At 36.5% G+C, this 57671-nt stretch carries 47 protein-coding genes and 1 tRNA gene (1 of these 48 running past the window's edge); 18 read left to right on the top strand and 30 right to left on the bottom strand.

Features of this window, described 5'->3' with window-relative positions; genetic code table 11:
- The 3 genes in view from nspC to speA are tightly spaced (at most 34 nt apart) and all read left to right on the top strand, a layout consistent with a single transcriptional unit that may run on beyond the window.
- Positions 1–719: the 3' portion of a carboxynorspermidine decarboxylase gene (nspC, locus tag A8L32_RS10765; protein WP_075590527.1), read on the top strand. Its footprint begins 451 nt before the window's first position; the window shows 719 of its 1170 coding nt (coding positions 452–1170); its start codon lies beyond the left edge, outside the window; it ends in the stop codon at positions 717–719.
- 1 nt (position 720) lies between these two features.
- Positions 721–1590, top strand: coding sequence for an agmatinase (gene speB, locus A8L32_RS10760; protein WP_198931762.1), 870 nt, complete (start codon positions 721–723; stop codon positions 1588–1590).
- Positions 1591–1624: 34 nt separating this feature from the next.
- Positions 1625–3520, top strand: coding sequence for a biosynthetic arginine decarboxylase (gene speA / locus A8L32_RS10755; RefSeq protein ID WP_075590525.1), 1896 nt, complete (start codon positions 1625–1627; stop codon positions 3518–3520).
- A 242-nt stretch (positions 3521–3762) separates the two neighbouring features.
- Here the strand turns inward: speA and A8L32_RS10750 are convergent, their stop codons facing one another.
- The 21 genes from A8L32_RS10750 to A8L32_RS10650 all read right to left on the bottom strand — a co-directional run bounded on the left by A8L32_RS10750 (position 3763) and on the right by A8L32_RS10650 (position 29851).
- On the bottom strand, positions 3763–5784 hold the full coding sequence (locus tag A8L32_RS10750; RefSeq protein WP_075590524.1) for a glycoside hydrolase family 127 protein: 2022 nt from the start codon (positions 5782–5784) through the stop codon (positions 3763–3765).
- A gap of 580 nt (positions 5785–6364) precedes the next feature.
- On the bottom strand, positions 6365–8437 hold the full coding sequence (locus tag A8L32_RS10745) for a glycoside hydrolase family 127 protein (protein ID WP_083631270.1): 2073 nt from the start codon (positions 8435–8437) through the stop codon (positions 6365–6367).
- A gap of 191 nt (positions 8438–8628) precedes the next feature.
- Positions 8629–10008 carry a sulfatase gene (locus A8L32_RS10740; RefSeq protein ID WP_075590523.1) on the bottom strand — a complete coding sequence of 460 codons (1380 nt, stop codon included), beginning with the start codon at positions 10006–10008 and terminating at the stop codon, positions 8629–8631.
- A 387-nt stretch (positions 10009–10395) separates the two neighbouring features.
- A complete protein-coding gene (locus A8L32_RS10735; protein WP_075590522.1) occupies positions 10396–11250 on the bottom strand; it encodes an AraC family transcriptional regulator in 855 nt (284 codons plus the stop codon).
- Positions 11251–11474: 224 nt separating this feature from the next.
- On the bottom strand, positions 11475–11795 hold the full coding sequence (locus tag A8L32_RS10730) for a VOC family protein (protein WP_075590521.1): 321 nt from the start codon (positions 11793–11795) through the stop codon (positions 11475–11477).
- A gap of 105 nt (positions 11796–11900) precedes the next feature.
- Entirely contained in the window at positions 11901–15137 is a 3237-nt protein-coding gene (locus A8L32_RS10725) for a glycoside hydrolase family 2 (RefSeq protein ID WP_075590520.1), read from the bottom strand.
- A gap of 273 nt (positions 15138–15410) precedes the next feature.
- Positions 15411–16505, bottom strand: a complete 1095-nt coding sequence (locus A8L32_RS10720) for a sugar kinase (RefSeq protein ID WP_075590573.1) — start codon at positions 16503–16505, stop codon at positions 15411–15413.
- Positions 16506–16646: 141 nt separating this feature from the next.
- Entirely contained in the window at positions 16647–17324 is a 678-nt protein-coding gene (locus tag A8L32_RS10715) for a bifunctional 4-hydroxy-2-oxoglutarate aldolase/2-dehydro-3-deoxy-phosphogluconate aldolase (protein WP_198931761.1), read from the bottom strand.
- A gap of 88 nt (positions 17325–17412) precedes the next feature.
- Entirely contained in the window at positions 17413–18849 is a 1437-nt protein-coding gene (locus tag A8L32_RS10710) for an aldehyde dehydrogenase family protein (RefSeq protein WP_075590519.1), read from the bottom strand.
- Positions 18850–18901: 52 nt separating this feature from the next.
- Complete coding sequence (locus tag A8L32_RS10705) at positions 18902–20032, bottom strand: mandelate racemase/muconate lactonizing enzyme family protein (protein ID WP_075590518.1); 1131 nt, start codon at positions 20030–20032, stop codon at positions 18902–18904.
- A 52-nt stretch (positions 20033–20084) separates the two neighbouring features.
- Positions 20085–21104 carry an L-rhamnose/proton symporter RhaT gene (locus tag A8L32_RS10700; protein ID WP_075590517.1) on the bottom strand — a complete coding sequence of 340 codons (1020 nt, stop codon included), beginning with the start codon at positions 21102–21104 and terminating at the stop codon, positions 20085–20087.
- A gap of 224 nt (positions 21105–21328) precedes the next feature.
- On the bottom strand, positions 21329–21652 hold the full coding sequence (locus A8L32_RS10695; RefSeq protein WP_075590516.1) for a Dabb family protein: 324 nt from the start codon (positions 21650–21652) through the stop codon (positions 21329–21331).
- Positions 21653–21732: 80 nt separating this feature from the next.
- The gene (locus A8L32_RS10690) at positions 21733–22320 is read right to left on the bottom strand and encodes a hypothetical protein (protein WP_075590515.1); all 588 of its coding nucleotides are present in this window, start codon (positions 22318–22320) and stop codon (positions 21733–21735) included.
- 141 nt (positions 22321–22461) lie between these two features.
- Positions 22462–23496 carry a potassium channel family protein gene (locus A8L32_RS10685; protein WP_075590514.1) on the bottom strand — a complete coding sequence of 345 codons (1035 nt, stop codon included), beginning with the start codon at positions 23494–23496 and terminating at the stop codon, positions 22462–22464.
- 2 nt (positions 23497–23498) lie between these two features.
- On the bottom strand, positions 23499–24770 hold the full coding sequence (locus tag A8L32_RS10680) for a DUF2851 family protein (protein ID WP_075590513.1): 1272 nt from the start codon (positions 24768–24770) through the stop codon (positions 23499–23501).
- A gap of 137 nt (positions 24771–24907) precedes the next feature.
- Entirely contained in the window at positions 24908–25735 is an 828-nt protein-coding gene (gene pyrF, locus A8L32_RS10675) for an orotidine-5'-phosphate decarboxylase (protein WP_075590512.1), read from the bottom strand.
- A 49-nt stretch (positions 25736–25784) separates the two neighbouring features.
- The gene (locus tag A8L32_RS10670; RefSeq protein WP_075590511.1) at positions 25785–26129 is read right to left on the bottom strand and encodes a four helix bundle protein; all 345 of its coding nucleotides are present in this window, start codon (positions 26127–26129) and stop codon (positions 25785–25787) included.
- A gap of 43 nt (positions 26130–26172) precedes the next feature.
- Complete coding sequence (prfA, locus tag A8L32_RS10665; protein ID WP_075590510.1) at positions 26173–27258, bottom strand: peptide chain release factor 1; 1086 nt, start codon at positions 27256–27258, stop codon at positions 26173–26175.
- A 154-nt stretch (positions 27259–27412) separates the two neighbouring features.
- Positions 27413–28582, bottom strand: a complete 1170-nt coding sequence (locus A8L32_RS10660) for an AIR synthase related protein (protein WP_075590509.1) — start codon at positions 28580–28582, stop codon at positions 27413–27415.
- Positions 28583–28853: 271 nt separating this feature from the next.
- Positions 28854–29273: a hypothetical protein gene (locus A8L32_RS10655; RefSeq protein WP_075590508.1), complete on the bottom strand. Its 420-nt coding sequence runs from the start codon at positions 29271–29273 to the stop codon at positions 28854–28856.
- Between the two features lie 2 nt (positions 29274–29275).
- Positions 29276–29851 (bottom strand): RNA polymerase sigma factor, encoded by a 576-nt coding sequence (locus A8L32_RS10650; protein WP_075590507.1) that lies wholly within the window; start codon positions 29849–29851, stop codon positions 29276–29278.
- Between the two features lie 266 nt (positions 29852–30117).
- On the opposite strand from A8L32_RS10650, the gene A8L32_RS10645 reads away from it, so the two are divergent.
- The 11 genes from A8L32_RS10645 (at position 30118) to A8L32_RS10605 (ending at position 44930) form a co-directional block, all read left to right on the top strand.
- Positions 30118–30191: transfer RNA gene (locus A8L32_RS10645), tRNA-Met, on the top strand.
- A gap of 184 nt (positions 30192–30375) precedes the next feature.
- On the top strand, positions 30376–32118 hold the full coding sequence (locus A8L32_RS10640; RefSeq protein WP_075590506.1) for a sensor histidine kinase: 1743 nt from the start codon (positions 30376–30378) through the stop codon (positions 32116–32118).
- 1 nt (position 32119) lies between these two features.
- Complete coding sequence (locus tag A8L32_RS10635) at positions 32120–32773, top strand: response regulator transcription factor (protein WP_075590505.1); 654 nt, start codon at positions 32120–32122, stop codon at positions 32771–32773.
- 118 nt (positions 32774–32891) lie between these two features.
- Positions 32892–33059 carry a hypothetical protein gene (locus A8L32_RS23535; protein ID WP_158027226.1) on the top strand — a complete coding sequence of 56 codons (168 nt, stop codon included), beginning with the start codon at positions 32892–32894 and terminating at the stop codon, positions 33057–33059.
- 211 nt (positions 33060–33270) lie between these two features.
- Positions 33271–33438, top strand: a complete 168-nt coding sequence (locus A8L32_RS23530; RefSeq protein ID WP_158027225.1) for a hypothetical protein — start codon at positions 33271–33273, stop codon at positions 33436–33438.
- A 283-nt stretch (positions 33439–33721) separates the two neighbouring features.
- Positions 33722–35308: an arylsulfatase gene (locus A8L32_RS10630; RefSeq protein WP_075590504.1), complete on the top strand. Its 1587-nt coding sequence runs from the start codon at positions 33722–33724 to the stop codon at positions 35306–35308.
- Between the two features lie 247 nt (positions 35309–35555).
- Positions 35556–37025, top strand: coding sequence for a DUF1254 domain-containing protein (locus tag A8L32_RS10625; RefSeq protein ID WP_075590503.1), 1470 nt, complete (start codon positions 35556–35558; stop codon positions 37023–37025).
- A 345-nt stretch (positions 37026–37370) separates the two neighbouring features.
- Complete coding sequence (locus A8L32_RS10620; RefSeq protein ID WP_083631269.1) at positions 37371–38798, top strand: DUF1254 domain-containing protein; 1428 nt, start codon at positions 37371–37373, stop codon at positions 38796–38798.
- 18 nt (positions 38799–38816) lie between these two features.
- A complete protein-coding gene (locus tag A8L32_RS10615; RefSeq protein ID WP_083631268.1) occupies positions 38817–41180 on the top strand; it encodes an arylsulfatase in 2364 nt (787 codons plus the stop codon).
- A gap of 79 nt (positions 41181–41259) precedes the next feature.
- Positions 41260–42510, top strand: a complete 1251-nt coding sequence (locus A8L32_RS10610; RefSeq protein WP_075590501.1) for a BamA/TamA family outer membrane protein — start codon at positions 41260–41262, stop codon at positions 42508–42510.
- Positions 42511–42593: 83 nt separating this feature from the next.
- The gene (locus tag A8L32_RS10605; RefSeq protein ID WP_075590500.1) at positions 42594–44930 is read left to right on the top strand and encodes an arylsulfatase; all 2337 of its coding nucleotides are present in this window, start codon (positions 42594–42596) and stop codon (positions 44928–44930) included.
- Positions 44931–45333: 403 nt separating this feature from the next.
- On the opposite strand, the gene A8L32_RS10600 is transcribed toward A8L32_RS10605, so the two are convergent.
- The 8 genes from A8L32_RS10600 to miaA all read right to left on the bottom strand — a co-directional run bounded on the left by A8L32_RS10600 (position 45334) and on the right by miaA (position 53400).
- The gene (locus A8L32_RS10600) at positions 45334–45597 is read right to left on the bottom strand and encodes a hypothetical protein (RefSeq protein ID WP_075590499.1); all 264 of its coding nucleotides are present in this window, start codon (positions 45595–45597) and stop codon (positions 45334–45336) included.
- An 80-nt stretch (positions 45598–45677) separates the two neighbouring features.
- On the bottom strand, positions 45678–46700 hold the full coding sequence (locus A8L32_RS10595; protein ID WP_075590498.1) for a sugar-binding domain-containing protein: 1023 nt from the start codon (positions 46698–46700) through the stop codon (positions 45678–45680).
- 3 nt (positions 46701–46703) lie between these two features.
- Positions 46704–47708 carry a beta galactosidase jelly roll domain-containing protein gene (locus A8L32_RS10590; protein WP_075590570.1) on the bottom strand — a complete coding sequence of 335 codons (1005 nt, stop codon included), beginning with the start codon at positions 47706–47708 and terminating at the stop codon, positions 46704–46706.
- Positions 47709–47796: 88 nt separating this feature from the next.
- Positions 47797–48168: a hypothetical protein gene (locus A8L32_RS10585; RefSeq protein ID WP_075590497.1), complete on the bottom strand. Its 372-nt coding sequence runs from the start codon at positions 48166–48168 to the stop codon at positions 47797–47799.
- A 161-nt stretch (positions 48169–48329) separates the two neighbouring features.
- Positions 48330–49013 (bottom strand): response regulator transcription factor, encoded by a 684-nt coding sequence (locus A8L32_RS10580; RefSeq protein WP_075590496.1) that lies wholly within the window; start codon positions 49011–49013, stop codon positions 48330–48332.
- A gap of 54 nt (positions 49014–49067) precedes the next feature.
- Entirely contained in the window at positions 49068–50600 is a 1533-nt protein-coding gene (locus A8L32_RS10575) for a sensor histidine kinase (protein ID WP_075590495.1), read from the bottom strand.
- Between the two features lie 147 nt (positions 50601–50747).
- Positions 50748–52154 (bottom strand): adenylate/guanylate cyclase domain-containing protein, encoded by a 1407-nt coding sequence (locus A8L32_RS10570; protein WP_075590494.1) that lies wholly within the window; start codon positions 52152–52154, stop codon positions 50748–50750.
- 319 nt (positions 52155–52473) lie between these two features.
- The gene (miaA, locus tag A8L32_RS10565) at positions 52474–53400 is read right to left on the bottom strand and encodes a tRNA (adenosine(37)-N6)-dimethylallyltransferase MiaA (protein ID WP_075590493.1); all 927 of its coding nucleotides are present in this window, start codon (positions 53398–53400) and stop codon (positions 52474–52476) included.
- Between the two features lie 94 nt (positions 53401–53494).
- Between miaA and A8L32_RS10560 the strand changes: the two genes are divergently transcribed.
- From A8L32_RS10560 to A8L32_RS10545, 4 genes are all read left to right on the top strand, one after another.
- Positions 53495–54112 (top strand): Yip1 family protein, encoded by a 618-nt coding sequence (locus A8L32_RS10560; RefSeq protein ID WP_075590492.1) that lies wholly within the window; start codon positions 53495–53497, stop codon positions 54110–54112.
- A gap of 38 nt (positions 54113–54150) precedes the next feature.
- Complete coding sequence (gene smpB / locus A8L32_RS10555; protein ID WP_075590491.1) at positions 54151–54609, top strand: SsrA-binding protein SmpB; 459 nt, start codon at positions 54151–54153, stop codon at positions 54607–54609.
- Positions 54610–54721: 112 nt separating this feature from the next.
- Positions 54722–55291, top strand: coding sequence for an RNA polymerase sigma factor (locus A8L32_RS10550; protein ID WP_143525071.1), 570 nt, complete (start codon positions 54722–54724; stop codon positions 55289–55291).
- Between the two features lie 10 nt (positions 55292–55301).
- Positions 55302–56708 (top strand): outer membrane beta-barrel protein, encoded by a 1407-nt coding sequence (locus A8L32_RS10545; RefSeq protein ID WP_075590490.1) that lies wholly within the window; start codon positions 55302–55304, stop codon positions 56706–56708.
- Positions 56709–57257: 549 nt separating this feature from the next.
- On the opposite strand, the gene A8L32_RS10540 is transcribed toward A8L32_RS10545, so the two are convergent.
- The coding region (locus A8L32_RS10540; protein ID WP_143525070.1) for a T9SS type A sorting domain-containing protein at positions 57258–57671 on the bottom strand (414 nt) is incomplete at its 5' end.

The following is a 57671-nucleotide window of genomic DNA, read 5'->3' as shown; positions in this document are numbered from 1 at the left end:
ATCCTAGTGGTCCCAACAGTCGTTTAGGCACTACGCTTGATAACTTTAAGGCTGGCTTAGATGATCTTGAGGGCATCACAGGTTTGCATTTTCATAACCTATGCGAACTGAATGCTGATGCACTTGAGCGTACCCTTGCGGTAGTTGAAGAGAAGTTCGGTTTTTATTTTGATAAGCTAGAGTGGATTAACTTTGGTGGTGGGCATCATATTACCCGCCCCGATTACGGTGTTGAAAGACTCATCCGAATTATAAACGATTTTAAGCATAAGTATAAGCTGAAGGTTTATTTAGAACCCGGCGAAGCTATTGCTTTAAATTCCGGCGTATTGGTAAGTTCGGTTTTAGATGTGTTCAATAATGGAATGAATTTAGCGATTCTGGACACATCGGCCACAGCCCATATGCCAGATGTTTTAGAGATGCCTTACCGTCCGTATATCGAAAATGGCGGTGAGCCCACTGTAAAAGCACATACCTACCGTTTGGGCGGTGTAACTTGTTTGGCGGGCGATGTAATTGGCGATTATAGTTTTGATGCGCCATTAGGCATTGGAGATAAACTTTTGTTTGGCGATATGGCCCATTATACCATGGTTAAAAACACCACGTTTAATGGCGTTCGCTTGCCTAATATTTACAAGTTTAATTCGGATATGGGGCAACTTACACTCGTTAAAGAGTTTGGTTATCACGATTACAAATCACGCTTAAGTTAAGATGATGAACATAGATTTTTCGAAACACTTTTGTGGCGAAGATGGCTATTGCCTGGATTACAACAAGGCTGGAATTGTTATTCTTCCTGTTCCCTACGATGGTACAAGTACCTGGATAAAGGGATCAGACAAAGGCCCTGAAGCCATTATTGAGGCCTCAGGAACCTTGGAGATGTATGATATCGAAACAGAATTGGACGTGAGCAAAAAAGGTATTTATACCCTAGCCGCTGTGGATGAAAAAGCCAGTCCAGAAGCCATGGTTTTGGCCGTTGAAAAGGCCGTTAACGAGCAGTTTAAAAACAACAAGTTTACGGTATTAATTGGTGGCGAGCACTCGGTAAGCATTGGCGCTTTTAAGGCTTATGCACAAAGGTATAAAGACCTTAGTATACTGCAGTTAGATGCGCATGCTGATTTACGACCAAAGTACGAGGGTTCGGAGAACAACCATGCCTGTGCTATGTATCAGGCACGCGAAGTGGCACCCATTGTACAGGTGGGCATCCGCAGCATGTGCGAGGAAGAAAAGGCTTTTGTTAATGCGGACACCATGTTTTTCAGACATCAGATTAGGAAGCAGAAAACATGGAAAAAGGAGGTACTGAAGAAGCTCAATAAAAACGTTTATCTCACCATTGATTTAGATGTGTTTGATACCTCTATTATGCCCTCAACAGGTACTCCTGAACCGGATGGATTATTGTTTAATGATGTGATTGATCTTATAGAAACAGTGGCATCCAAGGTAAACATTGTAGGATTTGATGTGGTAGAATTATGCCCTAACAAAGCCAATAAAGCACCCGACTATTTGGCTGCAAAGTTGATTTATCGCATCCTAAGTATTATTTATAAAAGCAAGCAATAACAGCTACTACGGTAGGTTTTAGTATAAGAATAAAATGAGAAAGTGGACCATTGACGATTCAGTTGAACTTTACAACATTAAAGGCTGGGGAATTAATTATTTCTCAATTAACGATAAAGGGAACGTAACCGTTGCACCTAAAAAAGATGGTAACAGCATCGATTTAAAGGAAGTGATTGATGAACTTCAGGTGCGTGATATAAACACGCCTGTATTACTGCGTTTTCCGGATATATTGGATAATCGAATCCTAAAAATGAACGACTGCTTCAGGAAAGCAAGTGTTGAATATGATTTTAAGGGCGAAAGCTTTGTGGTGTATCCCATTAAGGTAAATCAGACACAGCCTGTGGTTGATGAAATTGTGGGCCATGGTAAAAAGTTCAACATTGGTTTAGAGGCAGGCTCAAAGCCTGAACTACATGCTGTTATTGCATCAAGCACCAATAACGATTCGTTGATTATTTGCAATGGCTACAAGGATGAAGATTACATTGAGTTGGCCTTGTTGGCTCAAAAAATGGGACGTCGTATATTTTTGGTAGTTGAAAAGCTCAACGAACTTAGAATGATTACGACCATTGCTGAGCGCTTAAGTATGACCCCAAACCTTGGTATTCGTGTTAAACTGGCCAGCTCAGGTAGCGGCAAGTGGGAAAGTTCGGGTGGTGATGTGAGTAAGTTTGGTTTAACATCGAGCGACTTAATTGAGGCCATGGATTATCTTGAATCTATTGATATGAAGGACAGCTTAAAGCTCATCCATTTTCATATTGGTAGTCAGGTAACCAATATTCGCCGTATTAAAATTGCCCTTCGCGAGGCATCGCAGTTTTACGCTCAATTTCATAAATCGGGCTTTAAAGTTGAGTTTGTTGATATAGGCGGTGGCTTGGGCATTGATTACGATGGCACCAAATCGGCCAATAGCGAAAGCAGTGTAAACTATAGTATTCAGGAGTATGTGAACGATGCTATTTCGTGCATGGTAGATGTGTCGGATAAAAACGAACTACCACACCCTAATATCATTACAGAATCGGGCCGCTCATTAACGGCGCACCATTCGGTATTGGTATTTGAAGTGTTAGAATCGTCGTGTGCCCCGCTTTGGAAAAACGAAGTGGAGCTAAACGAAAACGACCACGATTTAGTTAAAGAGCTGTACAACTCGCGGGAATGCCTGAATCAATCTAAAATGTTAGAGGTTTGGCACGATGCGCAACTCATCCGCGAAGAAGCCCTAGATCGTTTTAGCTTGGGTTTGTTAGATATTAAAACACGTGCACAAATTGAGCGTTTGTTTTGGAGCATTGCGCGCGATATTTACAAAATGGCATCAAACCTAAAGCATGTGCCGGATGAATTGAATGCTTTATCGAAACTATTATCGGAAAAATACTTTTGCAATTTCTCCTTGTTTCAGTCTTTACCCGACTCATGGGCCATTGATCAGATATTCCCGATAATTCCGATTCATCGCCATAACGAAAGGCCTGATGTGGAAGCTACCATACAGGATATTACATGCGATTCGGATGGTAAGATTGAGAATTTTATTGCTACTAAAAATATTAGCTACAATTTGCCGGTTCATCGGCTTAAAGCCAACGACTCGTACTACATTGGCGTATTTTTAGTGGGTGCGTATCAAGAGATACTTGGCGATTTGCACAACCTATTTGGCGATACTAATGCAGTGCATTTATCAGCCACCAAAGAGGGCTACTCCATTGACAAAATAATAGATGGAGAAACCGTTGCTGATGTGTTGGAATACGTACAGTACAACCCTAAAAAATTGGTGCGCACGGTTGAGGCATGGGTAACTGCATCGGTTAAGCAAGGTAAAATTTCGCCCAAGGAGGGAAAAGAGTTTTTATCGAACTATCGATCGGGCTTATACGGCTATACTTATTTAGAGAAATAGATATTTAAGATATACAGGATCCGCAAAAATACTGAGGACATATTGAAAAGAAGGCCTGTACCAAACGCAAAAGGCCCCAGTCGTAATGACTGAGGCCTATATCAATTATTTTTCTCTTTTCAATTCGTTGTTTTCGTACAGCTCTCTTTCGTGTGGAATTTGCAAATTATTATTTGCTGTTGTCGCACAACTGTACTACATCGTGTGGAATCTGTAAATCATTATTCGCTGTTGTCGCACGACTATTCCCACATGATAGGAATCCAGACACTCATTTCTGTTTCACCACGATTTGCCCAAGCAAAGTAAGGTACAAACTGTGCTTTAAATGTTTGCCACTCAGGTTTAGAAAGCTCATTGTACATACCCTCTTTTTTGTCCTTACGAAGTTTAACTTCTGCCGAAACAGTAGAAACACCGCCTAAGAAATCAGGTTTATACTCAGCCTCTAACTTTGACTTTACCGGCAAATAAATATCTAAAATCTTAGTGTCCTTAGGAAAATCAGCCGACTCAGCACAGTAAACAACCGGACCACGCTTAATAGCCACCTGGTTACGTACTTCCTCGATTAACGGATTTCCTTCAACAAGCTTAGCATCCATTGGCATATCTAAAGTAATTACATCACCTTTTCTCCATTTACGCTCTACCTTTGCAAACTCTCCAGCTTTAATTGTAACTCCAGCATCTTTACCATTAACCAATATCTTAGAACCATTGGCCCAATCCGGAATACGTAATAATACTTCAAAAGCATATTTCTTACATTTATTCATGGTAATAGATACATTACCTTCCCAAGGATATTGCGTTACCTGCGATAATTCTAGTTTGGAACCATCCACAAGTTTAGTCGTTAATTTGTTACCTCCATAAAGGTTAACCGCTACTCCATTATCTGTTAGGCTATACGCCCAACCAGAAACTTTTGCAATGGTGCGCACCAAGTTAGGAGGACAACAAAAACACTTGATATATGGACGACGAACATCAAATTCTGTTTCGTGACTTGCGTGATCATTTACGTTGTGATTAACTCGTAGTGGATTGGCATAGAAGTAATCTTTCCCCTCTAAACTAATTCCGGATAAGGCACTATTAAACAATACAAGCTCCATGATATCTGCATACTTCGATTTACCTTGCAAACCTAACATACGGTAGTTAAACATAGAGTTACAGATATTTGCACAAGTTTCGTTATAGGCCGTTTGGTTAGGCATCATATAATCATTGATAAAACCTTCGTGAATCATATCTACATGAGAAGATGCTCCATGGTGTGTTTGTCCACAAGCCCCTGTTACATACATCTTTTTATCCACTACACTATGCCATAACCTATCCAAAGCATCAATCAACGCTTTTTCACCTGTTTCAGCAGCTACATCAGCAGCTCCTGCATAAAAATATAATGCAAGTACAGCATGTCCTACAGCTTCTTTCTCTTTACGGATAGGCGTACGCTCCTGAACCATATCTCCAATAAATTTAAAGCTTGCTACCGCTGATGGCTCCGATGGAGATTGACCTCTTAGGTTAATAAACTTTTCGGCTAATTTTAAATACTTTTCATCACCAACTGTACGATATAGCTCCACCAATCCCATGATTTGTGTTTGGTTAAAACCAAAACGTTTCAGGTCAGCAGAAAGATCATCTACCATAAATGTACCATACAAATTATCGGCATGCTTAATAGCAATATCTAAAAAATTAGTTTTACCAGTTACACGGTGATGTATACATGCACTTGTGTATAAGTGACCACTGTTATACATTTCGTGATACTGACGATTACCATAACGCTCCCAACCATTTACGGTTACTTGTGTTTGTAAATAACCATCTGGCTGTTGTGCCTTCCCTATTATTTCAATATAATTATCCAAGGCTTCAATAATCTTCTCATCCTTGTTCTGCGCATAAACATAAACAGATGCTTCCATCCATTTATAGAAATCGCCATCATGCCACTTCATACCTTGATGTTTGCCTTCCTTAAGGCCTGCGGCTATTTTAAAATTATTTAATGCATGACCTATATCGCCACATAAAACATCGCCCATATAAGGTACCATCGATTCTTCACACACTTTAAACTTATCAGCCCAAAAACCTTCGGTCCAAGTACAATCTCCAATATTCACACTTTTTAATTTAACGTGAGGACTATTGGCATTATTTATTATACCCGCAGTCTGTGCAAACAAGCCTGCACCTGCAAGCATCAAACTCACACTTAGTAGTATTTTTTTCATGATTTATTTTTTAATTACATAGTCGTTTCCTGTCGTAAAACTATGATTTATAGCCGCTTTAAATGTGCTCTACGGTTTATGAATTGTACTTAATCGTACGGTGCGGTGTTTCATAATATTAACATTTAAGATAGCTTAAATTTGAAGCAAAAAGAAATAGTCCTATTTATTTATAAATCAAGGATATTTTATCCATACAGGAAGATATAAGTATATTTTTTGTTACAAAGACTATCCATTCAATAGATGATTTTTATAACTATGCTTAGGATATATCCCCTGTAACGTATAGAGCATAATGCGAATCGGTTTTAACTATAACTTATATTTGGGTTAAAACCCATCTGCCTTATAACGCAATTCTCTGGGTTAAAACCCAGAGCTAATTATTTTCCAAAAATGCGCTATATAATTATCAATGCTTGTTTTAACTAGTACCTATGCAATAGTGAGGGTTTCGCTATAAGCATAATAATACACTGAGCGAAGCCCTCACTAACGATCAGGTACAAAAAAAGCCTAACAAACACAAAGGCTTGTTAGGCTAACTTTCTAAAACTATAGTTGCTTTAATCTGATACTACCAAATAACTGGTACAAATACAGACATTTCTCCTTTACCACGGTTACTCCATGAGAAATAAGGAACAAACTGAGTTTTGATAGTTTCAAACTCTGGTTTCTTCACTGCTTTGTACATTTTTTCTGTGTTATTGTCTTTACGTATTTTCACTTCTGCTTCAATAGCTGTAACACCTGCTAATAAATCCTTTTTAAATACAGCCTTCATTTCAGCATCACCGTTAAGGTATACATCCATAATTTTAGCTCCTTCAGGTAAATCAGCTGATTCCATACAGTACACGATAGGACCACGCTTAACGGCTACCTGGTTGCGTACTTCCTCAATATGAGTATGACCTTCAACAAAAGTTACATCCATCGGCATGTCAACAGTAATCTTATCCCCTTTTTTCCATTTACGGTTTACAGTAACAAACTCACCTGCCTTAGCTGTAACACCAGCATCTTGTCCGTTTACTTTTACGGTAGTTCCTTCCGCCCATCCAGGAATACGCAATACCATATCAAAGGCACTTTTCTTACACTTGTTGATAGTGATATCTACCTGACCTTCCCAAGGATAATTAGTTACTTGAGTTAACTCAAGGGCAGAACCATCTAATAAAGTTGTATTTAGTTCGTTTCCTCCGTAAAGGTTAACCGAAATACCATTGGCTGATTTACTATAAGCCCAACCAGAAAGTTTACATACGTTACGTACTAAGTTTGGAGGACAACAGAAACACTGTAGATAAGGCTGACGCTCTTCAAAGTCATTTGTTAATTTCGCATAATCACGCGCTCCATCAATTTTACGTAGGTTGTTGGCATAGTAATAATGCTTTCCTTCAAGGCTAATACCTGATAGACCGCTGTTGTGCATTACCAATTCCATCACGTCTGCATATTTTGCATCTGCATGGATATCTAACATACGCTTACTAAACATGGCGTTACAAAGATTAGCACATGTTTCGTTGTACGATGTTAAGTTAGGCATCATGTATTTATCTAAGAAACCCTCTTCAATTTTATCGCGGTTAGTTGAACAACCATAATGTGTTTGACCGCAAGCTCCTGTTACATACATTTTCTGCTCAGCAACATTAAACCATAAACGGTCTAAAGCTTCAATCAAATCATCCTCTCCAGTTTCGGCATATACATCAGCCGCACCAGCATAGTAATACAAGGCCAATACAGCATGCCCTACAGCCTCATCAGCATCTCTCAAAGCAGTACGCTCCTGAACCATATCTCCAATTGGATATCCAATAGTTGTTACATGGTCTTCTACTTTATATTTTCCACGGTTATTGATGAATTTTTCTGCTAACTTTAGGTAACGCTCATCCCCTACTGTACGATACATTTCAACCAATCCCATAATTTGCGTTTGGTTAAATCCAAATCGTCCGTAATGGTCGTTATCAGGTAAAAAATAAGAACACAACAGGTCTGCTTGCTTTATAGCGATATCTAAAAAGTTACGTTTTCCTGTTACTCTGTGATGAATACAAGCACTTGTAAATAAGTGACCTTGATTATACATTTCGTGATACTTACGATTAGCGTAACGGTCTGTTTCACCTACATTACGAGGAGCTGTTGTTTTTTTCTCTTTTGCGTTAAAATCATACTTATTATTGATGGTGGTATGCGTCTGTAAATAACCATCCTCTTCCTGAGCTTCCGCAATAACTTTGATGTAGCCATCTAACTCTTCAACAATTTTAGCATCTCCGTTTTGAGCATACATGTAGGTTTTGGCTTCCATAAACTTATAAAAGTCACCATCGTGCCAATACCAACCATTAAAAGTTCCTTTTTCATGACCTGCTGCACGTTTAAAGTTATTTAAACCGTGGCCTACATCACCTGTTAGCACTTCTTCCATGTATGGTAACATGTTTTCTTCGGCTACTTTAAAACGTTCTGCCCAAAAACCTTCTGTCCATTTACAATCACCAAGATCAATACTCTTTAGCTTTACATGTGGACTTTTAGAATTATTTATAATCCCTTTTTCCTGTGCGTTTGTAAACTGTACCATTAAAATACCACAGAATACCAATACCCAATTTTTCATATCTCTAACTTTGATTTTAATCTTAAATATTTAATTCTATTCTTTCTTTATCTACTAATGATGGCGCAAAATTCACCAGCGCCATTGGTGTTTTCTTTAAAACTCCTAGAGCGATGCCCCAGGTTATTGCTTTCACCCCTTTGGAGCTTCAAATTCCAATTCCCTTCTTCGAGCTCCGTTCTTCCTCTTTCTTATTTTACTTCACGATATTTGTCCATTCTGTCAATATCGATATTTTCGAACTTGCGTTGCAATAACCATCGAGGACGCTCTAACGTTGATTCCCAATCAAATATCTTTTTATATAATTCTTTCACCTTTTCAGGATGCTGGGCTGCCAGGTTATTTTCTTCCGATATATCTTTAGCAATATTGTATAACTCAGCTGGTCTGTCCGGGAAACGAAGTAGTTTCCAATCGCCATCTCTAACCGCTGCTCTACAATCCTTTTTCCAATATAATGTTTGATGTGGACGCTCGCTGTTTTTACCTTGAATGTATGGCATCAAATCAACCCCATCTGTTTCTTCAATATCATTAACATCACCACCTGCTAAGCTCACAAAAGTGGGTAAAAAGTCGAGTGTAGATACTGGATAGTTGTATGTAGTATTTTTCTTTAATTGACCAGGCCAGCTCATTAAGTATGGCACTCTAATACCTCCTTCAAGGTGGTTAGATTTGGTACCTGCCAACGGATAGTTGACTGATGCATTTTTATCTGTTGGACCTCCGTTATCGTTGGCAAAAACAACAATGGTATTCTTATCTAAACCTAACTCCTTTAGTTTATCCATAATTTTACCACAAGCTCTATCCATCGCTAAAGTCATTGCAGCTACTTCTTTTCGCTTCCCTTCAAACTGAGGAAACTTCTTCATATCTTCTTCCTCTGCATCCATTGGTGTATGCACCGCATTAAAGGAAACAAAAGCAAAAAATGGTTTATCCTGATTTCTTTCGATAAAGTCAACCGCTTCTTCTGCTAACTTATCCGTTAAGTAACCTTCATGCTCCTGAAAGTTACCAAAGTTCTTTTCTAATTTATTTAGATGTTCAGCTGGTTCCTTCAAGTATGCATAGTAACTTCTGGCTCCACCTCTAAAACCATAAAACTCATCAAACCCTCTTTTCATAGGGTGAAAACGATCAGCTCCACCCATATGCCATTTTCCAAAAATAGCCGAAGTATAACCCAATGGCTTTAGATAGTCTGCAATGGTTTTCTCATCCAATGGAATACCCATATCATCTTTATCCAAGGCCGAATTAGGGCTCATATATCCAGGAACATTGTTTTCCTCAAAACCAAAACGATGCTGATATTTACCCGTCAGCATACCTGCTCGTGAAGGACCACAAGTAGATTCTGAAACATATCCTTCAGTAAAACGAATACCCGACTTAGCCAATTTATCCAAATTAGGGGTTATCATATCTTTACTTCCTTGAAATCCAAAGTCTGCATATCCTGCATCATCAGAAAAAAGTAATACAATATTGGGTTTATCTTGTGCACAAGCCACGTTTAAAATAAGTGTAAGTGCTAATATTAAGGTTGAATATTTCATGTGTTTATATTTTCTTTTATTTGTCACATGGAACTCTCAAGAAATTTTAATCATTACCCTGTGTGTAATTTTTAAGATTAAAATTTACATGGTCGTTTCATCTGTTAAAAATTAGTATTAAGTATAAGATACAAATATTAAGACTGATGCGTACATATGCATTGAGCGTATTACCATCATACCGAGTATTTAATACTTAATCATGATTATTTTTATTCGCTTTAAATTCTTAATTAAAACCAACAAGGTTTTTATAGTTTATCATCATCTAGCCTGGGAAGGTATTTGATGATTACAAAATTGTAAAATTACGCCTTGACTAGATTGGTGAAATTTACCTTGTGTTTACATTATTTTACCCTCATTAACTAAAAAGGGTATTCGGCGCTAGAGAGTTGAACGGTAATTTTTAGGTGTACTTCCCATAATTTGCTTAAACTGTCTGTTAAAATTGGTGATAGACTTATAACCTACCATGTAACATACATCAGAGACAGGTACATCTTCTTGCGCTAATAGGCGGGATGCATTTCTGATTCTTACCTCATTCAAAAATTGCGTGTAAGATTTATTGGTCATCTTTTTAAAGAAACGACAGAATGAGTTGGTAGTCATACAGGCTAAATCAGCCACATCTTGCAGACTAATATAACTGGCATAATTATCAGAAATATATTTTAGCACGCTATCTAAACGATCTGAGTTATCGGTGGTATACTGACGCATATCAGTAGATGATAGTTGTTGCTGTTTGTCTGTTTCTGACAATCGACATAAAATATCTAATAATTTAATAGACTGCTGGGCTGGGGTTAAATCGATAATTTCAATTAACTCATCGTGTAAGGCTTCACTCACTTCTTCTCCAAAGCTTAATCCAAATTTCGATTTTTCTAACATCTGATTAATCTCCGAAAACTCAGGATTATTAAAGGTACCGTCGCCAATAAAATCTTTGGTAAACTTTAAAATAATGGTTTTTACTTTATTGGTATCATCGGTATAATACGATTGGTCGTTACGCCATAAGTGGGGCAAGTAAGGACCTACTAGAACTAAATCGCCCCTGGAAAACTGAGAAACACTATCTCCCACAAAACGAATTCCATTACTTTGTGAAATATAGAGTAATTCATACTGCGGATGGTAATGCCAAGAAGAATCTAAACATGGAATCTCCTTTTTAGTAATATTTACTCGTTCATTTGCCGAACTCTCTGTATTCTTTAGTATTAACTTCATATCTTCCCCAACTACTAAATGATGATAACTAAATTTACAACAAATCTTACTTCTTTAATAAGATATTGTAAATAAAACACCTTTACCTCTTTTTAATGTACGGATGCATCAATAAGAATGTACTAAAGAGTATATTTTTTTAAATGATTACACACAAAAAACCCATCAATACAAAAAGTACTGATGGGCTCAATGATCATTATTAAATCAAAACTAAATCGAATCTACTTGGATACTTCCATAAACTCAACCGGAGAACCATTGTGCACTATAAAGGCTACACGCACTCCTTCTCCTGGAGAAAATGTTTCCACTAATATTTCTTTTCCTTTTAAAGCTTCATCAATATCATCTACCAAATAAGCAACATGCGGCATTGTTTTAAACATATCGGGCATGGGGCTATCTTCATCACACTTGATGTATTCCACATTAAATTCATCTTTATCAAACTCAGTGTAATGAATTTTTCCAGGCTCGTAAAAACCATCCCATTCTTTTTCTTCTGTTGTTGGGATACCAACATGGCTAAATTTGTATTCCATTTGTAGATTTTATTAATGTAAGTAAAAAGTGGAAAGACATAAGTATGAAGAATTTTCTCGTTAACCTTCACCTCACCTTTTGTCTTTCTGCTTTTATCCTACCATTTATTTTATTGCTTTAATATTAAACTCTAGACTATACTTACCCGATGGGAATATATACTGAGGTAAAGTGTTAGACAAGGTTCCTCCTAATCCTGTTTGAAAAGCATCAACATTTACCGTATAATATCCTGCAGGTTTTAAATCGAACGGATGTTTTGCCGCAGCTAATGTTTCCATTGTAAATGGATGAGCTGAGAAACTAAGTGTTGGTGCTCCTGTGATAGAAATACCAGACTTTTTGTTGGCTGTAGTTAATTTAACCCAACGCACATCAGTTCTGTTACCCGTTTCCTGAGGCTTAGCATAGTTGTAATACAACTCTTCCGTTTTAAAAGTATACTCGTCTACTTCAGCGCTACGCTTTCTATCCACATAACTCTCCCAAGGTCCGTTTCCGTAAAAAGTAGTTGTACTATAATTATCAGAAACTCCCATAGTCATACCAAAACGAATAAGCGCTGGTAAAGATTTATCCGCATCTAAGTCGGCTTTTACCTGAATAGCTCCATCGCTATAAACAGTATATGTAGTGGCTAAATTAATTTTCTTACCTGATTCCTGCGATATTTTAACTACCACTGAATTGTTAAGCTTCTCAGCAGAAACACCTACTGTTTTTAAGCTTGCTGGTACACTTTTCCAGACCTTACTAGATTTACCAAAGCTGCCAGAACTTGCTCCTCTAACATCATTATCGATTGGTGCTCTCCAGAAATTAGTTTGTAATGGAGCTTTAATTTGCTCTACTCCGTTGGTTTTGTACGAAGTCAATAAACCGCTTGCTTTATTAAAAGTAACCAAAAATCCTTTTCCTGAAACTACCATTTCATCTGTAGTTTCTGATTTTGACACTTCATCTTTGGCAGAAGAAACGTATTGACTACCTTCTTTAGTTGCTTTAAGTAATAATTGCTCTTTGGCAATTTCATATCCTTTTTTACACCATAATCTATCCTCACTTTCGTGGATACTTACACGTAACCAGTAGTCTGCATTATCCTTAAACTTAACTGCTTTAAACGGAATTTTTACAAGAGCTGACTCATTGGCCACGATATTCTTTCTTGGTAGTTTTCCTTGCTGAATAACTTTTCCATTTTCAGATAATGTCCAACGTATTTCGTATTGAAGAAGGCTGGTAAATGATAAACGGTTATGAATTCTTACTTTACCATTTTCGATATCTACTGCTTCAATTTTTGCTGGTTGAAAAACATATTTACATTCGAAAGCGTGTGGATTTGGTGTACGATCAGAAGCAAAAACTCCATTCATACAAAAGTTTTGATCGTTTGGAATATCTCCAAAATCACCACCATAAGCATAAAACTTCTCGCCTTTATCGTTTTCGGTTTCTAAACCCTGATCAACCATATCCCAAATAAAACCACCCATTAAATTTGGACGAGCTCTAATTACATCCCACCAGTCGCCTAGGCCACCAATAGAGTTACCCATGGCATGTAAATATTCGCACATAATAATAGGGCGATTAATATGCGGGCTCTCCGACATATTGATTAACTGCGACAGGTTAGGGTACATTCTACTAACAACGTCCACATATGGTTTGTCATCTGGGTTGGCCATGCCATCCCATTGCGTTACTTGGTAACCCACCATATCGCCTTCGATATAATGCGGATTCGTTGGATCGCCCTGCGCCCCTTCGTAATGAATAAATCGTGATGGATCAAAATCTCTAATCCATGCAGCCGAAGCAGCAAAAGCAGGACCAGTACCTGATTCATTTCCTAAAGACCATGAAATAATAGATGCATTGTTTTTATCGCGCTCTACCATTCTAATAGTACGACTTAAAATAGCTGCTGGCCATGTTGGTTGCTGCGGTATATAACTTCCTAAATGGTGCGTTTCGATATTCACCTCATCCATTACATATAATCCATACTCATCACACAACTCTAAAAAATAAGGATCGTTAGGGTAATGAGAAGTACGAACCGCATTAAAGTTAAACTGCTTTAACACCTCCACATCTTTACGTAAATCGTCTCTGGTTAATGCTTTTCCACGAATATGGTCATGATCGTGACGGTTAACACCCATGATTTTAACTGGCTTTCCGTTAATCAATAGCGCATTGTCTTTGCTAAATTCGATTTTACGGAAGCCAATTTTTTGACTTCTAGCTTCTACTAATTCCCCTTGAGGATTCTTTACACTAAAAACAATTTTATATAGGTACGGCTTTTCAGCTGACCATTTTGTTGGGCTCTTAATGTTAGCCTCCATCATGGCAAACTTAGTGATATCACGAGCTGGCCATCTTTCACGATAAACTTTTTCGACAGCCACTTTTAACGGACTTTCCAATACTTTTTTATCGTTTGCATCGTACAACTCGGCTTCTATATTCCAGCCTTTTAAGTCGTTTTCATTTTTCTTTACCCAAACTTTTGGACGTATTTCTAATTTGGCATCCTGAATATTGGCATCAAACTTTGTTCTTACAAAAAAGTCGTTTAAAGCAATTTTGGGTTGAGCCATAATCATCACATCTCTATGGATTCCGCTCAAGCGCCACATATCCTGATCTTCCAAGTAACTTCCATCACTCCAACGGAAAACCTGAACCGCTACACGGTTTTTACCTGCTTTTACAAACTCGGTAACATCAAACTCCGCAGCTAAACGACTGCCTTGGCTATAACCCACTTCTTTGCCATTTACCCAAACATAGAATGCGGAAGAAACTCCACCAAAGTGTAATATAATAGATTGGTTATCCCATTCTACAGGCACCTCAAAATCGCGATAATAGCTCCCCACTGGGTTATCTCTATAAATTTTAGGTGGTATTGGAGGTGTTGGTCCTGTCCAATCGAATTTTAAATTCGGGTCTAGAATATTAGGTGTAAATGGATAAACGATATTGGTATAAATAGGCTGTCCAAATCCTTTAAGCTCCCAATTTGAAGGCACATCAATATCATTCCAGTCCTGACCTATAAAGTCCTTACCCATAAAATCTGTTGGGCGCACTTCCTCTTTAGGTACATATTTAAACTTCCAGGTTCCATTCAATGATTTCATTCTGGCTTTGCTCCTATCCCCTTGCAATGCATCGTTTACATTTTTATAGGAATAAGTTGGAACGCGAGCATGCATTTTATTTTTTTCGAACACAAGTTCGTTTTCCCAATCATTTTGGGCATTCACAAATAGTGTACTTATCGTCACTACCAGACTTAATAACAATAGCTTTTTCTTCATTTTATCAGTATTAACATTTAACTGAAAGATAACGGATATTGCCGTAAATTACCTTTTAACAAGACTGAATTTTACCTCAACATCAGTATTCAGCAACTCGATTTTATCTTGTAAAAGGAGTTGATATCTGTACTATATTATTTTTATAGGGGTGTTTAAAAACTAATTATTTCAAATACCACCCAGAAAAAAAAGTCATCGAATAAACTGGGTAACCCGATGACTTTTAATTTTTCTTATACGTATAATCTACACTTGGTAGATGGAGTATTGTTATCGCACTACACGTCCTGATCCAGAACCACCCATTAAGGCTTCAACTTCTGAACGAGAAGAGAAGTTAAAATCGCCATTGATTGAATGACATAAACAAGAGGCTGCAACAGCAAAACGAATAGCCGTTTCTGGTTTTGAAAATTCAGGTGTGTTTAAAGCATATACTAATCCTGCCCCAAAAGAATCACCACCTCCAACTCTATCAACAATAGCTTTAATCTCGTATGGTTTATATTCTCCTTCTTCGTTTAGTGGTGCAAAATGAGCAGTATCGCTAGCTGCATCGTATAACATGGCACCCCAGTTATTATGCGTTGCAGATAAACTCTCACGTAAAGTAATAGCTACCTTTTTCACATTCGGGAACTGACGAACGATTTCTTTAGCAACATCTACATATTTATCAACATCAAGCTTACCTCCTTCAATATCTGTATCTCCAGCAGAAATACCCAATACATCATGCGCATCCTCTTCGTTTGCAATAACCACATCTACATAAGGAAGTACCGCACGCATTGTTTTTTGCGCTAAATCAGTAGCTGAGGTACCATTTTGCCACTGCCATAATTTTTTTCGGAAGTTTAAATCGCAAGAAACCGTTAATCCTTTTTCTTTAGCAGTACGAACAGCAACCTCTGTAGCATTAGCAGAAATCTCGGAAAGAGAAGGTGTAATACCTGTTGTGTGCATCCAACCTGCTCCCATCAATAAACTATCCCAATCGTAATCATCACCTTTAGTCATCGATACTGCAGAATAGTCTCTATCGTACATCACGCGGCTTGGACGCTGGTTAGCTCCACGCTCTACAAAGTATAAACCAAAACGACCGTGGTTTACTTTCTTGATGCCACTCGTGTCTACATCAATTCCTTTTAAAGTAGCTAAACAACACTCTGTCATCTCGTTATCTGGCAATGCAGTAATAAACTTCACTTTACCTCCTAACATGGCTACCGAAGCAGCAACATTAGCCTCTGCTCCTGCAAATGTCATATCTAATTTCCCTGGCATGCTCTGACGAAAGCGTTGGAAATTCTCAGGACAAATACGTCCCATTATCTCACCGAAAGTTACAATTGTTTTCATTTTTAATAAGTATAAAGATGCAAGCATCAAGATTACTTGCAATTTTTTTAGTTAATATTTCCTCTTAAATAATCGAAACTAGAACTGCCCTTTCTATTTACATTTTCTTATTTAAAAGGTATTAATTATAAAATATGCTGTTTACTTCTTTGTTCTTACTTTTTTAATTAAATCACTAATTTCTTGTGCATTTTTAGTAATAGTATCCCATTGCTCTCCCTGAATAAGCGGACGTTTAGCAATCCAAGAACCTCCAATAGCTGTAATTAACGGCGACTCTAAGTAAGTAGCTGCGTTTTTAATATTACATCCTCCTAAAGGAATAAAAGTTAAGCCTAAATAACTATAAGGAGCCACCATACTTTCTAAATGAGGCATACCTCCCGATGTTTCTGCTGGAAAATATTTTAAAACCCTACACCCATGCTCAACAGCAATTTCAATTTCTGATGGAGTCATGATACCTGGAGCAAAAGATAAGCCTTGTTTATGCGCTTCATCTATAATTTTAGGATTACATCCTGGCGCTACCGCAAAGTCTGCACCAACATCGGCAATGGCTTTAACCTGATCTACCGTTAGTAATGTACCAAAACCAAGCGTCATTTCCGGAACTTCCTTTTTAATAGCAGCTGCAGCATCTAGCGCAACAGGCGTACGAAGCGTTAATTCAATAGCATCAACGCCTCCTTTTAACAATGCCTTTGCTGTAGGTACAGCGTGTTTTACATCATCAATAACCAAAACGGCAATAACACCCGTGTTATCAATTTTTTCAATAATTTCAGGCGTCATAGCCTGCTGTGCAATAGGTTGCATATTTGTTTATTTTAGTATGATATAAAGTAAAAGTATAAAGACCTGTTTGCCCTCTCTTTATACCTCATACTTTATACTTGAATCTAGTTTACAATGCTGTTGATATTCTCTTTTTTACCAAGTAATCGTTTAATGCAAGATAAGAACAATCGTGCCCAATACCACTTTCTTTTATTCCTCCGTGAGGTAGATAAATAGCGTATTTAACACCGTTTACTTGCACTTCTCCAAACATTAATTCTTCCGATACTTTACGAACAACACTTTCATCTTTGGTAAAAAGGTAAGATGCCAATCCGTATTCCGTATCATTACCTAACTCAATAGCTTCTTCAATGGTAGAGAACTTCATCATAGCAGCCACAGGCCCGAAAATTTCTTCCCTAAAACAACGGCTTTCAGGAGTAATTCCAGAAAGAATTGTTGGTTCCATGTAATATCCTTTATCGTGTTCTGCAGGCACTTTGCCACCTAATACTAACTCAACTCCACTCTCCACATCATCGGCTACCATTTTCAAAATTCGCTCCTGATCTTTTTTGGTTACTAACGGCCCCATGTCTGGTTTGTTCTCTATTCCAAAGCCAACTTTAATGATCTTAGCCTTTTCTGTGAATTTAGTCAGGTACTCGTCGTACACATCTTCGTGAATAATAAAACGATTGGGTGCTACACACACCTGACCTGAATTTCCATACTTTAAGGCAAAACCAATATTTACTGCTTCTTCAAGATCTGCATCTTTATTTACAATAAATGGAGCATTTCCTCCAAGTTCTAGGCTCACATGCTTTACTGTTGTAGCAGAATCTGCAATTACCCTTTTTCCTGATGCCGATGAACCAATCATGGTTAATACTTTTGGTATCGGACTCTTAGTCATGGTTGTGGCTACTTGGCTAACAGGCCCACTAATTACATTAATAACACCTGCAGGAAAACCAATACTCTCCGCAATTTCTCCAATTAAATATCCAGAGATAGGAGAAAGCTCTGATGGTTTGATAACGATTGAACAACCCGCCGCTAAAGCAGGACCAACCTTATAACCCACATTGAGCAAAGGAAAATTCCACGCTAAATAAGCTACTGCTACTCCAACTGGCATATTAACCACTTGGTGATGATGTGTATTTTCCGAATCAGGAATAATTTCATCATGCATATTTTTCATGGCCTGCGGATAAAATTCCAAACCATCCACTAATAGCTCAATATCCTCGGCACTTCCTTCGTAGGTTTTACCCATTTCATACATCACAGCCTTACGCAGCTCATCCTCTCTATCCAGAATAGCAGCACGTAGCTTCATCATCCACTCAGTACGCTCCTTTAAAGACATTTTAGACCATAGCTTAAATCCCTTTTGAGCCTCAACTAAGGCCAGTTCAGCATCTTCTTTTTGTGCATAAGCAATAGTACCTACACCCTCTTCTAATGCTGGGTTAATAATTTCTTTTTTTGCACCAGAGATAGCATCTACTAGCTTGCCACCAATGTACATTTTTTTATATCCAAAATTCATAATTTAATTATTTAGTAAGCGTTTGGCTAGTGCTTATCTGTCGGGTATGACTTTATGCTTGTGTATATTTTAATAATGCTTGTTCGTCTACTTCTACTCCTAAACCAGGTTTATCTGATACAATTAATTTGCCTTCTTTCACTTCAAAATCTGGAATAGTTACTCTGTCTCTTAAATCATTGTCTGTTCTATCATGTTCCATAAAGAAATTATCATTAAACATTCTTCCTGGAATATTTTCTAGGTTGCTGATAAAATGCATAGCAGCCGAAATTGCTATGTAAGTTCCCCAACTATGAGGGACAATCTCTTTTCCATAGGTAGATGCCAAAACCGAAATCTTTTTTACTTCCGTTAATCCTCCGCAAGCTGCAATATCAGGTTGAGCAATATCCACCGCATTACTTTTAAATAACTGATGGAAACCATATCGTAAATACTCACACTCACCACCTGCAATAGGAATTGTAGTTGCTTTACGTAACTCGGCATAATGGTCGTAAAACTCAGGTGAAACTGGCTCTTCAAACCAACCAATATTATACTCTTCAATGGCTTTAGATAAGATGATAGCTTCGCGAAGATTATAGGCATGATTTGAATCTACCATCAGCTCCATATCGTCGCCAATAGCTTTACGAACTGCACGTACCATCTCAATATCTTTCTCGATGGTCATACCCACTTTCATCTTAACTGCTCTATAACCTAACTCTTTATATTCAACAGCTTCATCGGCCAAAGCCTGTGTTAAATCTTTTTCTTCTCTGAAGTACAAACCTGTTGCATAAGGCGTAATGATATCTCTTTTTTTACCTCCCAATAACTGATGTACTGGTACATTTAGAATTTTTCCTTTGGCATCCCAAACTGCCATATCAATAGCACTTATCGAAGCCACTAAAATACCTCGACGCGCATAATCCAAAGAACGACGATACATCACATCCCAAATGGTTTCATTCTCCAATGGATTCATCCCGACTACAAATTGAGAAAGCAATTTAACTCCAGCACAAAGTACATCCGCAGGCCCGTAACCTTCTCCCCATCCAACAACACCATCTTCGGTGGTTAGTTTTACTAAGCAAATTTTACGATCACTATACGACCATTGCGAAAAATAAAATGGCTTTTCTAGTTTATCTTTTAAAACAAACGCTTCTATAGACTTTATCTTCATAATTCTTTCTGTATCTAATTCTGGAATAACAATTTGGTTGATCGCCTTACACCTAGCTTACGCCATTAGAGTAACCGATGATAACCATTCCAATACATATTACCACGACGCCAAACATCAACCAGGAGAATGGTTTTTTAGCATTATCCCACTCTTTATTGAAATAAGCCCATACATTGCTAATAATTAATCCGCCACCCATTAAAATTGGCCAGCCAACTATAGATCCCATATTTCCCATCAGGGTAGCTCCTTGACCATACACTCCTAAGGCTCCAAACCAACACACAGCAGCTATAACAGACCACATATAAGCTTTACCAGATTTAGGCTCTGAGAATGAATTCCACGTTTTATTTTTAGTCAGTAAAACAATAGAATATACCGCATTTAAAATAAAAGCACCCCAAAGTACCACTACCCAAATAGCCAAACTACTATTTTGTGCAGTAGCTCCTAGCTCTTGCGCATACTTACCTATCCCATTACCTTCAGCAAAACCAGCATCAAAGCCAATACCTAAGGCTGCTGAAAAGAATCCACTTAAAATGGCTATTACAAGACCTGCTTTTAAATTTATCTTTGCTTTATCTTCTCCTTCTGATTGTTTATCGCGTAAAATACCTGCATAGGCCGTAAAACCAACACCCAAAACCATTACAACAACCCCACTAACTACATAAGGCAAAGCAGCTGCATTGGGATTATCTTTCATGAAATAAGGAATGATACTTCCTGCTGCTGCACACAACCCCAAAACAATACCATAGGTTAGCGACATACCAATATACGGAACACTCTTACCAAACATGATACCTCCAATTCCCCAAACAGCACCAAAAACCATAGCTAAAACTATAATTTCTGTTGGCGCTTGCGCGATGGCTTCAAATAAATCTGGCACTACAACCAAAGCCCATGCAGTAGGTAAAATAATCATAGCAAACAAGGAATGTACCAACCACCAAGCTTCCCATTTTAAGGGAGCCATAAACTTCATTCCTAAGCCAAACGATCCTTGAAAAAGACTTGCAAACAAGACTAAAGCAAGTGGTAAAAGTGCAAATTCCATAGTGTAATTTCTTTTATTAATATATTGATTTAATAAGCTACATCATTCATTAATACAAATTAAAGAGATTACGACTGAAATGAATTAATGTAAATTACCCAGCTTTGACATTATTTTACCCTATTTAAAATGGATGATATTACGACAAACCCTTATTAACAAAGAGCTATACAAACAAAAAAGCCAGCTAAAAGCTGGCTTTAATATAGTTGATGGAACATGTATTACCCCATGGTTTCATAATCTATTTCTAAGAATTCTGTAACGATAGGAATCCACATATCGCGAACATAAGCAAGGTGAGCAGGATGGTTGTTATATGCATCGTAGTTATCGTGCCCACTAAATAGCATACTGAATCCATATTCAAATTTGTTCTTTTTACTGGTTTGAAGTACAATTTGAAAATCCTTAACCCCAGGAATTGCCGCTAGTATTTTTTCACTTTTACTTAAAAACTGCTTGACATCGGCTGAATGCGGGGCATAAGGCAAGTTAAATATGACCATATGCTGTACCTCACCTGATTTTAAAATATTGTTATTCATGATAAGAGATGATAGGTTTAAATAGAAAAAGGGTGCCTTAATTAAATCAGACACCCTTGTTATACATTAAACTTGAAATACTAATAACCTTGTTCTTCGGCCATTTTTTCCATTTCCTGATTAAATATTTCTTCGTACTTCTTTTTGTCGTAGTCTACCTGTAACTTGGCATCTCTTGAAATTTTGTTATTCATAGCGTTCAGCAATTCTTCTTTTTCTACTTCAATAGCCACAAAAGAACGATACTTTTTATCAGCTAGTACACTTGACTTTTCACAAGCTACAACAATATTACTAATTGTTTGATCAGCCACTTCGCGAGTTAGGTTTTCAAATTTTTGCTCAAATTCAGAAGCAGATCCTACTTCACGCTCATTCACATAACGATCAGTAACCGACTTTGTGTTTGACTGAATTAAAGTAACTAAACGCTGCTTAGCTAGTAGTAAAGCCTTTTCTTTAGATAAACTTAAATCACTACTTGTAGCCATAGAGAAAGCTCTAAAAAATTTCTTATCCGATTTACCATTTTTTTCACATGGCATATCTTCTAATATTTGACCCACTTCACTATTTGTAGCAACTTTTTCTTTTGACTTACAGCTATAAGCTCCAAAAGTTAGGCAAATTGCTAATGCACCTAGTCCAATAGTTTGTTTCAATTTCATAACGAACAATTTTGGTTAGTATTCTTTGATATTGACTTAATCAAAAATAAAGCCAAAGTTTAAATCTTTTAATTTTAGTTAAAATATATTACAACGTAAGCAAGGTATAAAAACCTTTACACACATCAATAAATTTCTGATTTAATTAAACTTCTGTTTTAATATTTCTTTAAAAATCTCTACTTGATCATCCGTTCCTAAAACAAATAATTTATCTTCTGGCGATATTTTTATTTGCGGGGAAGGATTATAAATATAGGTTCCTTCGGGCGTTTTAAGCCCCATTAAATTGGCTCCTGATTTCTTTCTTAAGTTTAGTTCCTGAATTGTTTTTGCTGTATTATCTACATGCATCAAGTCACACTCAATTTCCGTAAGTTGTACCTCTTTACTTTTTTGCAACAGAATATACTCGATAAACTCAACTACATCTGGTTGGGTAACCAACTTAGCCATACGCTGTCCGCCAATCCTATCAGGCATAATTACATTGGTTGCTCCAGCGTGACGCATTTTTGCATCCGATCTAAAATCACTTGCTCTACTAATAATCTTTAGTTTTGGATTCATCTCACGGGCTGTTAACACCACAAAAATATTATCGGCATCATTAGGCAAAGCTGTAATTAAGGCCTTGGCTTTTCTAATCTGCGCCACATCCATCACTTCCTCCGAGCTGGCATCTCCTTGAACATAAAGTAATGATGGATCCTCTAAAATACGAGCCACCACATTATCACGTTTCTCCAGAATCACAAACTTTTCGCCATGCTCTTTTAACTCCACACAAGCCTGATAACCATTCCTACCATAGCCACAAACAATAATGTGGTCTTCAAGTTTTACTATTTTCTTTTTCACCTGATACTGTTTATACGATTGTTGTAAAGCTCCTTCAACTACCAAACGCGTAACCGAAGTGAGTACATAACCAAAAATTCCGAGACTAAATATAATAAGAAGAACGGTAAATAGCTTACCTCCGTCCGACAAAGGAAATACCTCTCTGAACCCCACCGTTGATACCGTAATCATGGTCATATATAGGGCATCTACAAATGAATAATCTTCAATTGCCATAAACCCTACACTACCCAGTAATACAATAAACAGTAATGCTAATACACCATAAATAATGGTTCTGAAATTATCTAGATATGCTACTCGTTGCTTCACTCTTATTTTTTAATCGCTAAAACTTTATGTCCCACCCTACATCGGAGGCACTTCTTAGGTTTGCAGTAATTATTAGACAAATATATTAAAGCCTGTGAATCTCCCGCATTGTTTAGGGATATTTCATGCGATTTCCATTTATCTACAATAGAATTTTTCTCTGCCTTCAACTGACTTAACCAATTGAATGCTCTACTCTCAAACCTCTGATCGCCTGTTATTTTCCCGTATGAAAATAAATATGGGATAATAGTATTAATAATAATAAGTTTTTTTGAATTTGACCCTAACTTTTTTGATACTTTACCCGATTTTTTTCCAAAAACAAAATGCTCTTCCCAATATGACGATACATCTACATCCAACTTTTTATTGATTGCCCTCAAATCGGTTTCATTAATCAAGTTACCAAAAACGCCTTTCAACAGAACCATTAGGCTGCATAACTGTGCCAAACGTATGGTCGGAAAATTACTTGGTCGTAAGCGTAGAAACTTCCATAGATGGCTATCAATCGACTTTAACTGATGCTTATTTTTTAAAAAAATATAATCCTTCTGTAAGCTTTGTTGATAAGTATCAACCTCACCTTCTTTTAAAAGGCCAGCCTGTCCATACAATAATGCTTCAATAAGCTGTTTATTATCACAATATTTTAATAAAACTTTCAAGGGGATAGATTGTGCCAAATATTCAAAGGTTTGTCCGTTTACACCAAAGCCAAAACTACGAAACAACAAACGATAAAAAGTCTCATCCCAATTGCCTGTAGTTAGCTTCAGAATACGTTGTACATCCTGCATTCTAAACTCTAAACGTTCAACGAGCATGCGCTGTAACCACAGACTCATTTCAAAAGAACTAATTTCTCCTAAATGATTGTTACAACGCAGCCAATCAGCGCTTTCTTTTAGTTCCAAATATTTACTATGCAATTCACTAGAATACTTAATCTTTAGGGTTGGAATTTGAGCACCTACAGAATTATATGTCTCACCTTTCACTTCTTCCACCACATGTAAAATCACATTATCATAGGCTTTATCCTTTTGATGATGATGCACCTCCCAATCCGAAGCTTTCTCATGCACTTCTACATTACCCGCCCAAAGAGTATCATCTATTTTGATTTTTGCATTAAAAAAATCAGGTCCTGCATTCGTATTGATTTCTCCAGGATGAATCACCTCTATAGCCATACCACATTCGGTCACTAAATATTGCTGCTGATATAACTTTTGCTGCCAAATATATTGAAGGAACTCTTCATGCATGGGTATTAAGTTTAATGTAAGACTTATTTAAATATACAAAAAACAATAATAAACCTACGCTTCTGAGTTTTATGGACAAAAAAAAAGCCCTCATTACTGAAGGCTTAACATATTATCTGGGTGAGTTATAGCACTGTTTAAACCAAACCTTTTGCTTTTAGTAACTCTGCCATTTCTTGTTGTACTTCTTTAGCTGCTGCTCCAGCTTTCTCCGCAAAATCCTCTTCTGTGCTTGCGTAGATAATGCCTCTTGAAGAATTCACTAAAAGACCACATTTTTCGTTTAGGCCATTTTCAGCTACTTCTTTTAAGCTTCCTCCTTGAGCGCCTACACCTGGTACCAATAAAAAGTGATTTGGAATTATAGCTCTTATCTCTTGTAGTTTTTCGGCTTTGGTAGCTCCCACTACATACATCAGATTCTCTTCCGTTCCCCATTCTGAAGATTTCTTGATTACTTTTTCAAATAATCTATCTTCTCCTTCAGTTACATACTGAAAATCAGCCGCACCTTTATTAGATGTTAGGGCTAATAAAATAACCCATTTATCTACATAAGTCATAAACGGCTTTACCGAATCCTCTCCCATATAAGGCGCTACAGTTACCGAATCAAAATCCATTGTATCAAAGAAAGCTTTGGCATACATATTAGATGTATTTCCAATATCACCTCGCTTTGCATCTGCAATTATGAATATATCAGGATAATTGTAACGAATATAGTTCACTGTTTTCTCAAGGCTATTCCAACCTGCTACACCTAAACTTTCGTAAAAAGCCAAATTAGGTTTATAAGCCACAGTAAACTCTTGTGTTGCATCAATAATCTCCTTATTAAATGCAAAAATAGGATCAGTCGTTTCCTTCAAGAAACGAGGAATTTTATTGATATCGGTATCTAATCCTACACAAAGAAAACTTCCTTTCTTTTTTATGTTTTCAAATAGTTCTTGAGATGTCATTCCTTTTAAATTAGTACTAAGTTTAATGTACCTAGTATAAAGTTAATAGTTATAATACTTTCATTAAGCCAGTTATCAACTTAGAAACATCTACTGATAACTCCTTTAATTCTTGAAATTGCTCCTGTTCTAATTTACCTAGTTCCACTGCTAAAATCAACATAGACCTCACTTCTCCACAACTCCCCTTTGCAACGTTAAGGAAATATTTAAACTCCTTATTTCCCTTTCTCTCAAAACCTTCGGCAATATTATTCATTATCGAAACGGATACCCTTTGGATTTGATCTCTAAATCCGAAATCCTTACTTTGAGAAAATACGCTATAAATCTTTACCGTTAATACTTTCGTCTTTTGCCAAGCAATAATATCTTCAAAACGTTCTATTGCCATATCATAAACGAAGTACTTTTAACTAAGAACTAAATACTATTAATTAAAGCTCACTTGCTTTCAATCGTTCTGCGTTTTCTTCTACAATTAGTTTGTCTATTACCCCTTGAATATCTCCATCCAGTACAGCTGGTAAATTATACATCGTAAAGTTTACACGGTGATCGGTTACTCTACCTTGTGGGTAATTATAGGTTCTAATTTTGGCAGAACGGTCTCCTGTAGAAACTAATGTTTTACGTTTAGACGAAATTTCATCTAAATACTTTTGGTATTCTAAGTTATAAAGACGGGTTCTTAATTCAACCATCGCTTTATCCAAGTTCTTCAACTGTGATTTCTGATCCTGACATGTAACTACAATACCTGATGGAATATGCGTTAAACGAATAGCTGAATAGGTAGTATTTACCGACTGACCTCCAGGTCCTGAAGAACAGTATGTATCCTTACGAATATCTTCAGTACGCAAATCAATATCGAACTCTTCGGCCTCTGGCAATACCGCTACTGAAGCTGCAGAAGTATGAACCCTTCCTTGCGTTTCTGTTTGAGGCACACGTTGTACACGGTGTACTCCAGATTCATATTTAAGAACTCCGTAAACACCTTCACCCGTAACATTAAATACAATCTCCTTGAAACCACCTGAAGTACCTTCGCTCTGATGAGTAACTTCAACTCTCCAGCCTTTCTTCTCACAAAATTTAGAGTACATACGAAAAAGGTCTCCTGCAAAAATACTTGCCTCATCACCACCTGTTCCAGCACGTAATTCAACCACACTATTTTTACCATCTTCTGGATCGGCAGGAATTAAAAGAAGCTTAATTTCTTCCTCCATGTCTGGAAGTTTCCCTTCCAACTCATCCAACTCCATTTTAGCCATCTCCTTCATCTCCGCATCATCTTCCTCTTTCAGAATCATCTTTGCTTCCGTAATGCTTTCGAGTGTACTTTTATATTCATCGTGCGCATTTGAAACACGCTCTAGCTCTTTATATTCCTTATTTAGCTTGATGTATCTTTTGGTATCCGCAATAACTTCCGGGTCAGTAATTTGTTCCGAAACCTCTTGAAAACGAATGACTACACCGCCTAACATTTCTAACAATTTATTCTCGCTCATCTCTTTTTCTCTTATACTAATTAAATACTGAATCTATGTCACTCATAATGAGAACTATCTCATTCTCCACTTCCATTAGGTTATATAAATCCAGAATATAGCATACTATCAATGATTATTGTTATTATTATTTTTCGTTATAACTATATAAACATTAGTACTTAAACGTACCAAACTCACTTTCAATAGTCAGTTCTTTTTTGTCGCTAGCTTCACAACGTCCCACGATTTGAGCATCAATATCAAATGATTTACTCATTTCAATTAAGTCAGCTGCAATTTCTTCAGGAACATACAATTCCATTCTATGTCCCATATTAAAAACTTTGTACATCTCATCCCATGCAGTACCCGACTGCTCCTGAATAGTTTTAAACAAAGGTGATACTGGGAATAAATTATCCTTAATAACATGCAAGTTATCTACAAAGTGAAGCACTTTAGTTTGCGCACCTCCCGAACAATGAACCATTCCATGAATTTGATTTCTATACTTATCTAACATGGCTTTTATTACTGGCGCATAGGTTCTGGTGGCCGATAATACTAATTTACCTGCATCAATATCTACTCCATCAACCGCATCTGTTAACTTTAATCCTCCCGAATACACTAAATCTGAAGGTACCGATGGATCAAAGCTCTCAGGATACTTTTTTGCCAAGTAATTAGCAAATACATCATGACGAGCAGAAGTTAATCCATTACTTCCCATTCCGCCATTATATTCTTTTTCGTACGATGCTTTTCCCGATGAAGATAATCCTACAATAACATCGCCTGCCTTAATGTTTTGGTTATCGATAACCTTAGCACGTGGCATACGACAAGTAACAGTAGAATCTACAATAATGGTACGCACTAAATCACCGACATCAGCGGTTTCGCCACCAGTAGAGTAAATAGACACGCCCATTTCTCTTAATTCAGCCAATAACTCTTCCGTACCATTGATAATGGCAGAAATCACCTCACCTGGAACCAAGTTTTTGTTACGTCCGATAGTTGAAGAAACCAAAATATTATCTGTGGCTCCAACGCATAAAAGGTCGTCCAAATTCATAATTAAAGCATCCTGTGCAATACCTTTCCACACTGAAACATCTCCTGTTTCTTTCCAATACAGGTAGGCTAACGCCGATTTTGTTCCTGCACCATCGGCATGCATAATATTACAGTACGCTTCGTCTCCACAAAGAATATCTGGAATGATTTTACAAAATGCTTTAGGATATAAACCCTTGTCGATGTTTTTAATGGCATTGTGCACATCTTCTTTAGATGCAGAAACGCCTCTTTGGTTGTACCTTGAATCTGAACTCACTGAAAACTTTTATTTAGTCTTTGCAAGCTTACGCTAAATACTGCGTTATGCTTGCCTAAAAAATACTCATTTACACAAGCTAAACTCTTTTTTTTCAGACTTCACAAGCCTTGTCTTTGAAGTAACCCTATCAAAGACTTGAAAAAAAACAATTTCCTTGTTGAATCTATCTACAAAATTCGGAGCACAAAAATAATACAATTATTTGGGAAATAAAGGATTCGGAAGATTGTTATCGTGAAAGATTAGTAAGTAGCTGCAAAAAGATGATTTAACCGTTGACTAAGCGATGAATAAGCTTATCGGCAAACAGCAATGCGCCTACTCCAAACGACACAATATATACCAGTGAAGGAATTTGCTTAAATGCACCAGCAATACTTCCTATGGATTGATTAATGGAAGAACTATCGAAATTAAATAAAGAGGCCAAATCAGCACTATTAGCTACTTGCTTTACATCAAAAATATATACTAAAAAAACAATCAAGGCAGCCGCCACCCCCATTAAAACTTTATACTGAAGACTTACTCCTGTCTTCACACCTTCTGGATGACTAGACCACTCCTGCAAAACCATATTCATGGTGTTTTTCGTGAACTCCTTTGACGGTTCAGATGGTGTAAATGAATCAAACAACTCGCGCACCAACTGCTCGTCTTCTTCATATATATTTTTCTTGTCATCCATTTTTACAACTGTATTAAAGACTTTGCCTGTCCATTCATTAATACCTGAAGCTGCTCATACATATTCTTTCTGGCCCTATGAAGCTTCACCTTAACATTACTCACACTATATCCCGTCGCTTCTGCCAATTCCTCCATGCTCAATTCCTGATAATAATATAATATCAGAAGAAACGATTCATCCTCCTTTAATTGATTGATGGCAATTTTAATAATCTTTTTTCTATCCGAACGCTCTAAATTGTCGGGTTGTTTGTCATTTAAATTAACATCAACTATCGTTTTTTCATCGATGGATTGTACTTGCTGCTTCTTAATACGCATTTTACTCAATGCGGTTCTATATACAATCTGATATAACCAAGTACTAAATTTTGATTTGCCTTTAAACGATCCTAAATTCTTATAAGCCTTTACAAAAGCATCCTGCGCAACCTCTTCGGCATCTTCATTATTTTTAGTGATACTAGCAGCCAAAGTAAATGCCATATTTCTGTATCTATTCACCAATACAGAATACGCAGAAACATCGCCTTGCTTAATTTGTTTAAGAACTATTTTATCACTTTGGTTATCCATTCTAATTGATTTGACGCTCACCCTCTGCGACAAGTTACAACCAAATGATGTTTTTTTCAATGTAAATTGATTATAACAGTATCCTTAAAGCCTAGTGCATTTTTTTTAGAATCATAATAAGCTGATAAATAATTTACTATAAACCACGAGCAATAAAATTTAAAAATATTTTAATTCAACTATTGGTAGTTCGCAAATAATAGCATACATTTGCAACCGCAAAAAAGGAGATACACAATGGTGTTAAACACTTCTTTAGAGCAGATGCCGAGGTAGCTCAGCTGGTTAGAGCGCAGGATTCATAATCCTGAGGTCGGCGGTTCAAGCCCGCCTCTCGGTACTAAGGGAATTAACGAAAGTTGATTCCCTTTTTTCTTTCTACACTTTTGCATTTCTATTTGCAAGCCTTATACACTCCTTCATAACAACTCACTACATTTTGTTTTAATTTTAAACACGAATATTACCATATATCGAGCTAGACTTTTAATTTTACCAAACCATCAGATTCAGCAATTATCTTTATGACTAGAATTCGAACGTATTTCTCTATCGTATTTAGCATTGTTACGCTTTGCTTAATCGTTATACTATTTGCCTTATTAGGCCTATTTCAAAACCGAAAGGAATTTGGAAAAAGCATTATAGGCAGACATGAAGGCGTTAGAATTAGCGACCAAATACGCGAACGAAACGAAGATTTAACGCATTGTTGCTTAAATTATATACTCACTGGAGATTCTACTTGGGTAATAAAATACCATACTTTAATTGAAACTTCAGCTTATCGTCTTCCGAAAAAAGGCAGTGGCTTTACTATTTTAAAAGACAGTATTCGTACCCTTGGCTTTGGCGAGAAGGAATTTACGCTTTTGCGAGAAGCTATTCAGTTATCCCAGCTCTTAAATAAAAAAGAAGCTGAAGCCTTTAAAATGTTCGCTCTTTACCAACAGAATAAATCAACTAAAGAACAAGCGTTAAGCATAATAAGCAGTGAGGCATATTTGCAAACCAAACAAGAGCTCAATACACTTATTGTTCGTTTTGAAGATGGCATTGAATCCCAAACCACGCAAACCTGGCAACAGAACATTTCGGAAGGCATGCAAATGTACCGTATGGTTATCATTGCTTTATTCATCGTTATTATTTTTGCTGTCATTACTTTTGTAATGATATTCAAGCGACTTAAAAAAGAAGAAGAACAGGATACCCTATTTAAAAAGGGGGTTGAAAAACTTAAAATCACCCAACACAAACTACTAAAGAGTGAAGAGCGATTTAACCTAGCCGTAGAAGGTTCTGGTGTTAGAATATGGGATTTTGACGTAGCCAAAAAGCAAGTCATCTGGGCTCCACCACATCTTAAATTACTGGGTTACGAATTAAACGAGATTAAGCCGACGTTGCAGTATATTTTTGAGCATATGCATCACGACGACAGAGAATTGTTTGAGGAACAATTAACCAAGCATATTAAAACAGATACTCCATTAGCTATTGATGCACGATTTTATAACAAACAAGGCCAATTAAAATGGTACAGATGCATTGGAACATCTTCGCGAGATAAAAATGGACAGGCCAAGCGAATAGTGGGTATTTTTGTAGATATTACCGACCGCGTTAACAAAGAGGAAGAAACCACCAATGCCATACTAGAAACCGAAGATAAAGAACGCAGCCGTATTGCACGCGACATCCATGATAGTCTGCAACAAACCATGTCTGTTTCATTGCTTAATTTTGAGAAGGTGCGCGCTTCACTGGTTATTAATGATGATAATCTACAACAAAACTTTAGTACCGCTTATCAATATTTAAAAGAAGCTATTTCAGAAAGCAGATCCTTAGCACATAATCTAATGCCCAAAATTGTAGATAAAGAAGGTCTCAATAAAGCTACAGAAGCACTTATTGGTGCACTAAAAGATTCTACCCCAACACAAATTACCTACTATAGCAACCTAAACAAAGAACGCCTAAAACTTTCTGCCGAGATGAGTTTTTATCGCATTATACAGGAAGCACTTAACAACGTTATTAAATATGCCAAGGCTGATGAATGCGCTATTCAACTTATTAAACATGAAAATATGGTATCGCTAACTATTGAGGACGATGGTGTAGGGTTTAATATAAACGAAATAAAACATTCCTTTGGTATTCATAATATGAAAGCACGCGCAGAATCGATTGGTGCGCACATACAAGTTGAATCCTCTAAAGGCAGAGGCACACAGATTATAATTGAATTAACCCTTTGATATGAGCAAAATAAAAATACTCTTAGTAGATGATCACATGATGATTAGACAAGGACTAAAGTCGTTTCTTGAGCCCGAATTATTCGAAATAACAGCAGAAGCCAATAATGGCAAGGAGGCACTACAAATACTAGAAGAAAAAAATATAGATGTGTTAGTAACTGACATTATGATGCCCGAGATGGATGGTATTGAATTGTGTGCTCAGGTTACAGCGGATTTCCCTCAATTAAAAACTCTTGCACTTACCATGATGAATGAAAGTCATCATATAAAAAAGATGCTAAACGCAGGAGCTAAAGGCTACATACTCAAAGATTGTACTCAAGATGAGCTACGTCAGGCTATAACAAAAGTCAATGAAGGACAGAACTATTATAGCTCAGAAGTTACCAATATCATCATGGAGGGTTTAACGCCTCAACCAACGCCTAAAAAACGACTTGTAACCGAAGTGCCACTCACCAAACGCGAAAAGGAAATATTACACCTAATATGTAAAGAGTATTCTAATCAGGAAATTGCGGAACAACTCTTTATTTCGGCACGAACGGTAGAAACACATAAACGCAACGTATTGGAGAAAACAGGATGCAAAAATGCTGCAGGTCTTGTTTTATATAGTCTAGAGAGAAAGTTATTTGATGATTTATAGCTCCTACGTAAAACACGTAATTATGCACTTTCAGGTTTAGCCCTCATAATTGGCAACAAGCAAATACTCAACTTTGTAAAGTAAGATTTATTAATTATTCACTTAAAAAATTAGAATGATGAAAAAGTTTAAGTATTTATTTACAGCTATGGCTTTAGTAGCCTCAATGAGTTTAGTTTCGTGTGGTAACGAGGATGATCCTCAACCTCAAGATCCAGAAGTAATTCAACCACTACCACCAGAATTACCAGAGCAACCAATACCACCAGTTGTAAACCCCCATTAAGATATTTCATTCTGAAATAGTTGAGTAGTATCTTTTTTACATTTCCCTTCATCATTACGATGGGGGGATTTGTTGCTTCTACACCCCTACAAACCACCTACGTAAAACACGTATTTATGCACATTCAGGTTTGGCCCTCATAAATACCAACAAGCAAACACTCAACTTTGTAAGGTAAGATTTATCAATTATTTATTTAAAAATTAGAATGATGAAAAAGTTTAAGTATTTATTCGCAGCAATGGCTTTAGTGGCCTCAATGAGTTTAGTTTCGTGTGGTAACGAGAATGATCCTCAACCGGAAATTCCAGAAAAGATTCAACCACTACCTCCGGAACTACCGCAACAACCAACTCCACCTACTATTGAACTTCATTAAGATATTTCAATAGTAATCTTTCAGTAAAATGTGAGTTATCCTTTCCCTTTATCTTTTTGATAAGGGGATTTGTGTTTTAATCAACAGATATCAATCTAAAATGACTTTTTCACCCTTTTGGTCGAAAATGCTTGCGCATAAAAAACAATGCGCATACCTTAGCTACGTTATATTACTTAACTAAGGGAAACGCGTATTTTTTAAAACTAAACAAACCCCGCTTACTCTATACACTACATACAGATATCTTTACATTAAAATATTAATCATTAAACTAATAGTTATGAAAACGCTAAAACAAATATTAGTAATGCTTGTGATAACAAGTATATCACTACTAACTCACGCACAAAAACCTAATATAGTAGTTATTACTACGGATGATGTTGCGCCTATGGATATCTCTGCTTACCATAGAGGCTTAGGTGCCGTGGAAACACCCCATATTGATAGAATTGCAGAAGAAGGTATGATGTTGAGTGATTTTTACGCACATCCTAGCTGTACCGCAGGTAGAGCAGCTTTTATAACAGGACAATATCCTATCAGAACCGGACTTACATCTGTAGGTCAACCAGGATCGCATTTAGGGCTTCAGGCAGAAGATGTTACACTGGCAGAGTTATTAAAGGATAAAGGGTACGCAACTGCTCAGTTTGGAAAAAGTCATGTGGGCGATAGAAACGAACATTTACCTACCGTTCACGGCTTCGACGAATTCTTCGGTGTTCTTTATCATTTAAACATGATGAATCAGCCAGAACAACCAGAATTCCCTAAGGATCCAAATTATACCGGACGTCCTAGAAATGTGCTTTACACAAAAGCGACAGATGTAGATGACCCAACGATTGATCCTCGTTTTGGAAAAGTAGGTAAGCAAACCATTGAAGATAGAGGTACTTTATTTGCCGAGAGACAAAAAACTTTTGATGATGAAGTTTTAGAAATTTCTGAAAATTGGTTAGACAAAGTGCACCAAGAAAAAGATCCTTTCTTTTTATGGTTTTGCCCAACCCGTATGCATCAAGAAATTTTTGTTAGTGATGAATGGGCTGGAAAAAGCGGACACGGAAAATACTCCGATGGTTTAATGCATATGGATTACTTAATTGGAGAATTATTAAATAAGTTGGATGAACTTGGCATAGCCGATAATACCATTGTTTTATTTACATCTGATAATGGTGTTAATTTATCTCATTGGCCTAGTGCTGGAGCGGCTAGTTTTAGAGGAGAAAAAGGAACCACTTGGGATGGTGGGCATAGAGTACCTATGTTGGTAAAATGGCCTGGTAAAGTTGAAGCAGGAACCTATAGTGGAGAATTATTTACCGCAGAAGATTGGTTGCCTACCATTATGGCGGCTGTAGGCGAGGAAGATATAAAAGAAGAATTGTTAGAAGGCAAAAAAGTTAATGGCACTAAATACAAAGTACATATTGATGGATATAACCAATTGGATTTAATCACAGGAAAAGGAAAGTCAAAAAGACGTGAATTCTTTTATTTTGGCGAAAATGACTTAAATGCCATTAGAGTGGATAACTGGAAAATTCATTTAGCACTAAAAGACGAATGGGTAAAAGGACGAGAAGTATTACCAGCGGGTATGATTGTAGACATTAAACTTGATCCTTTTGAGAGATCACCTGAAACACCTGGACACTTTTTATGGCAGAAAGAAAAAACGTGGATTTTACCACAAATAGCGCCTCCAATTATGGAGTTCACGAAGAGTTTAAAAGAGTTTCCTCCTCGTCAGAAAGGTGCAGGAATTGGAGTGGGTGCCATCATGAATCAAATTCAGAAAGTTATGGATGCACCTTCAAACATTGATACTGAAGGTGTAAAAAGACCAGCTCAATAGAAAGTACAAAACTTAGGAAAATGCTTTAAGACAAGATTAACAGGATTCACAAGATTTCTTCAGTAAAACCAATATAGTAATCCTGTTAATCCTGTCGAAAAATATGTCTTCTACAAAATATAAAAGTAGAAATCCCTATTAAAGAACTAAGTAATAAGAAAAATTCGACATAGATTTTTTTATCGGTAATAGCTTTTGTTAAGAAAGTTACCATTTTAACTCTATCAATATTTAAAACAAAATTGTCATGAAGAATTTAATATATACAGCAATAATGATAGTAAGTATACTATCGTCTTGCACGCAAAAAACGGAGGAGTGTTGTAAAACCAGCAACCCTGAGCAAGTTATTTTGTCTCAGGTTGCCGCGCAAAACGATCCAATTATCACAGTCGCTCCAAACCTAGAAATAGGACAATTAGGGGACTATTATGATGCTAAAGCCATAGGCACACTTGCCTATGAGTGGGGATACGCCATGGTACGCATGGAACAAGCCATGAGAGACTATATTAATGTACCCGAGCCAAAGCCTAAAACCAGTTATCGTGCTCCTTTAAATAAAATTGGTTGGGCTAAGCGCTTACCTACAGCACAAGACAAAGACATGCCAACAGCTAACAACGACACCTATTACATGAGCGCTGTGGTTGATTTAACAGAACCATATATTTTAAAAACGCCAGATACCGATGGAAGATATTATGTGGTGAATGTTTTTGACATGTACCACACCTTAACAGAGTATATTGGCAAACGAAATACAGGAACAGAAGCTCAGACCATCGCATTAATTCCACCAGGATGGAAAGGAAATCTACCTAAATCGGTGGATAAAGTTGTACATATAAAAACCAGCAAAACCTGGTTATGGGGACGCATTCATGTGTTAGAAGGAGAAGATATTTCTAAAGTTCATGATTTACAGGATCAATTTACGTTAAACACATTAAGTGAATATAATGGTGAAAAAGCATTGGCTAAAAGAAGCTCTTTACCTGCCATGCCTCAGTATGCAGTGAGCGATAGTTTAAGATTTTACAAATACTTGGCCTTTGCCATGAGTCAAAACGAAATACTTGAGGAAGATAAATCCTTAGTAGGACAATTAGAACGAATTGGTATTAAGGATGGAAAATTTGATGCTTCTTCATTAAATGCAAGTAGATTGAAAGGCTTAAAAGAAGCTGCGGTTGAGGGTCCTATAGCTATATTGGCCTCTATGTATTCGTCTAGTTTTGTAAATAATGGCTGGAATGTGGCTGTAAAACTAGATAATTATGGTTATGACTTTTCATTCAGATCTTTAATCTCTGGTCCTTATTTAGGCGGTCAAGGAGAAAAAGAAGCCATGTACCCCATTCGATTTACAGATAGCGAAAACAAACCTGTGTTGGGTGTCAACAGTTATAAAATTCATTTTAAAGAAGAGCCTCCTGTAAATTCTTTTTGGTCGCTTACTTTATACGATGCCAACAACAAGTTATTTTACGATAACGAGCTTAACCGTTATAAATTTAGTCGCGAATCAAAAGGACTAAAAATAAACGAAGATGGGTCATTCGACATTCTTATTCAAAACACAAAGCCTGAAAACACCGATAATTGGCTACCAGCCCCTAAGGGTAATTTTTATCTGATATTAAGAATGTACGAACCACATCAGGAGGTGATAGATATTAAATATCAATTTCCACAAATGGTAAAGCTTAAATAATAGAAGGCTTTGAATAACCCTCAATCGCAAACAATCTTAAGGCGAAAAATGAAGAAAAAGCACAGTTTACTGTCGTAAATGAGCATTTTGATGAGTTTTTTAACGAAAAGAGTGGAAGCGAGAAGGGTTTCGCAAAGGTTTCTAATATTTGGAAAACCTTTTTAGTGCTTACATCGAAATGCTTCAGTTTAATTTTTGATCTTCTATTATCAAATAACTTTCGATCAAGCACTAACTAAGGGAATCCCGTATTTTTTAAAAGCGAGGTGAATGCACAAAAAACGTAGAGCATGTTTATGCAATTTTGTAGTGTAAAATATTAATAACTACAAAAACAGATGAGCTATGAAAACTAAAAACTTAATATTATTACTAACAGCCTTAATCGCTTTTAGTAGTTGCCAATCAAATATTGATTCTTCAACAGAAACCAGTAGGTTTAACACTTTAGAAGAACAAGTAACATACCAACGTGCATTTGAGGCTATCGTTTGGGCTATGCCAGCTACGGCTATTTATCGTTTGCGCGAAGGCTTTTTGGCATTGCCCGAAGTGGAAGCCAATGTAATTGTGGCATACTCTGCCCCGGCTTTATCTAAACACAAAGCCATTACTGCTAACACTGCAACACCATATATTACCGCTTTCACCGATTTACGAGGAGGGCCAGTGGTGTTGGATATTCCAGCTGTAAGTGAAAAAGCCAGTTTATATGGTCAGGTAGTAGATGCATGGCAATCAACCATTGCGGGTGTTGGGCCTTCAGGAGCGGATAAAGGGAAAGGTGGTAAATACCTACTCATTCCTCCTGGCTACCAAGGTGTTTTGCCTACATCAGGATATTATCCTATACAATGTACAACTTATAGAACGGCTTTGGTTTTTAGATCTATAAGAGGAGAGAATGCAACGGATGAAGATGCCTATCAATACACACAAAATATGAAAATGTATTTTTTAGGCGAAGAAGATAAGGAAACAAAATTTGTAGATGGTATTCCGCATCAGCTTCAAACGTTACCTCGATACGATTACAGAGCTTTGAAAGATATTCATGCTATTTTTAGTGTAGAACCTGTGCTAGAAAGAGATAAAGTAATGATGGGTATGTTAGCAAGCATTGGCATAGAGCCTGGCAAAGCTTTTAATCCATCGGATAGAATGAAAGAAATATTCAATATGGCCGCAAAAGATGCCTTTGAATATATGCACAAACTTGTATATGAGCATCACGAAGAAGGTTTATACTGGAAAAATAGAGGGTGGAGTTTTGTGATGAGACCAGATGATGTTGATGGTTTTGATTTTATTGCCAACAACAGGATTGAAATAGATAAAAGAGCAGCAGCCTGGAATTTCTTTACGCTATATCCTAAAAAACTTGGAGAACGACCAGCCACGGTTTATTTGGCTCCTATTAAAGATGCCAATGGACATAGCTTAGAAAAAGGAAATCTTTATAAAATCAATATTCCTAAAGATATTCCTGCCAAGCAGTTTTGGTCTATTACAGTATACGATGATGAAACATTTGCTTTTATCGATAACGATTTGGACAGGTCGGGTTTGGGTTTATTTAATACTCCCGATATGAAAATGAATGATGATGGAAGTGTAGATGTATATTTTGGACCTGAAGCTCCAGCTGGTTTACAATCCAACTGGATTCCTACTTCAAACAAAAAGCCATACGTATGGTTACGATTATATGGACCAGACGAAGCTTTTTGGAATAAATCATTTGTAATGCCCGATGTACAATTAGTAAAATAGCAAGTAAAATATACCATTATGAGAACAATAAAAAGCATATTAATCGCATGTATGGTAACCCTTACATATTCTGCAAGTGCGCAGGAAGTGTTACCATTTCCGCCCGTGCCATCGGCATCTACGGCAGGAAGAACATTAGAAGAATCAGTGCATCAAAAACGCGAAGTGCCAAATCACTTACCTGATGATGCGCCCAATATAATGATCATATTGCTTGACGACGTTGGTCCAGGCCAAGCAGGTACTTATGGTGGAGAAATCAATACACCTACCTTAGACCGTATTGCCAATGAAGGTATCAGTTATAATCGTTTTCATTCTACCGCAATGTGTTCACCTACACGCTCTGCTATGCTAACCGGGCGTAACCATCATAGAGTTGGTAACGGTGTTATTTCGGAATATGCCAATGATTGGGATGGATACTCAGGAGTTATACCAACAAGTAGCGCCACAGTGGCCGAAGTTTTAAAACAATATGGTTATGCCACTTCTGCGTTTGGAAAATGGCACAACACCCACCCTTCAGAAACGAGCGAAATGGGACCATTTGATAGATGGCCTACAGGGTACGGTTTTGAATACTTTTATGGATTCTTAGGTGGAGAGGCTTCGCAATATGAACCTGCTTTAGTTGAAAATACAACTTATGTAGATCAAAGCAGAATACATCGCGAAGGTTACCATTTAAGCGAGGACTTGGCAGATCAAGCTATTAATTGGTTACACAAGCATAAATCTTTGCAGCCAGAAAAACCATTCTTTTTATACTGGTCGAGCGGGGCTGCGCATGGACCTCATCACGTTACTAAAGAATGGGCCGACAAATACAAAGGTCAGTTTGATGATGGCTGGGACGAGTATCGTAAACGTGTTTATAAGCGTGCAAAAGAGATGGGCTGGATTCCTAAAAATGCTAAATTAACTCCACGACCAGAAACTTTACCTGCATGGAATGATATTCCAGAAGATGAAAAAGCATTTCAAGTGAGATTGATGGAAGTATATGCCGGCTTTATAGAACATGTAGATGTTCAGGTAGGAAAAATGATAGATGAACTAGATGAATTAGGTTATGCAGAAAACACCTTGGTATTTTACGTATGGGGAGATAATGGCGCATCAGCTGAAGGTCAGTTTGGAACCATTTCTGAGCTATTGGCACAAAACACTATTATAACCACTACCAAACAACAGATTGAAGCACTGGAGAAAATTGGTGGTTTAGATGAGCTAGGTGGTGCAAAAGTTGAAAACATGGCACATGCTGCTTGGGCTTGGGCTGGAAGTTCTCCGTATAAATCTACCAAATTAGTGGCATCGCACTTTGGTGGAACCAGACAACCATTGGCTGTTAGATGGCCTAAAAATATTAAGGCCGACGATACACCTCGTTCGCAGTTTCATCATGTAAATGATATTACCCCTACTATTTATGATATATTGGACATAACACCTCCAAGAGTTGTAAACGGTATTGAGCAAGATAAAATAGATGGAACAAGTATGTTATATACTTTTGATGATGCAGAAGTAGAGGGACAGAAAAAGACTCAGTACTTTGAAATTATGGCTAGCAGAGGAATATATCATGACGGATGGTTTGCCAGCACTTTTGGTCCTCGCATACCTTGGTTACCAGGATTACCAGAAGGGTTTAACACATGGAGTCCGGATAATGACAAATGGGAGCTTTACAATCTGGAAGAAGACTGGTCTCAAGCCAATGACTTAGCAGATGAAAATCCTGAAAAGTTGCAGCAAATGAAAGATATCTTTTTGATGGAAGCCACTAAAAACAATGCACTCCCTATTGGCGGTGCCTTTTGGTCAACAGCTGCAATGCACCCTGAGGACGCACCTATGAAACCAACAACAGAGTGGGATTACCCTAGCCCTATTACACGTATACCAGAAGCTAGCGCACCTAGAATTGGTAATACAAATAATAAGGTAACCATAGATGCAGAAGTATCGGAAAGTTCAAATGGAGTATTATATGCATTAGGACCTTATGCGGGTGGAATTTCTCTTTTTGTAAAGGATGGTTATTTAAACTATGAGTACAATCTGTTTTTAATGGATCGTACCAAGTTAAAGGCGCAAAAGCAATTACCTGCAGGTAAGGTAAAAATAGAAGTAATTTCAAAACTTGAAACCAACAAGATGTTTGCACCTTTAAACATCACTATAAAAGTAAATGGAGAAGTATTTGCCGAAGGTCAGGTGCCTAAAACAGCTCCTTCCATGTTCTCTTTTAACGATGGTTTTGATATTGGGCAGGATTTAGGTTCTCCTGTTTCGGAAGCCTATTATAATGATGCTCCATTTAAGTTTGATGGTAAAATAAACAGAGTTCAAGTTAAATATATAAAGGAGTAAAAACTGAATAACTTATGGTCAGTGCATTTTAGCGAACTAAACGCTTTACATGCACTGACCTAATTAGCCTACATCAATTATGAAAAAAGTAAGTGTTTTATTCATCGTAGCATCATTTCTTTTGGGTGCAATAAACTTATCTGCTCAAGCAGATGAAGAAGAGAAGAAAACCCCTAAAGAGGAAAAAGAGAAGAAGGAAAAAAAAGTATCATTAATACCACTTCCGGTTATTGCGGTTAATCCAACCAATGGCTTAATGTATGGGGTAGCTCCAGGTGCCAGTTGGTTTATGGGAGACAAATCTAACACCAGCATTTCATCGGGTTTAGGTACTATCATTTACACCACCAACAAGCAGCTAATTTTAACCGCTAAAACCAATGTTTTTTTAAGTGGTGATAAATGGAACATCCTTAGTGATTGGAGATACTTTATGACCTCGCAGCCTACTTTTGGATTAGGTACGGGTCCCAACTCCAACAAAGTGATTCATGATGGTTTTGAATATGATGATAATCAGTTCAGCAAAAAAATAGAAACAGCGCAGCAAATGGAGTTTAACTTTATTCGTCTGCATCAAACGGCATTACGCAAACATCAAGACACCAGATTATTTTACGGATTGGGTTACCATTACGATTACCACTTTGACATTAAAGATAATTTACTGGATATAGAGAGTGATCCACCTGTATTAACCAGTCATTATTTATATCAGGAACACCAAGGTTTTTCACAAACAGAATATACAACATCGGGTGTTTCGTTTAACCTGTTATTTGATAGTAGAGACAATGCCATCAATCCTTATTCGGGTAGGTATGCTTTTGTAAATCTTCGTGTAAACCCTGAATTTTTAGGAAGCGATCAGTCATCTAGTATTTTATGGGCTGAATATCGCGACTATATACATTTTGATCAGGAAAGACCAAGGCATTTATTGGGTTTTTGGACCTACGGTTGGTTTGTTACCTCGGGTAAAGTTCCGTATTTAGATTTACCTGCTGTGGGATGGGATCAATTCGGAAACTCGGGTAGAGCTTATACACAAGGTAGGTTTAGAGGCGAAGACATTTGGTATGGCGAAACAGAATATCGTTTCCCCTTGCAAAAAAATAAAGAAACCTTAGGTGGTGTTGTTTTTGTAAATGGCACAACAGCCAGCAGCAGAACCAATGATATTAACTTATTTGATTACCTAGATGTAGGATACGGTGCTGGATTACGTGTAATGATTAATAAAAAATCAAGAACTAATTTAACCTTAGACTACGCATGGGGTAATCATGGAGCCAAAGGATTTTATCTTGGCTTAAACGAAAAGTTTTAAGAGACTTAACAACGATGGCTCTTAAGTATTGATTAAGGTTTAATACAAAGCTAAAACCATAAACAACATAAAACTTCAACACAATGAAACAGACATTAAATCTGCTTTTAGTAGTTATTATTGCTTCGTGTTCAGCACCCGTTAAGCAGTCGGATGAAGAAGCAACAACATTACCTTATGCATATCCTCCCAAAGAGTTTAATGGCGAAATGGGACGAACATTTGAGGATTCTAAAGAAGATTATCCGCAACCATTACAAGCTCCAGAAGGCGCGCCTAACGTGATATTGGTTATTTTAGATGACGTAGGTTTTGGTCAGCCTGGCACCTTAGGTGGCCCTATTGATATGCCCGCACTAGACAAGGTGGCTGAAGAAGGAATTACCTATACTAGGTTTCATACCACTGGGGTATGTAGTCCAACCAGAGCTGCTCTGTTAACGGGTCGTAATCATCACCAAACAGGTTTCGGAACAATCTCTGAAATGTCAACAGGCTATCCAGGTTACAATAGTATTTGGGGCAAGGATGCTGCTAGCATGGCCGAAGTACTTCGTTTAAATGGATATAATACCGCAGCTTGGGGTAAATGGCATAACACGCCAGATTGGGAAACCAATCAAACAGGACCTTTTGATCGTTGGCCTACAGGTTTGGGCTTTGAGTATTTTTACGGCTTTATGGGTGGAGAAACCAGCCAATACGAACCGCAATTATTTAAAAACACACTACCTGTTGAACCTAAATTAACACCAGAACAAGGGTATCATTTAACAGAGGATTTAAGTCAGGATGCTATTAACTGGATTCAGCAACAAAAATCGCTAAACCCAGACAAACCTTACTTTGCCTACTTTTCAACGGGAGCAATACATGCACCATTACACGTACAAAAGGAATGGATTAAAAAGTACCAGGGTAAATTTAACGAAGGATGGGATGTAATGCGCGAACACACCATTGCGCGCCAAAAAATGTTAGGTATTATACCTGAAGATACAAAGTTAACCGAACGACCAGATGCCATACCTGCCTGGGAAGATCAAACACCTGAGGCTAAAAAACTATTTGCTCGCCAAATGGAAGTGGCTGCGGGATACTTGGCTCATACCGATTATTGTGTGGGTAAATTACTAGAGGAAGCCAAAAAAGTTGAAGGAGGCGAAAACACCATGGTAGTTTATGTAGTGGGTGACAATGGAGCCAGTGGCGAAGGAACCCTAATTGGAACCATTAACAATATGATGGTTCAGAATGGTTTTCCGGATAACTTAGAAGACCAGTTGGCTGTAATGGACGAGCTAGGTGGTAAAGACTTTGAAAACCATTATGCAGTAGCATGGTCGTGGGCAGGAAGCACTCCTTTTCAATGGATGAAAAGAGTTCCATCCCACTTTGGAGGTACCCGAAATGGATTAGTTATATCGTGGCCCCAAGGGATTAAAGCGAAGAATGAAAAACGTACCCAATTTCATCATGTGGTAGATATTGCGCCTACTATTTACAAAGCTGCAGGTATTAAAATACCGAGCGTTGTTAATGGAGCCAAACAAGCTGCTATAGCAGGCATAAGTATGAACTACTCATTTGATGATGCCGATGCTGAAGGAAAGAGAAATACACAATATTTTGAGGTAGCTGGTCATCGCGCTATCTATCACGATGGTTGGGTAGCTGCTTCGTTTCATGGAGTACCATGGGCATTTACGGGATCTGTAGGTTTTGATAATGAGACATGGGAACTTTATCATATTGACGAGGATTTTTCGCAATCAAATGATTTAGCCGAATCCAACCCAGAAAAATTAGCCGAATTAAAAGCTATTTTCGATCAGGAAGCCGAAAAATATAATGTATATCCTTTAGATGATAGATATGCAGAGAGAGCCTTAAATCCGTTACGCCCATCTATAACCAGAGGAAAGACTCATTTCAAATACAACCAGGGAACAACACGTATTCCTGAAGGAGGAACGCCACCGGTTTATTCAAGAAGTCATACCATTACTTCAAAAGTAGATTATAAAAAAGGTGACGAAGGGGTTTTAGTAGCCGTTGGAGGTAACGTAGCAGGCTATTCGTTATACGTTAAAAACAACAAATTACATTATACCTACAACTTTTTTAATACCGATAGATATAATGTAAGTTCGAGTATTAATTTACCGCAAGGAGAATTAGAGTTAAAAATGGAATACACCCAAGAATCGGAAGATTGGGGAGGTGGTGGAACAGCCAAACTTTTTGTAAATGGTAAAGAAGTAGGCTCAGGCGTAGTTGGTAAAACTGTACCAATTAGATTTGCCGTAACCGAAACCACCGATATTGGTATGGATTTAGGATCACCAGTTACACCTGTATATCATTCTCCATTTGCGTATAGCAACAAAATTGATTTTGTGGAGTATGATTTAAAATAGAATAGCTTTTTATCCTCTACTGAGGAAGTGAACCACCTCGGGGCAAGCCCAGAGGCATAAATATGAATACTAACTGGATTAACGAGGCAAGCCTTGAGGTATTAAACCTTTTGGCGGCGCCAATAAATACAATTTTTATACAATCCCTGCCTTACTATTAGGTGGGGATTTTTATTTGCAGAAAACAAAGTAAGAACCAATCATTTGCAAAATTATTTAAACCAACATAAAAACCGGTAACGTTGTCATATATTTTAGCTCCGAAATGTATAAAAGCGGTAACGTTGTCATATATTTCACCTGAGTTGTCATATATTTTGCTTCCGTAGCCTACAAAAGCGGTAAAGTTGTCATGTATTTTAACTCCGCAGACATAAAAAGCACAACACTTTGTAACGATTGTTTATTTAACCAATATCTCCACTTCCTCAGTTTGCTTATCAAACACAAAATTTTCTTTGTAATTAACAAATTCACTCTCTAAAGACACGCAGTATTCACCGTACTCATCATACTCAAATTCAATACCTGATTTAAGATCTAATTGAGATACAATTTCTATCTTTTTTGAGTCGCCCTCGATGGTTAATTTAATATCTGCTTTTTCTGAAATTTCGCCTACGCTCACCAGGTCTTCAAATTCTACCCACAATATTACTTTGTGCATTATTCGTTGTGTTTTTAATTCGATTTTTAAAAACGCAAAAATAGAAGGATTCCATGAATTACAATAACTTAATTACAAAATCAGTAGTTGGATTTTTTTCTGTTCTTCCAGTAGCTAATATAGTCCTGCTGATGAATAAAACCAATAGGACCGGCATATATGCCACCTTCTAAATAGAAATCAGAAACCCTAACGTGAATGGTATTAGTTTTACCCTGCTGAATAATCCCTTCGGGAATTAAATAACCTCGCAGTTGGTTGTATGCCTCTGTATGTTCTCGCTGTCGGTGCTCTGGCTCCATAAAACCCGTTTGACCAACCTTAATACCATTGATAAAAACTTCATCCAAGTCGTCTATTTTCCCCAACAATAATACTATCCTATCCTTGGAAAAACTATCATTGGCTATAAAACTAGTCTGGTACCATGCATATCCATTCAAATCTTTGAATCCTTGATTTTCCCAATTTCCTGGCACATAAATCTTTCTCCAACTGCCATCTTCTCCTGTATCATAACGCCATGATAAATCATCCCCTATTTTAAAGTTCCAATCTCCTTGTAAATCCATGAACGGGCGTAGAGGATTTTTCTCAGCTATCAAGCGAATATCACCCCTAACAATACCACCTTCTAGCCCTTCATCAAATACCTGAACCGCAATAGTATTGGGCGCATCATAGTTTATTAAATATTCGGGTATGTCGTAAATACGACGTGCATTGTAGGCAGTAGCAAAGCAAGGCGGAAAGTCACCCGTTTTACCTATTTTTTTACCATTAAAATACACTTTATCCACATCATCAATATATCCCAATTCGATAGCTAAGGCTTCTTTATTATATAGCTGAGGAATTGTAATGGTTTTACGATACCAGGCATAACCGTCGTAGCCATTAAATCCTTGCATTTCCCAGGCTGAAGGAACATATATTTTATCCCATCCCGAGTCATCGTAATTGGATTTACTCCATTCAGGATTATTGCCCAATGAAAACTTCCACTTGCCCGACAAGTCCTTCACGAACTTGTATTCTTGCCCGCTCATCTCCATGCTATAAAGCAATACCAGTATAATTATATGTAGATATTTTCTCTTCATCTTTTATTCGAAAATGCTTTCATAAAAAAATTCCCAAAACCCCTTCTTATGCTCAAATTCAGCAAAATAATTATCAAAGGCCGTTACTGACATAATACCCACGGGTCCTTCATATATTCCACCATCTAAGCCTTCGTCCCACACCTGCACTGCCAATACATTTTTGCCATTTTTTAGCATCGATTTAGGCACTCTGTACGCCCTCAGAGCTCTATGGTCTTGTTTAAGCGCATCATACGGACCTCTTTTCATTTCGTCTACACTTCCTATCCTCTGTCCGTTAAGATAGGCGATATCTTTATCGTCAATTCGTCCTAAAACGAAAATCACATCTCCACTAATACTTGAGTTATTCCAATTAAATGATTTACGATACCAGGCATAACCATCCAGATATTCATACCCTTGATCATCCCATCTTTGAGGGACTCTTAGCTCGTCCCAATCATTATCATTAAAAGAAAAATCTTTGTATTCATTATTCTTTCCTGTTTTAAATTTCCAGCTGCCCGAAAGGTTTAATAAAAAATAGCTCTCCGCAACATCCTGATAGATGCCTACATCTCCCATAATTCCCCCATCAGCATATACATCATACACCCTCACTGCAATAATATTAGGTACGGAGGAATTAATTAGATGCGCAGGAATGGTATACTTTCTGATTTGGTTAAATGCCGTTTCAACATTAGGAGGAAATGTACCTGATTGCCCAATCAACTCTCCATTAAAATATACTTCATCAGCATCATCTATTCCATCTAATTTTAGGATGAGATTATTTTTGGACATACCCACCGGTAAGTCAACTTTTATTTTGTACCATCCATATCCATTATAACCATCGTATCCTTGACTCTCCCAACTTCTTCCAACGTAAATCTTATCCCAATCGCTAAAGTTATGGTTGGGCAATCTCCATTCCAAATCGTCGCCTACACTAAAGCTCCAGTACCCATTTAAGGCCTTAAGCTGCTTTAGTGTTTGTGCCGAAACACTCAGTTGCATAACTAAGAATAATATAAGAAATAACTTCACTCTCATCGGTCAATAAAATATTAAATATGTGCGAGGCTTAAATTCAATTATCTAACTTTTAATGTTCGTGATACACAAAAGTTAAAGGAACTCGAAACTTACGGTATTTACAAATTTCGTCCGCTTTATACTTTTTTGTATTGATGGTTTCTTTCACCAACTTTTGGATTCTTTCAGATCCGCCTTCTACTTCCATTACCTGTATGCAGCAATCTTTACAAACCCTCAATGTAACCGTAACAGTAGTTTTTTTATCGTTCTCAACAAATAAACCAATATTTTCCTCTTTAAATGATAAGATCAAATCCTTTTTGAGTGATTTAACCATTTGGGTTGTTGTAACTTCCTTTACTGCTTTTTTTGCTTGAACATTGCCTATTCCAATTCCTAATACAACGGCAAATACTACTAAAAACTTTAAATTTTTCATGACTATAAGTTTATGATTAATGACTTGTTTTATTTTACATTGTAAAAGTATGACGGCAATAACACAGGGGTGTCATTTGCATGTCATACGTTGTAATAAAATGTCATCAAAATGTCATCAAAAACTTATAGCGCTCTATAAGTGCCACTTACAAACACAATTCAATAAACTAATTTGTAGCCTATACCATGAACTGTTAGTATTATACTAGGGCTATTGGGGTTGTCTTCTATTTTATGTCTTAGTTTAAGAATAAAATTATCAATGGTGCGCGTTGTTGGCTGAAAATCGTACCCCCAAACAGAATCTAATAAGCTATCTCTGCTTACCGTTCTGTTTTTATGCGTAAATAAATAATTCAGAATTTCATATTCCTTCATACTCATCTTAACCTGTTCTTCATTAACCGAAGCTAAATAGTTAGCAAAATCAACCGTTAAATTTCCAATTTCAATATGATCCTCTTTGTGATCGATATTGACCGTTGATCGTCTAATAACCGCTTTTATTCGTGCAGAAAGTTCACGCAATGAGAAGGGTTTGGTAATATAATCATCAGCACCAGATTCAAGACCAATTACCTTATCTAACTCCTCTCCTTTGGCTGATAAAAAGATTATAGGTGTCTGAATATCCTTCTTTCGCGCTTTTTTACATACATCGAAACCTGAAAGTTTTGGCAGCATTACATCAAGCAATACCAAATTATAATGATCACTCAATATTTTATTTAAACCATCTTCTCCATCCACGGCTACATCTACTTCGTAGCCTTCAAACTCTAAATTATCTTTTAAGCCCATAAGCATATCGGGCTCATCTTCCACTACTAATATTTTATCCATCTTTAAACTGATTATATCCTATATTAAAGAATCATATGCAATATTTCCTTTGATCTAATTATTATTGGGCAAGGGCAGATAAATACGAAAACGACTTCCTTTTCCGACTTCACTATCCACTACAATTTTACCCTTATGTGCATCAACAATTTGTTTTACTATATTCAAGCCTAAACCAGAACCTTTTGCCTGATGAGCAAGATTACCTAAGGTCACCCGATAAAATTGTTTAAAAATTAGTTTCTGTTCCTTTGCAGGTATTCCTATCCCATTATCCTTCACCTCTACCCAACACATATTATCTATTAACCCTGTGGCAAGCTCTACTTTTTTATCTCCTTTACCATATTTAATCGCATTTTCAATAAGGTTAGCTATAGCTTCATCAATTGCTTCTTTATCTCCCCACACATTATCTAGTTCTTCATTTAATGTCATGATAAATTCAACATTCGTATTCTTTATACTGTCCCCATACCTATCGGCCACAGCTATCACATTGTTGTTTAAATTAAATGTATCAAATGTGTACTTGCGTTTTCCGCTTTCCATTTTAGAGAAGTTTAAAATGTTATTTACGATACCCGTCAGACGATTAGCTTCTCTGAATATAATACCATAGCTACGCTGCAATTTATCCTCTCCTTTGACTCTGTTTAACTGAAGACTTTCTGCATACATACTAATTAATGCAAGCGGAGTTCTAATTTCATGCGAAACATTAGATACAAAGTCTGATTTTATTTTTGCCAACTGTAGTTGCTTTTTAATATTAAAGTAAGTCAACACTCCTCCCAACAATAATACAAAATCAACTATGGCTAATATAAATAGATTATTCCTGCTCCTCTTTTCTAAAATAGCATCAGTAGAATCGCCCAAAGGCTTCAGGTATAATGCATAACTAGGTAATTGCCAAAAAGTCTCATTAATATCATCAGAAGTATAAGTAATATCTTTTGTATTGGAGTAGATAATATTTTCAGAGCCTCTTTCCTTTAACCCAATAGCTACATCCTGTAAAGCTACAGATTGAATACGAGGTGCGAGAACATCCTGAACAAAACTCTCGGAATCAACCAAAATAGCACCAATTAAATTTTCTCCCTTATGGTTTTTAAGTGCAAAAACAAGCGCATGTTTTGACCTCACTCCTTTAGCTTCAAAAACCATCACTTTTCGGTAATTACTTTCAAGATAAATAAAAAGTCTTTCTATATTTTTCAAGTTTGCGGTACAGGAATCAACAACTTGTTTCGCAAGTTCATCAGGGATATCTCCTAATTTATACTTTTTCTCATGTATTGAATCTCCTTTAAAATGCTGCAATAACACCCCAACAATTAAGTTTTGTTGATTGGTTAAGGCCTTTAAATCAAAATTATTTATTCCATCAAGGTCATCTACCTGGTCTGAAACTTCAGCCACCCATCGGTTAACCACATCATCAGCATACATATTAATAGAAAAAATTACAGAAGTAAGCTGGCGTTTATAAATTTCTTCAAAAGCCTGCTCTTGCTGATCAATTGAATTCATTTGAAATACCGTTATTAATAGCGAGGGCATCACTATTAATAATAGCATAAAAATTAGTGGTTTTAAAAAAGATAATTTCATAAACTAAAGTATCAACTCCTTAAAAGTAAGGAATATTTTTAGACTGTATGAAAACAAAAAGCCAACTAAGTATATACTCAATTGGCTTTTTCACTTTTAATCAATAAACTTTAACTATGATTCTGCTCTTGACTCCACCGAGAGCAGACGTTCAAGTCTTTCTATTTGTTTGTTTTTATTTACCTCTCTAAGGTTCTGGGCTGTATCCGTAAAATATTGGTGCTTTTTAATAAAGGTTAACTGCTTCTCATTCCACTCATTAAACGAACCCACCAAATCTCTAACCTTTAGCTCTTCATATAACATATTAGATACTGGAATAAAATCCGTTCTTCCTAAATAATCAAGATCTGAATCGCACATTACTTTTTCTAACAAAGTTTTAGGACTAGGAGGAAATTTAGTAGCCATAATAAGATTGCAGATCTCATCCATTCTCTCTTCTGTGAAATGGTATTTACTCAACATGTTTTTGGCAATTACGGTACCATGATACTCATGATCATCATAACTGATAACATGGCCTGAATCGTGAAATAAACCTGCCAATTTTAAAATAAGAATCTCTTCTTCTCCTAATCCTTCGGCCCATCCAATTAACTCAACTTCTGTTACTACATCAATGGTATGTTTAATATTATGATAGAATAATTTCTCTGGTAAATTTTGCTCCATCATATCCAATACCTCTTCCTGAATATCCAGAAACTGTATTAGTGAGTATTTAGTATTAAACTCTTTATTGCCAACATTAACTTGCTCTGGTTTTGCCAGTTCAGGTAAAATTCCTTCTACAAAGTACGATTCCATCATACCTTTGTATTTAACTGGCATTTCTCCGGAGCTATCGCAAGTAAAAAACTCCTTTACCAACTCATAAGTCATGGCCGATATATTTATATGACCTGCTTTGCATGCTTTACCTAAACGGCTGGTAAAATTTACCGCATCACCAGCCAAACGGAATGGAGCTGATTTTCTGCCTGTAGGTTCTGCCAATACTGGTCCCGTATGTATACCTATGCTCAGTTCCCAAAATGCAGAATTATTTTCACCTCCATTTACCTCAATCGCAGCTTGCTGCATCTCAAAAGCAGCTAATATAACGTCAATTGGGTTTGTACGATTTTCTTCCAGCATACCACCGCCATAGATATAAATATCTCCAACCGTTTTAATTTTTAAGATATTATATTTTTTTGCAATTTGATCCATCGTAAACTGAAGTTCATCCAGCTTATCCATTAATCGTTCTGCTTTGGGGTGACCATTGAGTTTTTCAAAACCCTCTATAGATGCATATAGTAAAGATGCTCTTTTAAAGCGATGTATCTTTTTTCGTGGACTCTTCTTCTCATCATCAGCTTCAAATGAAAAGTTAGATAGTAAATCTAAATATTTATCGTTTTGTTTTTGGATGAAATTGTATCTCCCTACAATCTCATTCATTTCTCGGTTAAGTTCCTTGTTACGGTTAGCTAACTTAGAAATCCGACTAATATATAACTCAATATTATCCATTTACCCTAATCAAAATATCAATTGAAGAATGTGTTGAGTTGATATTACGGGTTCAAATAAAATAAGTTTTCTCAATCAGGCTAATTTTGTTCCAGCGATCGAATAATCAGCTTGAAACACCTTTTTTTATTGACAAACACTGAAAAATAATATTTAAATAAATCATACTTTAAAAATAGGTCACTATACTTTTTCTGCAATTTGTGCACCTCAAGATAATAGGAATCAAAACAATATCAATTAACACTTAATAAGAATAAACAAGCATATACTTTAAAGCTCAAAAAATATAGTTTTTTGTATAAAAACATCTAACGCTTTAGCTTATTAGCATTTTTTCAATTTTATTTATTCTAGTCTCAATATTCTCGGTAGCATTTACCCAATGAATATCAAAACCACTGCGTTCCATTTTCCTGAACCAAGTCATTTGACGCTTGGCAAATTGATGAATAGCAATATTAAGTTGCTGAAACATTTCATCGTATGATATTTCGCCAATTACATATTGCGTTAAAAACTTATACTCTAATCCGTAATATATTAAATCTTCAGGTTTAACTCCTGAATCTATAATACCTTTTACCTCATCAACCATTCCTTCTTCAAGGCGCGTTTTTAATCTAGCGGTTATTTTTTCTCTCCTAAGGTCTCTATCTATATCAACTCCAATAATTAATGGGTTTAACTCAGGCAATTCAATTTCAATTTCAGGATTGTCTTGATAATAGGTCTCTATTTCTATAGCTCTGATAGCACGTTTTTTTGTATCAACCTCTGTTTTATTGTGTAATGTCTTCATCAAGGCAAGCATAGCTGCTAACTCCTCCAATGATTTATGCTCTAACTCTTCCCGTAAAGGAGGGTTAGATGGTACTTGAATCATTTTAAAACCACTTAAAACAGCCTCAATATACATGCCTGTACCTCCGCACATAATAGGAAACTTACCTCTTGCATTAATATCTTCAAAAGCTTTAAAAAAGTCTCGTTGATACTCGTACACATTATATTTATAACCTGGATCGGTAATATCGATTAGATGATAGGGTATTTTATGATCTCCCACAGTATAGTCTGCATAGTCTTTTCCTGTACCTAAATTCATATGTCGGTATATCTGGCGAGAATCTGCACTAATAATTTCACCTTTAATTTTATCTGCCAAAGGCGCTGCCAGTGCGGTCTTTCCGCTAGCTGTAGGACCAAGCACTACAAGCAAATTATACTTATTGGAATGTTGCATAAACTAATTGACTCGTTTTTTTATATTTTTGCCACTACAAAGCTAATTATTTAGTACGTTTAAATAAACATCACCATACAGTAAATTAAGATTCATGAGCACATCGCAAAAGCAAGAGAGTATGGCGGAAAAATATAAACTTCTATTTTCTAGAACTAGAAATTTAATTGTTTCGCCAAAATCTGAATGGTCATCCATACACGCCGAGAAATCTGATCTTAATTCAATTTTAGGTAATTATATCTTGCCTTACATCGGAGTTTTAACTCTTCTTACTTTTGTAGGCTACATTACCTCTCATCAAGGTTATGATCAAGGTTATGATTTTGCGCCCGCATTAAAATATGCTTTAGCTGATTTTACAGCTTTATTCGGAGGATTATATATCACCTATTTTATAACACTAAATATCTTACCCAAGTTTACGGTAAAAATAAACGCTTCTGATTTAAAGAGTCTTAGTTTTAAAATATGTGCTTATAGTTCAATTGTTCTATACCTGGTGAAAATGGTAGTTACCCTTGTTCCGCAAGCATCTTATTTATTAGCTCTAACCATTTACACGGGTTACATTGTATGGTTAGGAACCAAAGAGATTGGTGAATTTGAGTCAAAAGATTTAAGAGTAGTATTTACAATAATTGTAAGTGCTCTATTACTATTTATACCTTATTTTATATCTAACTTGTTTATCCGCTTTGTTGGATTTTAATCATTCAAAAACAATTTTGCTTTACTGATTACATCAATATGTCAAAACAAAACAATATAAATATCCGCAATAAAAAGGCTTACTTCGATTACGAAATAATGGAGAAATTCGTAGCAGGGGTGCAGCTTTCGGGAACTGAAATAAAATCTCTTAGATTAGGAAAAGCGAGTCTGGTAGAAGCTTATTGCTATTTTATTAAAAACGAACTTTGGATTAGAGGCTTTAATATATCAGAATATTTTTTCGGTACATATAACAACCATATGCCCTTGAGAGAAAGAAAGCTGCTATTACACAAAAAAGAGCTTCAGAAATTAGATAGGAAAACGAAAGAGTCAGGACTTACCATTATTCCGTTACAGGTTTTTATCACCGATAAAGGTTGGGCAAAAGTAGAAATAGGTTTGGCCAAAGGAAAGAAAACCCACGACAAAAGAGAAACGCTTAAGAGTAAAGATGCCAAAAGAGAAATGGATCGTGTAAAAAAGATTCATTAATTTAGAATATCAACGCAACCTTCCTTTATTTCTACCATCATCCCATTAACAAAGTATAGCCCTAATTAAATTTAGGGCTGATTTTTGTATAGCTTTAAACCTAAAGGCTTATGTGGATAATTTATTAAGAGTGGAGAATCTATCGGAGATTATACAACAGTGTCAGAAAAATAACGCTAAGGCGCAGAAATTGCTATACCAGAAATTCTCGCCTTGGTTGTTTGGTGTATGCATTCAATACTGCAAAGACCGAACTGAAGCTGAAGATAATTTACAAGATGGATTCATTAAGATATTTAACAACATCAACAAATTTAGGTCTGAAGGTTCTTTTGAAGGATGGATGAGGCGCATCATGGTGAATACCATTATTGAATCTTTCAGAAAGAAAAACCCAATTTACCTGGTTGAGTCAATTGAAGATCTTCAGATTGAAGATGAAGAAAAGATAGAACACACCCCTAAACATTCAACCAGTGAACTTTTAAAACTAATTGAGACCTTACCTCCAAAGTATAAACTAGTTTTTAACCTGTATGCCATGGAGGGATTATCGCACAACGAAATTTCTGAGGTATTGGGAATTTCTGTTGGTACATCGAAATCGAACTTATCGAGGGCTCGAAAATTTTTAAAGGATAAACTTACAGTGATGGAAGAAAAAGAAACGCAAACAGCTTGAATACGAAAAGATGAGTGAGAAAAATATAGATAATATTTTCAAAGATGGATTGAGTGACTTCAAGGAAACTCCACCTGCCTTTGTTTGGAATGCTATTGAGAGCAATTTGCAAGGACGTAAAAACAATAAAAGAACCATTATACTGTGGCGAAGCATTGCTGCTGCAGCTATCATTGGTATTTTATTTTTAGGTGGTTTATTATGGCAAAATAATACTCAACAACCTTTATTAACTAACGTTTCAAACATAGAGATGAACAATGAGAGTATCAGCACAGAAGAATCAATAGGCAATACTTCCTCAGCTCCATTGCTAGATAATGCTATCGACAATACTCTAACTAACACTATTGTAATAAATACTATTTCTTCAGAGCTGTCGAATAATAATAGTTCTAATACTAACGTCAAAAAAGAAAGTATAAACTTGAGTAATAATAATGCTCACGAATTGGCCAATAACAAAAACATGGGTGTTTTAAGGATGATTACTAACAAGGATATAGAAATCATGTGTCATTCTGATGTAAATGCTACACATACCTTTAATAAGGTCAACCAAAGTATGCTGAATTCAAAAGCTGTGGAGTATCTTAATTTCGCCAATCATAGCACTTCTATAAGTATTGAAGAGAAAAAGAAAAAAGAGCTTAAATATGCTTTGGGAGGACAATTTTCTCCTAGTTATTCCAGCAATGGATCTAATTCTAATGGAGGAGCCAGTGCCGTTAATGAAGATGGTATTATGTCGTATACAGGAGGAATTAATCTGAATATAAAAACCAGAAAAAGATGGGCTATTGAAACAGGTGTTTATTACTCACAGGTTGGACAAAAATTTAGCAATCCAATAGTTAGTCAGAATAAGCGTAACTTTTATAGTCCTGCCGCAAGTGGCGGCATCCAAAGCGCTAAACCTAATTTGTCTAATTCAATGGGTAGTATAAAGTTAAACAACACCTCTAATCAGAACCTCATTGAAGATGCCGCTATGTCAAGCATTACATATGAGCTCAATTCAGATGCCCCAAACAATACAATAGACAACACAGCAGCAAATGACATTACTGTGCAGCAAGAACTTGACTATATAGAAGTTCCTTTCTTATTAAAATATAACTTAGTAGATAAAACAATTGGTATTTCTCTGTCGGGAGGAATGAGCACTAACTTTTTACTAGGTAATAGTGCGTACCAGCTTAACAATAGTAGTAAAGAAAAGATTGGAGAAATGGCAAATATTAATGACGTTAACTACACCGCTATTTTTGGCTTTGGCTTATCTGCTCCCATTTTAAAATCATTAGACTTTAATTTTGAACCTAGAATACGCTATTTTATGAACTCCGTGAGCAACTCTGGCAGTTACCAACCATATTCTATCGGATTCTATACCGGAGTTAGTTATACGTTCTAGCATATACATCCTATATTTAACTTTACTTAGCACATTCTCCATTAGATAACATTGATAATAACCAAAGGATAAAATGCATATGTCCTCTTTGTTATCTACGTATATTTTAACCTTTATAGCATATAAAACTCCTTTAAAACAAAGCGTTAATTTTGTTACTATGCAAGGATCTAGGTGATACTCTACTTAAATACAACCTTGTAATATTACATTCAATATTTACAACGAATCTTCAGCATATAATTTGAGTTAGGACAAAAAAATCCGACTCAACTCTGAATCGGATTTTTCTATACTTTATATTACATTCTTCAGTTTTACATTTTAGTAATCACCTTTCTCTGATATGATGAATTATCTACGCTTACTTTTATAATATACATCGGATAGGCATGTGGTAATTCAAACTCTGTTATAGTAGAATTTAAATCGTGTGTATTAATTAACTGAGCTATTATATTATAAACCTTTATAAGACAATTTTTAGCTAAAAACCGAAGAAAGGAATATATCCTAACCTCGGTTTTCTTTATACTTTTAGTACTACTATTACAAGCCTATCACTTTTTCTTGATATGAAGAATTGTCGATACTTACCTTAATTATATACATTGTGTTTAGATCTGGTAATCTAAATTCAGTTTGGATACCATTTAACTCATGTTGATCAACTAGTTGCCCCGCTAAGTTGTATACTTCAATTAGTCTATCCTTACCTTGTAATAACTTCTCCGATACCTTTACTGTAGCCTGCTGGTTAATTGCATAAATTAATACATTTTTATTCGTAACAAGTTGCTTATTATCATCCTCGATATCCGTTGTTAAACCTTCAAATTTTAACTCAAACCGATCTAACTCTTCTCCAGCTTTAGATACGAAAGTATATTCTGGTGTTTCATTTAGATTTATTGTAATATCCTCTACATTATCTACTAGGAATATATTATCAGTTTCTGAAAA

The sequence above is a fragment of the Labilibacter marinus genome (assembly GCF_001659685.2).
Taxonomy (GTDB): domain Bacteria; phylum Bacteroidota; class Bacteroidia; order Bacteroidales; family Marinilabiliaceae; genus Saccharicrinis; species Saccharicrinis marinus.
This window is presented reverse-complemented; position numbering and strand designations above follow the sequence as displayed.

Excerpts from the sequence above, each read along its gene's own strand:
- A8L32_RS10625 (WP_075590503.1), top strand. The coding sequence starts at position 35,556 with ATGAAGAATTTAATATATACAGCAATAATGATAGTAAGTATACTATCG.
- A8L32_RS10640 (WP_075590506.1), top strand. The coding sequence starts at position 30,376 with ATGACTAGAATTCGAACGTATTTCTCTATCGTATTTAGCATTGTTACG.
- A8L32_RS10715 (WP_198931761.1), bottom strand. The coding sequence starts at position 17,324 with ATGCAACCTATTGCACAGCAGGCTATGACGCCTGAAATTATTGAAAAA.
- A8L32_RS10595 (WP_075590498.1), bottom strand. The coding sequence starts at position 46,700 with ATGAAGAGAAAATATCTACATATAATTATACTGGTATTGCTTTATAGC.
- A8L32_RS10580 (WP_075590496.1), bottom strand. The coding sequence starts at position 49,013 with ATGGATAAAATATTAGTAGTGGAAGATGAGCCCGATATGCTTATGGGC.
- A8L32_RS10750 (WP_075590524.1), bottom strand. The coding sequence starts at position 5,784 with ATGAAAAAAATACTACTAAGTGTGAGTTTGATGCTTGCAGGTGCAGGC.
- A8L32_RS10670 (WP_075590511.1), bottom strand. The coding sequence starts at position 26,129 with ATGGCAATAGAACGTTTTGAAGATATTATTGCTTGGCAAAAGACGAAA.
- A8L32_RS10570 (WP_075590494.1), bottom strand. The coding sequence starts at position 52,154 with ATGGATAATATTGAGTTATATATTAGTCGGATTTCTAAGTTAGCTAAC.
- A8L32_RS10705 (WP_075590518.1), bottom strand. The coding sequence starts at position 20,032 with ATGAAGATAAAGTCTATAGAAGCGTTTGTTTTAAAAGATAAACTAGAA.
- A8L32_RS10695 (WP_075590516.1), bottom strand. The coding sequence starts at position 21,652 with ATGAATAACAATATTTTAAAATCAGGTGAGGTACAGCATATGGTCATA.
- A8L32_RS10630 (WP_075590504.1), top strand. The coding sequence starts at position 33,722 with ATGAAAACGCTAAAACAAATATTAGTAATGCTTGTGATAACAAGTATA.
- A8L32_RS10575 (WP_075590495.1), bottom strand. The coding sequence starts at position 50,600 with ATGCTATTATTAATAGTGATGCCCTCGCTATTAATAACGGTATTTCAA.
- A8L32_RS10740 (WP_075590523.1), bottom strand. The coding sequence starts at position 10,008 with ATGAAATATTCAACCTTAATATTAGCACTTACACTTATTTTAAACGTG.
- speB (WP_198931762.1), top strand. The coding sequence starts at position 721 with ATGATGAACATAGATTTTTCGAAACACTTTTGTGGCGAAGATGGCTAT.
- A8L32_RS10700 (WP_075590517.1), bottom strand. The coding sequence starts at position 21,104 with ATGGAATTTGCACTTTTACCACTTGCTTTAGTCTTGTTTGCAAGTCTT.
- A8L32_RS10600 (WP_075590499.1), bottom strand. The coding sequence starts at position 45,597 with ATGCACAAAGTAATATTGTGGGTAGAATTTGAAGACCTGGTGAGCGTA.
- smpB (WP_075590491.1), top strand. The coding sequence starts at position 54,151 with ATGTCAAAACAAAACAATATAAATATCCGCAATAAAAAGGCTTACTTC.
- A8L32_RS10590 (WP_075590570.1), bottom strand. The coding sequence starts at position 47,708 with ATGCAACTGAGTGTTTCGGCACAAACACTAAAGCAGCTTAAGGCCTTA.
- speA (WP_075590525.1), top strand. The coding sequence starts at position 1,625 with ATGAGAAAGTGGACCATTGACGATTCAGTTGAACTTTACAACATTAAA.
- A8L32_RS10620 (WP_083631269.1), top strand. The coding sequence starts at position 37,371 with ATGAAAACTAAAAACTTAATATTATTACTAACAGCCTTAATCGCTTTT.
- A8L32_RS10690 (WP_075590515.1), bottom strand. The coding sequence starts at position 22,320 with ATGAAATTGAAACAAACTATTGGACTAGGTGCATTAGCAATTTGCCTA.
- A8L32_RS10745 (WP_083631270.1), bottom strand. The coding sequence starts at position 8,437 with ATGAAAAATTGGGTATTGGTATTCTGTGGTATTTTAATGGTACAGTTT.
- A8L32_RS10650 (WP_075590507.1), bottom strand. The coding sequence starts at position 29,851 with ATGGATAACCAAAGTGATAAAATAGTTCTTAAACAAATTAAGCAAGGC.
- A8L32_RS10710 (WP_075590519.1), bottom strand. The coding sequence starts at position 18,849 with ATGAATTTTGGATATAAAAAAATGTACATTGGTGGCAAGCTAGTAGAT.
- A8L32_RS10545 (WP_075590490.1), top strand. The coding sequence starts at position 55,302 with ATGAGTGAGAAAAATATAGATAATATTTTCAAAGATGGATTGAGTGAC.
- A8L32_RS10585 (WP_075590497.1), bottom strand. The coding sequence starts at position 48,168 with ATGAAAAATTTAAAGTTTTTAGTAGTATTTGCCGTTGTATTAGGAATT.
- A8L32_RS10610 (WP_075590501.1), top strand. The coding sequence starts at position 41,260 with ATGAAAAAAGTAAGTGTTTTATTCATCGTAGCATCATTTCTTTTGGGT.
- prfA (WP_075590510.1), bottom strand. The coding sequence starts at position 27,258 with ATGAGCGAGAATAAATTGTTAGAAATGTTAGGCGGTGTAGTCATTCGT.
- A8L32_RS10720 (WP_075590573.1), bottom strand. The coding sequence starts at position 16,505 with ATGAAAACAATTGTAACTTTCGGTGAGATAATGGGACGTATTTGTCCT.
- miaA (WP_075590493.1), bottom strand. The coding sequence starts at position 53,400 with ATGCAACATTCCAATAAGTATAATTTGCTTGTAGTGCTTGGTCCTACA.
- A8L32_RS10605 (WP_075590500.1), top strand. The coding sequence starts at position 42,594 with ATGAAACAGACATTAAATCTGCTTTTAGTAGTTATTATTGCTTCGTGT.
- A8L32_RS23530 (WP_158027225.1), top strand. The coding sequence starts at position 33,271 with ATGAAAAAGTTTAAGTATTTATTCGCAGCAATGGCTTTAGTGGCCTCA.
- A8L32_RS10615 (WP_083631268.1), top strand. The coding sequence starts at position 38,817 with ATGAGAACAATAAAAAGCATATTAATCGCATGTATGGTAACCCTTACA.
- A8L32_RS10635 (WP_075590505.1), top strand. The coding sequence starts at position 32,120 with ATGAGCAAAATAAAAATACTCTTAGTAGATGATCACATGATGATTAGA.
- pyrF (WP_075590512.1), bottom strand. The coding sequence starts at position 25,735 with ATGACATCTCAAGAACTATTTGAAAACATAAAAAAGAAAGGAAGTTTT.
- A8L32_RS10655 (WP_075590508.1), bottom strand. The coding sequence starts at position 29,273 with ATGGATGACAAGAAAAATATATATGAAGAAGACGAGCAGTTGGTGCGC.
- A8L32_RS10560 (WP_075590492.1), top strand. The coding sequence starts at position 53,495 with ATGAGCACATCGCAAAAGCAAGAGAGTATGGCGGAAAAATATAAACTT.
- A8L32_RS10725 (WP_075590520.1), bottom strand. The coding sequence starts at position 15,137 with ATGAAGAAAAAGCTATTGTTATTAAGTCTGGTAGTGACGATAAGTACA.
- A8L32_RS10730 (WP_075590521.1), bottom strand. The coding sequence starts at position 11,795 with ATGGAATACAAATTTAGCCATGTTGGTATCCCAACAACAGAAGAAAAA.
- A8L32_RS10680 (WP_075590513.1), bottom strand. The coding sequence starts at position 24,770 with ATGCATGAAGAGTTCCTTCAATATATTTGGCAGCAAAAGTTATATCAG.
- A8L32_RS10735 (WP_075590522.1), bottom strand. The coding sequence starts at position 11,250 with ATGAAGTTAATACTAAAGAATACAGAGAGTTCGGCAAATGAACGAGTA.
- A8L32_RS23535 (WP_158027226.1), top strand. The coding sequence starts at position 32,892 with ATGAAAAAGTTTAAGTATTTATTTACAGCTATGGCTTTAGTAGCCTCA.